54 protein-coding genes (1 of these 54 running past the window's edge) are annotated in these 56,711 nt (G+C 65.2%); 27 read left to right on the forward strand and 27 right to left on the reverse strand.

The annotated features are described in order from the left end of the window. Positions 1-95 precede the first annotated feature (95 nt). The 6 genes from NA11_RS34015 (at position 96) to NA11_RS34040 (ending at position 7,742) form a co-directional block, all read left to right on the forward strand. A complete protein-coding gene (locus NA11_RS34015; RefSeq protein ID WP_069166171.1) occupies positions 96-692 on the forward strand; it encodes an ester cyclase in 597 nt (198 codons plus the stop codon). Between the two features lie 89 nt (positions 693-781). Further along, positions 782-3,457, forward strand: coding sequence for a LuxR C-terminal-related transcriptional regulator (locus NA11_RS34020; RefSeq protein WP_069166172.1), 2,676 nt, complete (start codon positions 782-784; stop codon positions 3,455-3,457). Positions 3,458-3,784: 327 nt separating this feature from the next. After that, positions 3,785-5,611 (forward strand): aminotransferase class I/II-fold pyridoxal phosphate-dependent enzyme, encoded by a 1,827-nt coding sequence (locus NA11_RS34025; RefSeq protein ID WP_069166173.1) that lies wholly within the window; start codon positions 3,785-3,787, stop codon positions 5,609-5,611. 1 nt (position 5,612) lies between these two features. After that, on the forward strand, positions 5,613-6,266 hold the full coding sequence (locus NA11_RS34030; RefSeq protein ID WP_069166174.1) for a LicD family protein: 654 nt from the start codon (positions 5,613-5,615) through the stop codon (positions 6,264-6,266). Next, on the forward strand, positions 6,266-7,003 hold the full coding sequence (locus NA11_RS34035) for a class I SAM-dependent methyltransferase (RefSeq protein WP_069166175.1): 738 nt from the start codon (positions 6,266-6,268) through the stop codon (positions 7,001-7,003). Before NA11_RS34030 ends, NA11_RS34035 begins: the two co-directional genes overlap by 1 nt. Before the next feature lie 16 nt (positions 7,004-7,019). Beyond that, a complete protein-coding gene (locus NA11_RS34040; RefSeq protein ID WP_069166214.1) occupies positions 7,020-7,742 on the forward strand; it encodes an HAD family hydrolase in 723 nt (240 codons plus the stop codon). Here the strand turns inward: NA11_RS34040 and NA11_RS34045 are convergent. After that, positions 7,672-8,487: a hypothetical protein gene (locus NA11_RS34045; RefSeq protein WP_069166176.1), complete on the reverse strand. Its 816-nt coding sequence runs from the start codon at positions 8,485-8,487 to the stop codon at positions 7,672-7,674. The two genes, NA11_RS34040 and NA11_RS34045, sit on opposite strands and share 71 nt — an antisense overlap. Positions 8,488-8,797: 310 nt before the next feature. Between NA11_RS34045 and NA11_RS34050 the strand changes: the two genes are divergently transcribed. Further along, complete coding sequence (locus NA11_RS34050) at positions 8,798-10,141, forward strand: lipase family protein (protein WP_069166215.1); 1,344 nt, start codon at positions 8,798-8,800, stop codon at positions 10,139-10,141. 3 nt (positions 10,142-10,144) lie between these two features. Here NA11_RS34050 and NA11_RS34055 read toward each other — a convergent pair whose 3' ends face one another. Continuing rightward, positions 10,145-11,521 carry a nucleobase:cation symporter-2 family protein gene (locus NA11_RS34055; RefSeq protein ID WP_069166177.1) on the reverse strand — a complete coding sequence of 459 codons (1,377 nt, stop codon included), beginning with the start codon at positions 11,519-11,521 and terminating at the stop codon, positions 10,145-10,147. Positions 11,522-11,750: 229 nt separating this feature from the next. Between NA11_RS34055 and NA11_RS34060 the strand changes: the two genes are divergently transcribed. Next, positions 11,751-12,275, forward strand: coding sequence for a PaaI family thioesterase (locus NA11_RS34060; protein ID WP_069166216.1), 525 nt, complete (start codon positions 11,751-11,753; stop codon positions 12,273-12,275). A gap of 6 nt (positions 12,276-12,281) precedes the next feature. Here NA11_RS34060 and NA11_RS34065 read toward each other — a convergent pair whose 3' ends face one another. Then, the gene (locus tag NA11_RS34065; protein WP_069166178.1) at positions 12,282-13,184 is read right to left on the reverse strand and encodes a LysR family transcriptional regulator; all 903 of its coding nucleotides are present in this window, start codon (positions 13,182-13,184) and stop codon (positions 12,282-12,284) included. Between the two features lie 134 nt (positions 13,185-13,318). Between NA11_RS34065 and NA11_RS34070 the strand changes: the two genes are divergently transcribed. The 5 genes from NA11_RS34070 to NA11_RS34090 are packed head-to-tail and all read left to right on the forward strand — an operon-like array spanning position 13,319 to position 18,726. Then, the gene (locus NA11_RS34070) at positions 13,319-14,506 is read left to right on the forward strand and encodes a CaiB/BaiF CoA transferase family protein (RefSeq protein ID WP_141718001.1); all 1,188 of its coding nucleotides are present in this window, start codon (positions 13,319-13,321) and stop codon (positions 14,504-14,506) included. A 44-nt stretch (positions 14,507-14,550) separates the two neighbouring features. Beyond that, positions 14,551-15,735 (forward strand): acyl-CoA dehydrogenase family protein, encoded by a 1,185-nt coding sequence (locus tag NA11_RS34075; RefSeq protein WP_069166180.1) that lies wholly within the window; start codon positions 14,551-14,553, stop codon positions 15,733-15,735. A gap of 9 nt (positions 15,736-15,744) precedes the next feature. Beyond that, a complete protein-coding gene (locus tag NA11_RS34080) occupies positions 15,745-16,881 on the forward strand; it encodes an acyl-CoA dehydrogenase family protein (RefSeq protein ID WP_069166181.1) in 1,137 nt (378 codons plus the stop codon). A 13-nt stretch (positions 16,882-16,894) separates the two neighbouring features. Continuing rightward, a complete protein-coding gene (locus NA11_RS34085; protein WP_069166182.1) occupies positions 16,895-17,785 on the forward strand; it encodes a 3-hydroxyacyl-CoA dehydrogenase family protein in 891 nt (296 codons plus the stop codon). 23 nt (positions 17,786-17,808) lie between these two features. Further along, on the forward strand, positions 17,809-18,726 hold the full coding sequence (locus tag NA11_RS34090) for a hypothetical protein (RefSeq protein ID WP_069166183.1): 918 nt from the start codon (positions 17,809-17,811) through the stop codon (positions 18,724-18,726). Between the two features lie 45 nt (positions 18,727-18,771). Here the strand turns inward: NA11_RS34090 and NA11_RS34095 are convergent, their stop codons facing one another. Next, positions 18,772-19,347, reverse strand: a complete 576-nt coding sequence (locus tag NA11_RS34095) for a TetR/AcrR family transcriptional regulator (protein ID WP_069166184.1) — start codon at positions 19,345-19,347, stop codon at positions 18,772-18,774. 139 nt (positions 19,348-19,486) lie between these two features. On the opposite strand from NA11_RS34095, the gene NA11_RS34100 reads away from it, so the two are divergent. Continuing rightward, positions 19,487-20,317 carry an alpha/beta fold hydrolase gene (locus NA11_RS34100; RefSeq protein ID WP_069166185.1) on the forward strand — a complete coding sequence of 277 codons (831 nt, stop codon included), beginning with the start codon at positions 19,487-19,489 and terminating at the stop codon, positions 20,315-20,317. Between the two features lie 179 nt (positions 20,318-20,496). Here the strand turns inward: NA11_RS34100 and NA11_RS34105 are convergent, their stop codons facing one another. Continuing rightward, complete coding sequence (locus NA11_RS34105; RefSeq protein WP_069166186.1) at positions 20,497-21,111, reverse strand: ABC transporter permease; 615 nt, start codon at positions 21,109-21,111, stop codon at positions 20,497-20,499. Between the two features lie 108 nt (positions 21,112-21,219). On the opposite strand from NA11_RS34105, the gene NA11_RS34110 reads away from it, so the two are divergent. Continuing rightward, positions 21,220-21,864: a TetR/AcrR family transcriptional regulator gene (locus tag NA11_RS34110; RefSeq protein WP_069166187.1), complete on the forward strand. Its 645-nt coding sequence runs from the start codon at positions 21,220-21,222 to the stop codon at positions 21,862-21,864. 58 nt (positions 21,865-21,922) lie between these two features. On the opposite strand, the gene NA11_RS34115 is transcribed toward NA11_RS34110, so the two are convergent. Continuing rightward, positions 21,923-23,479, reverse strand: a complete 1,557-nt coding sequence (locus NA11_RS34115; RefSeq protein WP_069166188.1) for an MBL fold metallo-hydrolase — start codon at positions 23,477-23,479, stop codon at positions 21,923-21,925. A gap of 270 nt (positions 23,480-23,749) precedes the next feature. On the opposite strand from NA11_RS34115, the gene NA11_RS34120 reads away from it, so the two are divergent. The 3 genes from NA11_RS34120 to NA11_RS34130 are packed head-to-tail and all read left to right on the forward strand — an operon-like array spanning position 23,750 to position 26,107. Continuing rightward, on the forward strand, positions 23,750-24,097 hold the full coding sequence (locus NA11_RS34120) for a hypothetical protein (protein WP_141718002.1): 348 nt from the start codon (positions 23,750-23,752) through the stop codon (positions 24,095-24,097). A 57-nt stretch (positions 24,098-24,154) separates the two neighbouring features. After that, the gene (locus NA11_RS34125) at positions 24,155-25,171 is read left to right on the forward strand and encodes a UDP-N-acetylmuramate dehydrogenase (RefSeq protein ID WP_439957125.1); all 1,017 of its coding nucleotides are present in this window, start codon (positions 24,155-24,157) and stop codon (positions 25,169-25,171) included. A 24-nt stretch (positions 25,172-25,195) separates the two neighbouring features. After that, the gene (locus NA11_RS34130; protein ID WP_069166190.1) at positions 25,196-26,107 is read left to right on the forward strand and encodes an HD domain-containing protein; all 912 of its coding nucleotides are present in this window, start codon (positions 25,196-25,198) and stop codon (positions 26,105-26,107) included. Here NA11_RS34130 and NA11_RS34135 read toward each other — a convergent pair. The 5 genes from NA11_RS34135 to NA11_RS34155 all read right to left on the reverse strand — a co-directional run bounded on the left by NA11_RS34135 (position 26,049) and on the right by NA11_RS34155 (position 30,777). After that, complete coding sequence (locus NA11_RS34135; RefSeq protein ID WP_069166191.1) at positions 26,049-27,269, reverse strand: MFS transporter; 1,221 nt, start codon at positions 27,267-27,269, stop codon at positions 26,049-26,051. The genes NA11_RS34130 and NA11_RS34135 overlap by 59 nt on opposite strands. 57 nt (positions 27,270-27,326) lie before the next feature. Continuing rightward, positions 27,327-28,343 carry a hypothetical protein gene (locus NA11_RS34140; RefSeq protein WP_501193651.1) on the reverse strand — a complete coding sequence of 339 codons (1,017 nt, stop codon included), beginning with the start codon at positions 28,341-28,343 and terminating at the stop codon, positions 27,327-27,329. 48 nt (positions 28,344-28,391) lie between these two features. Beyond that, positions 28,392-29,213 (reverse strand): hypothetical protein, encoded by an 822-nt coding sequence (locus NA11_RS34145; protein WP_069166193.1) that lies wholly within the window; start codon positions 29,211-29,213, stop codon positions 28,392-28,394. Next, the gene (locus NA11_RS34150; protein ID WP_069166194.1) at positions 29,210-29,629 is read right to left on the reverse strand and encodes a hypothetical protein; all 420 of its coding nucleotides are present in this window, start codon (positions 29,627-29,629) and stop codon (positions 29,210-29,212) included. The genes NA11_RS34145 and NA11_RS34150 overlap by 4 nt, the downstream gene beginning before the upstream one ends. 68 nt (positions 29,630-29,697) lie before the next feature. Beyond that, a complete protein-coding gene (locus NA11_RS34155; RefSeq protein WP_141718004.1) occupies positions 29,698-30,777 on the reverse strand; it encodes a hypothetical protein in 1,080 nt (359 codons plus the stop codon). Positions 30,778-30,991: 214 nt separating this feature from the next. Here NA11_RS34155 and NA11_RS34165 point away from each other — a divergent pair, with 214 nt between their 5' ends. Further along, the gene (locus NA11_RS34165) at positions 30,992-33,457 is read left to right on the forward strand and encodes a CHAT domain-containing protein (RefSeq protein WP_141718005.1); all 2,466 of its coding nucleotides are present in this window, start codon (positions 30,992-30,994) and stop codon (positions 33,455-33,457) included. Here NA11_RS34165 and NA11_RS34170 read toward each other — a convergent pair. After that, on the reverse strand, positions 33,434-34,762 hold the full coding sequence (locus NA11_RS34170) for a hypothetical protein (protein ID WP_141718006.1): 1,329 nt from the start codon (positions 34,760-34,762) through the stop codon (positions 33,434-33,436). The two genes, NA11_RS34165 and NA11_RS34170, sit on opposite strands and share 24 nt — an antisense overlap. Positions 34,763-35,127: 365 nt before the next feature. Here NA11_RS34170 and NA11_RS34175 point away from each other — a divergent pair, with 365 nt between their 5' ends. Beyond that, entirely contained in the window at positions 35,128-35,895 is a 768-nt protein-coding gene (locus NA11_RS34175; RefSeq protein WP_245746387.1) for an LGFP repeat-containing protein, read from the forward strand. Between the two features lie 5 nt (positions 35,896-35,900). Here the strand turns inward: NA11_RS34175 and NA11_RS34180 are convergent, their stop codons facing one another. Genes NA11_RS34180 through NA11_RS44280 form a run of 4 tightly spaced genes read right to left on the reverse strand, consistent with a single transcriptional unit; the run spans position 35,901 to position 38,628 of the window. Beyond that, positions 35,901-36,389: a RidA family protein gene (locus NA11_RS34180; protein WP_069166199.1), complete on the reverse strand. Its 489-nt coding sequence runs from the start codon at positions 36,387-36,389 to the stop codon at positions 35,901-35,903. Positions 36,390-36,405: 16 nt separating this feature from the next. Continuing rightward, the gene (locus tag NA11_RS34185; protein WP_069166200.1) at positions 36,406-37,347 is read right to left on the reverse strand and encodes an alpha/beta hydrolase; all 942 of its coding nucleotides are present in this window, start codon (positions 37,345-37,347) and stop codon (positions 36,406-36,408) included. Positions 37,348-37,362: 15 nt separating this feature from the next. Then, a complete protein-coding gene (locus tag NA11_RS34190; protein WP_084655296.1) occupies positions 37,363-38,082 on the reverse strand; it encodes an alpha/beta hydrolase in 720 nt (239 codons plus the stop codon). A gap of 15 nt (positions 38,083-38,097) precedes the next feature. Next, on the reverse strand, positions 38,098-38,628 hold the full coding sequence (locus tag NA11_RS44280) for a nuclear transport factor 2 family protein (protein WP_084655297.1): 531 nt from the start codon (positions 38,626-38,628) through the stop codon (positions 38,098-38,100). Positions 38,629-38,764: 136 nt separating this feature from the next. Between NA11_RS44280 and NA11_RS34195 the strand changes: the two genes are divergently transcribed. Continuing rightward, the gene (locus NA11_RS34195; RefSeq protein WP_069166219.1) at positions 38,765-39,718 is read left to right on the forward strand and encodes a GlxA family transcriptional regulator; all 954 of its coding nucleotides are present in this window, start codon (positions 38,765-38,767) and stop codon (positions 39,716-39,718) included. Here the strand turns inward: NA11_RS34195 and NA11_RS34200 are convergent. Both NA11_RS34200 and NA11_RS34205 read right to left on the reverse strand, forming a co-directional pair. Then, on the reverse strand, positions 39,682-40,476 hold the full coding sequence (locus NA11_RS34200; RefSeq protein WP_069166201.1) for a creatininase family protein: 795 nt from the start codon (positions 40,474-40,476) through the stop codon (positions 39,682-39,684). The genes NA11_RS34195 and NA11_RS34200 overlap by 37 nt on opposite strands. After that, positions 40,476-42,146 (reverse strand): alpha-keto acid decarboxylase family protein, encoded by a 1,671-nt coding sequence (locus NA11_RS34205; protein WP_167837791.1) that lies wholly within the window; start codon positions 42,144-42,146, stop codon positions 40,476-40,478. The genes NA11_RS34200 and NA11_RS34205 overlap by 1 nt, the downstream gene beginning before the upstream one ends. Before the next feature lie 266 nt (positions 42,147-42,412). On the opposite strand from NA11_RS34205, the gene NA11_RS34210 reads away from it, so the two are divergent. Then, positions 42,413-42,910, forward strand: a complete 498-nt coding sequence (locus NA11_RS34210; RefSeq protein ID WP_069166202.1) for a hypothetical protein — start codon at positions 42,413-42,415, stop codon at positions 42,908-42,910. Between the two features lie 38 nt (positions 42,911-42,948). Here NA11_RS34210 and NA11_RS34215 read toward each other — a convergent pair whose 3' ends face one another. After that, complete coding sequence (locus NA11_RS34215; RefSeq protein ID WP_069166203.1) at positions 42,949-44,010, reverse strand: dTDP-glucose 4,6-dehydratase; 1,062 nt, start codon at positions 44,008-44,010, stop codon at positions 42,949-42,951. Between the two features lie 41 nt (positions 44,011-44,051). After that, positions 44,052-44,381 (reverse strand): hypothetical protein, encoded by a 330-nt coding sequence (locus NA11_RS34220; protein WP_069166204.1) that lies wholly within the window; start codon positions 44,379-44,381, stop codon positions 44,052-44,054. 185 nt (positions 44,382-44,566) lie between these two features. On the opposite strand from NA11_RS34220, the gene NA11_RS45945 reads away from it, so the two are divergent. Further along, positions 44,567-44,719, forward strand: coding sequence for a hypothetical protein (locus NA11_RS45945; protein WP_167837792.1), 153 nt, complete (start codon positions 44,567-44,569; stop codon positions 44,717-44,719). Between the two features lie 16 nt (positions 44,720-44,735). Here the strand turns inward: NA11_RS45945 and NA11_RS34225 are convergent, their stop codons facing one another. From NA11_RS34225 to NA11_RS34245, 5 genes are all read right to left on the reverse strand, one after another. Then, the gene (locus NA11_RS34225; RefSeq protein ID WP_069166205.1) at positions 44,736-45,518 is read right to left on the reverse strand and encodes an ESX secretion-associated protein EspG; all 783 of its coding nucleotides are present in this window, start codon (positions 45,516-45,518) and stop codon (positions 44,736-44,738) included. After that, the gene (locus NA11_RS34230; RefSeq protein ID WP_069166206.1) at positions 45,515-46,978 is read right to left on the reverse strand and encodes a PPE domain-containing protein; all 1,464 of its coding nucleotides are present in this window, start codon (positions 46,976-46,978) and stop codon (positions 45,515-45,517) included. The genes NA11_RS34225 and NA11_RS34230 overlap by 4 nt, the downstream gene beginning before the upstream one ends. A 108-nt stretch (positions 46,979-47,086) precedes the next feature. Then, complete coding sequence (locus NA11_RS34235; RefSeq protein WP_069166207.1) at positions 47,087-47,821, reverse strand: Mut7-C RNAse domain-containing protein; 735 nt, start codon at positions 47,819-47,821, stop codon at positions 47,087-47,089. Between the two features lie 42 nt (positions 47,822-47,863). Next, complete coding sequence (locus NA11_RS34240) at positions 47,864-48,394, reverse strand: C40 family peptidase (RefSeq protein WP_069166221.1); 531 nt, start codon at positions 48,392-48,394, stop codon at positions 47,864-47,866. 575 nt (positions 48,395-48,969) lie between these two features. Then, a complete protein-coding gene (locus NA11_RS34245; RefSeq protein WP_069166208.1) occupies positions 48,970-49,878 on the reverse strand; it encodes a LysR family transcriptional regulator in 909 nt (302 codons plus the stop codon). Positions 49,879-49,963: 85 nt separating this feature from the next. Between NA11_RS34245 and NA11_RS34250 the strand changes: the two genes are divergently transcribed. Further along, positions 49,964-51,289, forward strand: a complete 1,326-nt coding sequence (locus NA11_RS34250) for an aspartate aminotransferase family protein (protein ID WP_069166209.1) — start codon at positions 49,964-49,966, stop codon at positions 51,287-51,289. Positions 51,290-51,297: 8 nt separating this feature from the next. Here NA11_RS34250 and NA11_RS34255 read toward each other — a convergent pair whose 3' ends face one another. Continuing rightward, the gene (locus NA11_RS34255; protein WP_069166210.1) at positions 51,298-51,882 is read right to left on the reverse strand and encodes a hypothetical protein; all 585 of its coding nucleotides are present in this window, start codon (positions 51,880-51,882) and stop codon (positions 51,298-51,300) included. Between the two features lie 297 nt (positions 51,883-52,179). On the opposite strand from NA11_RS34255, the gene NA11_RS34260 reads away from it, so the two are divergent. From NA11_RS34260 to NA11_RS34270, 3 genes are all read left to right on the forward strand, one after another. After that, positions 52,180-53,514, forward strand: coding sequence for a serine hydrolase domain-containing protein (locus NA11_RS34260; RefSeq protein ID WP_245746389.1), 1,335 nt, complete (start codon positions 52,180-52,182; stop codon positions 53,512-53,514). A gap of 68 nt (positions 53,515-53,582) precedes the next feature. Further along, positions 53,583-54,224 (forward strand): TetR/AcrR family transcriptional regulator, encoded by a 642-nt coding sequence (locus NA11_RS34265; RefSeq protein WP_069166211.1) that lies wholly within the window; start codon positions 53,583-53,585, stop codon positions 54,222-54,224. Further along, positions 54,221-55,909 (forward strand): MDR family MFS transporter, encoded by a 1,689-nt coding sequence (locus NA11_RS34270; RefSeq protein ID WP_245746391.1) that lies wholly within the window; start codon positions 54,221-54,223, stop codon positions 55,907-55,909. The genes NA11_RS34265 and NA11_RS34270 overlap by 4 nt, the downstream gene beginning before the upstream one ends. Before the next feature lie 48 nt (positions 55,910-55,957). Here the strand turns inward: NA11_RS34270 and NA11_RS34275 are convergent, their stop codons facing one another. Beyond that, positions 55,958-56,711, reverse strand: the 3' portion of a protein-coding gene (locus tag NA11_RS34275) for an esterase/lipase family protein (RefSeq protein WP_069166212.1). The gene runs 212 nt beyond the window's last position; 754 of the gene's 966 nt are visible here — the last part of the coding sequence; its start codon lies off the right edge, out of view; it ends in the stop codon at positions 55,958-55,960.

A 56,711-nucleotide genomic window follows, 5' to 3' on the forward strand; every position in this document is an offset into this window, starting at 1 on the left:
CTAGGTTTGACTTCGCCGGGCATAAGTTAACACTAGCCATATAGTGACTAGCATGGCAGTCTAGTCAAAAGATTGGCAGTCCAGAGGAGGCGGCGATGGATGCGCGAGAGATCATGGAGGGGGAATTCCAGATGCTCGCGACAGGCGACATCGAGCTCGCCCGCCAGGTGATCGCACCCGATCACATCAACTATATGGCGGTCGATGAACCCCCGGCCTGTCGTGAAGTCGGCGTACCCGGCCTGATGGCCACCGGCGTCTGGCTGCGCACGGCCTTCTCCGACCTGCGCTGGGACATCCTCGACTTCATCGAATCCGACGATGATCGGGCGTGTGTCTTCGCCGAGATGCTCGGCGTGCACACCGGACCCTTCATCGTCTACCCGCCCGGCGAAAAGCCCAAGGTGTTTCCGGCGACCGGCCGGGAAATCCGGGTGCGGCAAGCGCATTTCGCCACGTTCCGCGACGGAAAGACCACCAGCCACGTGGCCGTTCGCGACGACTTGACGATGATGACCCAGCTCGGTTACCTGCCGCCCAACCCGCGGTCGGCGCTCAGACTCGCCAAGCACGCACTGCTCGGCTACAACAAGCGAGCGGTCAGCGAGGTCACCCGCGCGGCGGCCGAGGCCGCCCGCGACGCCGCCACGGTCGTCGGCGCACCGATTCCGCAGTCACCAGGACCGCACTGACGTAGGCCCCACGGCCTGCTCTCGGGCGGGCGCAACCCCGGGAACGCCCGGTGAGCATCGGACGGCCTTCCCGGACAAGAGGATTCGCAATGCCAGAGGACAAAGGAAACCGACATACTCCGCTCGAGGGTGGGCATCAGCTCACCGCGCCGCACCGTCGGCGCGCGGTAGTTCCGCCGCGTCCCCTCGCGCAGGTCGCGCCGGTGCGTGATTTCTACGGCAGGGAGCGGGAGCTGGCGACGATCGCGACGCTCCTGCTGGACTGCACTCGACTGATCACCCTGGTCGGCCCCGGCGGAATCGGCAAAACCTGTCTGGCCAACGAAGCTGTCCGGAAATACCAGAAGTCGCGCCGGGTGCCGGTCTACTGGGTGCGGTTGGCCCGATTGGCCAGGAACAGCGAGGCACATGTCGTCGAGGAGGAGTTCGTCCGGGCCGTCGTCGATGCGGGCTGCTCCGGCCGATCCGCCTGGGACGCCCTGGTCGAGACGCTGAGTGACCCGGCGGGCGGCCGCACCGGCCAGGCGATTCTGGTGGTGGACAACTGCGAACATGTGCTGGCGGCGGCGGGCCAGGTGATCAACGATCTGCTGGTCGCGGTGCCGGGGTTGACGGTCCTCGCGACCAGCCGCGAGCCGATCAGCTGGTCCGACGAGCGAGTTCTCGATGTCCCGCCGCTCGCGCAGGCGCAGGCGCTCGCGTTGTTCCGCCGTCGCGCCGAGCTGGCAGGCCACCTGATCGCCACGCACGAACAGATCAAGCAGGCCACCTCGATTTGTACCCGGGTGCACAACAATCCGCTGTATATCCGGCTTGCCGCGGCTCGGCTGCACCGGCAGCCGTTGTCGATGCTGCTCGGCGAGTTGACCGGTGAACCGGGCGATCGCCGCCTGCGCTGGTCGGACGGGCCTCGGTTCGGCACCGAGGAACGGCATCGCCGCATCGCCGATGTGATCGCCTGGTCTTACGACCTGTGCAGCGCCAAGGAACGGCTGCTTTTCGAGCGGCTCGCGGTCTTCGCCGCGGGCAACGACACCCAGTTCGAGGACGCTGTCGGCGCCGATGTCGAGAGCGGCGGCGCGGGCAGGGAGGCGATCGAGGCGGTGTGTGCTGACGAGCATGCCGACCGCGGCCCCGAAGTGCTGACCCGAGCCGAGATCGGTGAGCTGCTCGAGCGGCTGGCCGACCAATCTCTGGTCTTGCGGCACCGCACGCGGACGGCGGTGCGTTATTCGCTGGTGGAGAGTTTCCGCGTCTTCGCGACCGAACGGATCCGCGAGCGGGCGTCGCGCGGCGCGCCCGACGAGTGGGCGCGGCTGGTCGCCAGGCACCGGCGCTACTACCGCGACAAAATCGTTGCGGCACAGGCTGAATGGTTCGGTCCCGCGGAGCAGGAGCTGCTGCGGTGGGCGCAGACCGCCAGGACCGATCTGCGGTGCGCCATCGACGAAAGCCTGCACACTCCCGAAGCCGCCGCCGAAGGCCTGCAGATCGCCATCGGCATCGCCACCCTTCGGCTGCCGATGTTGAACGGGTCGCTCGGCGAGGCACGCACCATGATCGAGCGGACGGCGGCGCATGCCAGGCCGGGATCCGCGCTGCACATCGAAGCGAAAGCGTTGATGGCCTGGCTCAGTTTGTTGTGCGGCGGATACCAGGATGCCGAGCGACTACTCGATGAGTGCGTGGCGTTGTGTCTTCCTGACCCGGCGGTGCGTGCGGACTGGCGCGCGTGCGTCGAACGTGATCACGGCTTGCCCGCGCGGGTGGAATTCGTGCGCGGCGCCGAGTTGTTCGTGGTGCATCAGGACCCGAGAGCGCTGCTCGTCCTGCGGCGCGCGCGGGAAAAGTTCACCGCGGCAGGCGATCTCAGCGGTGCGGCGACCAGCGAGCAGGCCGAGGCGCTGGCGGCCGCGATGCTCGGCACGCCCGAACAGGCGCTCGACACCGCTACCGCTTATCTCGACCGCGCCAGTGGGGCGGGAGCCAGGTGGGCGATGTCGTGGGCGCAATGCATCCTTGCGCTCGCCCTGACCAAGTACGGCGATCCCCGCGAGGCGCTGGCGATGGGCAGCAAGGCGCTGCACGGTCATCTCGCCATCGGCGATCGCTGGGGAGCGCTGATGGGGGTTCGCATCCGGATGTGGTCGCTGGCCAGAATGATCGAGGACGCCCGAACCGGGGGAGGGCAGGCCCGCTCGCGGCAGCTGACCGAATGGGCGACCGACATCGCCAGGCTGTTCGGCGGCGCCGCCGAGCTGCACAAGCGGATTCCCGCTATGCAGAACAACTTCGATCCCTTCGCGGCCAGCACCGAGGCGGCCGCCGATGCCGCGCGAACGGTGTTGGGCGATCGTGCTTTTGCCCTCGCCGCACACGAAGGCGCCGCATTGCGGCCCGAACTCGACGAGGTCACCAAGCTTGCGGTGGGCGACCTGCCACTGGATCGGTCGTCGACCAGACTCCGCACTCAGCACCATGCCGTTGCGCAGTGGCACGGGTTGACCGCGGCCGAGCAACAGGTCGCGGTGCTCGCGGCCGCGGGCTGGACCAACACCGCGATCGCGGCCAGGCGCGGCAGCTCGACCAAAACCGTTGACGCGCAGATGGCCTCGATTTTCGACAAGCTGCTGATCAACTCCCGCGGGCACATCGCAGAGCTGGTGCCGGTCGAGGTGCGCCCGAAAGTGGCCGAGGAGTCGAACCGCCGCCCCCGGCGCGCCGACCGGGCACGGCGGGCGCGATACGCGCGCACGGCACGGTAGTCACGCCAACCTCCTACCGCCTCGCGACCCGCGAGGCGGTATTGGCGTGTGCGCACCACTGCGCTGCCGACGCCGAGCGCTGGCTTCGAATTGGCTGTGATCAGGGGGTGTCACCAGCGGTGGCGATATCCCTACGTAGCCGGGTGGTTTACCGATGCCGCGGCTTTGCCTAGAGGCTCAGGCTGATTGACGTGCGCTGAACGAGGCACCGGGCGGAGCGTCCCGACCCGTTCCGATTGCGGCCATTGCGGCGCGATCGTGACGCGAGGCTTGGCCCGACATCAGTACTTCGCCGCGTCGACTCGCGGTGCGAGCGATAGGAAATACATGTCTGTCCAGAAGGCAGTAATTCTCGCAGCGGGAGTCGGTCGGCGGCTCAGCGGTGCCGTGCCCAAAGCGCTCACTCCGGTGAACGGGGTGCCGATCGTGCACCGAGCACTGGAGCGGTTGGCCTCGGTCGGTGTCAGGGAGACCGTCCTGGTGGTCGGGCATCGGGCCGACGAGGTGCGCGCGGCGGTCGGTGTCGAATTCGCGGGAATGCGGGTGTCGTATGTGCTGGCGGACCGGTACGACACGACGAACAACGCGTACTCGCTGTGGCTGGCCAGGCGCCACCTGACCGACGATGTCTTCGTCCTCGATGGCGATGTGGTGTTCGACGCCGAAATCCTGACCCGCCTTGCTGATTCACCGGACTCGGCGGCGTCGGCCGTCGCCGCGTGGCAGCCAGGGATGAACGGGGCAGGCGTGATCGCGAAACCCGACGGCCGCATCGACCGTTTCCTCACCGCATACGACAGCAACGAGGCACCGCACGGTGCGCTCAAGACGATCAATGTGCATCTGCTCCGGGCGCAGTACCTGCGCTCCGAATTCGTTCCGGTGCTGGAAGAACTCATCGACCGCGGCCGGGAGGACGAATTCTACGAGTCCGTGCTCGCCGTCACCGCGGCGAAGGGTGTTGTCGAGGTACACGCGGTCGACTGCACCGATCTGCGGTGGTGCGAGATCGATGACACGAGCGATCTGATAGCGGCGGAGTATTCCTTCAGTGATGCGGCGCAACGGTTGTCGTTTCTGGAGCAGCTGCACGGCGGCTATTGGCGATTCGATGTCGCCGATCACTGTCTGATGATCAATCCGTACTTTCCGCCGAAACCGTTGCTGCGCAGGCTCGCCGCCGACCTCGAGACGTCGCTGCTCAACTATCCGCTCGGCCAGGCCCCCCTACGACAGCTACTTACGGCGGCAACCGGCACCCCTGAGCATCAGCTGGTGGTCGCCAACGGCGCCTCCGAGCTGATCACCGTGCTCGGCAGGTTGCTCGACGACGTGGTGCTGATTGTGCCGGGGTTCAACGAATACGAGGCCGTGTTCGCCCGCAAGCGACGGCATCGTGTCGAGCTCGCCCCGCCGGACTTCGCGTTCGAGGTGGATCGCTGCGTCGACACCGCCGTGCGGGCGCGGGCGAAGGCGGTGATCCTGACCTCACCGAATAATCCGACCTCCAGGGCGATTCCGAAGGAGGACCTGCTCCTGCTCGCCAAACAATTGGCCGACCGCGAGATGCGGCTGCTGGTCGACGAGTCGTTCATCGAGTTCTGTCCGCTGGAATCCACCGTGCAGACCGAGCTCGACACCCACCCGAATCTGACGGTGATCAAGAGCATGAGCAAGGCCTACGGCGTCGGCGGCCTGCGATTGGGGTACCTGGCCACCGCGGATACCGAACTCCGTGACCTGGTGCGTGCGGAATTGCCGGTGTGGAACATCAACGGGCTTGCCGAGGAATTCCTGCGCAGGCTCCCCGGATTCGCGACGGAATATCGGGCGAGTCTGGAGCGGGTGCGATGCGACCGCGACGAGTTCTATCGCGAGCTCTGCGCGGTGCCCGGCCTCACCGTCATCGAGCCGGACGCGAACTTCATCCTGGTCCGCCTGCCGGACGGATGGCACGCCCGCGAGGTCGCCGAAGCGATGTTGAGCCGGTTCGGCATCCTGGTGAAGGACTGCTCGGGCAAATCTATGCCTGATGCCGACCGCTACGTGCGCATCTCCTGCCGGACCGCCCCGGAAAACCACCGGGTGGCAACGTCTTTGGCGGCGGTGCTGGCCACGGCGCCCGCCGGACTCGATGCGGCAGTTGGTTTTTGACATGGACGTGCCACACACCAGGCAGGACATCGTCGACCGGCTCTACCACGCGGCGGCGGTCACGCACGCCCTCTTCGCCGCACTCGGCATCCACTACACGATGCTCGGCGGCACGCTGCTCGGCGCCTACCGGCACGGCGGTCTGATCCCATGGGATGACGACATCGACTTGGCCATGCGCGCCGAGGACGTCGAAATGCTCACGGGGCCAGGCTCGTATCTGTTGGCCGAGCGCGGATTCGCCGTCGCGGACTCCGGGCACTTCCTCAAGATCTTCGCGCTCGACAGTCCACTGGAGACACTCGGCGACCCCTTCGACACCGTGCCGTTCCGCTATCCGTTCGTGCACCTGTTTCCCATGGCGACGATCGACGGCAAGATGGTCTACCACACCACGGCGGCCCGATTCCGCTGGCCGCACGACTATTTCGAGCCTGCTGAATTCGATCGGCTGGAGCGCAGGACCTTCGGTCCGCTTCGCCTGTCCTGCGTGCCGGACGAGGCCGCGCGTCGGTATCTGGACAACCTCTACGGCGCCGACTGGTGCACCCGAGTCCAGGTGCACGAACCGCACGGCACAAACGGACACACCATGTGGAACGCGCCGGTCGGCGTGTTCGCCCCGGCCATGCCCAGCTCGAAGGAAGGTTACTGATGAACCCATCGTCCACGTGGAAGCAGGTCTGGGACAGCCGAACTCTTGATCGATCGGCCGGATCCATCCTGGCCCAGCTGATGGCGGCCGACGGTCTCGACAGCGCGTTCAGCAGGCTCGGGACGATTGCCTGGACCGATTTCGTCGGCGCGGTCGCCGCACGGGTCGCCATCACGCCGGACCGCTCTGTCTTCGAAGTCGGTTGTGGTGCAGGTGCTTTCCTGTACGGACTGGATCAGATGGGATGCCGGGTCGGCGGCATCGACCAGTCGGCCGCCCTGATCGACATCGCACGCGACGCCTTGCCCCGTGGCGAATTCGCGGTCGCGGACGCCGCGGATATCGCGCCGGAGCCGCAGGCCGACATCGTCATCTCGTGCGGGGTGTTCCTGTATTTTCCCTCGCTCGACTACGCACGCACCGTGATCGCGGCCATGGTGGCGAAGGCGCGGTACGGCGTTGCCATTCTCGACGTCCCCGATGTGGCCAAAGCCGATGCCGCACAGCAATTCCGGATCGAGGCCGCCGGCGGGGAGGAAGCATACGCCGACCGCTATCGAGGGCTGGAGCACATGTACTACGAGCGGGACTGGATGCGCCGAGAACTGGCCGCGGCCGGATTGACGAACATTGCCATCGTCGACCAGCAGATCGAGGGCTACGGCAACGCGCCGTTCCGGTTCAACGCCTTCGCCTTTCGGCGACCGCCTGGCCCTTCGACGGATTCCGCAGCGTAAGGATCGGGTGGACGCGATGCGTCACGTGCGTGCCGTGCTCTGGGATCTGGACGGAACGATCCTGGACACGGAGAAGCTGTGGTGCGACGCCGTCGGCGACTTCGTCGTCGAGCGGGGCGGCACCATGACCGCAACGGACCGAGGGCGGCTGGTCGGGGCGACGGTCCCCGAGGTGCTGCACACGATGCTCGCGCTGTCCGGGCTCACACCGAGCCCGCCTGCGCTCCGGGACGCCGACGCGTGGCTCGACCGCCGACTGGCGAGCCGGTACGCGGACCCGGTGCCGTGGCGGCCGGGCGCGCGCGCCGCCCTGCGCACCGTTCGCGCCGCAGGCCTGCGTTCGGCACTGGTCACCAACACCTCGCGGGCGCTCGCGGATATCGCCTTGGGCGCCATCGGAACCCAGTATTTCGATGCCTCGGTCACCGGCGACGACGTTGCGCACGGCAAGCCGGCACCCGACTCCTATCGGCGCGGCGCCGAACTGCTCGGTGTGCCGCCGGACGAGTGCGTCGCGATCGAGGATTCGCCGACCGGTGCCGCGGCGGCGAGTGCGGCGGGCTGTGGTGTGCTCGTCGTGCCATGCGACGTTCCCGTCACGGCGATCAAGTATGGCCAAGTACGGGGTTCGCTGGACCACCTGAGCATTTCGGATCTGCAGCGTGTGCCTACTCCAGCCACGTGCCCGTTTGGTGCGCCTGCCAGAATTCGTCGGCGACATGACCGAACCACGTTTTGAGGTCGAGGTCGGGCGGCACCGGCAGCGGCTGACGCCCGACCACTTCTCCCATTTCTTGAATAGCGGTGTCCCAAGTCTTGGACTCTTGGGCGACCTGACCGTACAAGCGTTGCGCGGCGGTCACGGTTTCCGTCTCTGACCAATCGGCATCGATATCGGGTCCTTTGCGATCGAGGATCTCATGACGTACTCTCGCCGCCTCCAGGTATCGGACGCTCCTGGCGTCGAGTAGCTTCTGTACCTGATCGCTTCGCCAATCCTCTTGCGTGACATCCAAGTCTGGTTTCGCGATGATTCGGGAGATGCTCCTTGTCTGCGCCCTCGCGACCTGCTCCGCAATATGGTGAACGGTCCTTGCGGCATCGGAGGTGATCTCGGTGATCTCGGAACTCGGAATATTGAGCACCTTTTTATCGAAGTACTGTGGGTCCGTACGCCATGGCGCTTCGAATTCAATTTTCCAACCCTGCTCCCGCAAGTCGTTGAGGTCACGCGACAGCGAAGGGGAAAGTTCGCCGATCTTGGCGATGTGCGGGGTGATGAATTCGGTGTAGCGCAGTTGGGCCTCGAGGTCGAACGGGCCAGATGGCAGTGGCCGCCGGTCCATTTCGCCGAACTTGGCAAGCGTGTCGTAGATGACTCGTACCGGCGCTTGGTGGTCGTGATACCGAACGATCTCGATGCTGTTGACAAGGTTTTTCAGGCGTTCGACCAGCGCCCGAAACACCCAGCCGTCCCAGCTCACTTATCGTCCATCACTTCGTCGACCACATTGAGTTCGCATTGCCGATGCACTGAAATAATAGGCAATTGTAATCAGTCCCCAGCGGTGGAAAGGCCGACGGCCGGTGGTCTCGGGACTGCCGCACGCCGACATGCGGCAGCGGCGGTGCCTGATTTGAGCTGGGAGTTAGCTATGGTGTGGTGGCATTCGCTGGTGCGCTTCGGTATTTGGCCCTGTCGTCCACACATGCGAGGTTGCTGTGCAGTCTCTGGCTTCGAGGATTACCCGCTGGGTTGTTGCGCTGGCCGTGGCCGCGATCGGGTCGACAGTGATGGCTTGGCCCGTTGCTGCGCAGCCGGATTCGGTGCCGGTGCGGCCGGTGCTGCCGTCCGGGGTGCTGCCTGCCGCGCCGGAATACGATCCGGGCTTCTACGAGCCGCCCGCCGAGGTGGTTGCCGCGAAGCAGCCGGGGGAGATCATCGCCGCGCGGGAGGTGCACCTGGGGTTCTACTCGGTGCTGCCGATCAATGTCGATGCGTGGCAGCTGTCGTTTCGCTCGACCGACCATCTGGATCGGCCGATCGCGGCGGTGACGACGGTGATGAAGCCGCGTGGCGGCGACGGCGGTCAGCCGTGGAACCTGCTGTCGTATCAATTCGCGGTGGACAGCGAAGGTCCGCGGCACTGTGCACCGTCGTATGTGCTGCAGGAGGGTGCGATGCCGCCGGCGCCGGTCATCGGCTCGCTGCTGGTCGGCACCGAATTCCTGTTCCCCATCACGGCTTTGGGTGCCGGGTGGGTGGTGAACATGCCCGACTTCGACGGGCCGGACATGGCTTTCGGTGCTGGCCCGCTCAACGGACGCATCACGCTGGACAGCATTCGTGCGGTGCAGAACTTCGCACCCCTCGGTTTGTCCGGCCCACAGACGAAGACGGCCTTGGCCGGGTACTCCGGCGGCGCGATCCCGTCCGTCCATGCCGCGGAACTGCATTCGTCCTATGCCCCTGAGCTGAACATCGTCGGCGTCGCAGCGGGCGGCATCCCCGCCGACCTCCGAGCCATGCTGCAACAGGCCAGCGGCAATCTGGCTTCCGGACTGCTGCTCAGCGGAATATTCGGCGTCGAACGGGAGTATCCCGATTTGGCGGACTACCTCGAACGCCACATGAGTCCGGCTCTGAAAGCATTGCGATCGGTGAAATCCGGTCTGTGCTATCTGTATTCGCTCCCGGTACTCCCATTCCTGCCCTATGAGCAAATGTTCGACATCCCCAATCCGTTTCACGGTCCGGTGCCGGATCAGATCTTCGACGCGCTCCGGATGGGTCACGCCGTGCCGAAGGCGCCGATGTTCATGTTCAATGCCAACCCCGACTGGGTCGTTCCCGTGGGCACGGTCAACGCGCTGGTCGACTACTACTGCCGTGATCCCGAGGCGCGCGTGCGGTACACCCGTGACCACTTCAGCGAGCACATCACGGCCGAATACCTCGGCATGGCACAGGAATTCCTCTGGCTGAAGGAGCGCTTCGACGGCGTCCCGGTGGCCTCCGGTTGCGAAATCCGCGACGAGGGTTCGATGGTGCTCGACCCCGCGAGCTGGCCGACCTGGCTGCAGACCGCGGGCACCCTGCTCGCCGCGGCCGTACAACAGCCCATCGGCCGGCGCTGAGTACTATTTCGAACCTTGGAACGGGTGAGTCCCGTGCGTCGTGTCTCGCGGCTCGGACGTGACCGCCGCACGGGCGTAGTCGCCGATGCGGGTGTGATTGAAGAGCAGGTTGAGCGCGAATGCCGTTCCGGCGCCCAGGGTTACGCCGCTGGTCAGCAAGATCTGTGCGGACGTCGGAAACCTGCTGAACATGCCGGTGGCCATTTCGGGCACCAGGCCGACGCCGACCGCGGCGGCGACGATGGTGGCATTGATCCGGTCGGCGAGGTCGGCTTGCAGCAGGGTGTTGACCCCGACCACGGCCACCGTCGCGAACAGCACAAGCCCGACGCCGCCGACAACCGGCTTGGGTATCAGGCCCGCCACCACCGCACCGAAACGCGGTAGGACACCGAGTATTACGAGGATCACCCCGCTGGTGGCGGTGACATACCGGCTGACCACCCTGGTGGCCGCGACCGATCCGACGTTCTCGTTGAAGACCGTGTCGATGAACGAGACGAAGATGCCGCCGAGCACACCGGACAGCCCGTCACCGACGAGCCCGCGCGCGACATCGGCCTTGCTGATCCGCTTTCCGGTGATCTCGCTGACCGCAAGCATGCTCGCCGTCGACTCGGCGAACGCCACGGCCATCACGATGCTCATCGACACCACCGCGGTGATCGGGAACTCCGGTGCGCCGAAGTGGAACGGCTTGGGCACGCCGACCCAGGCGGTGTCGCCGAGATCGCCGATCGCGACCAGCCCCATCGGGATGGCGATGACTATGCCGATCAGCAACGCGATCAGCACGCCGAGTTGCGACCACACCCCGCGGCCGAGACACAGGAACCCCACCGCGATCACGATCACGACGGCGGCCAGCCCGATATTCGACGGTGTCGCGAAGGTCGGCGCCGTCGAGTCGGTGCCGACGACCAGGCCGCCTGCCACGCCGATCAGTGAGATGCCGACCACCGTCAGCACCGTTCCGGTGACCAGCGGCGGAAAGAACCGCACGATGGCGGCGAACGGCCACGCCAACGCCACCCCGATCACGCCGCCCGCGAGCATGGAGCCGTAGACCGCATTCAGCCCGTACTCCTTGGCAATAAGGATCATCGGAGTCAATCCGACAAATGTCGACCCGCAAACAATGGGCAGCCGTACGCCGGCCAGCTTGCCGAGCCCGAGGCTCTGCACGACGGTGATGATCCCCGCGACCAGCAGGTCGGCACTGATCAGCAATCCGACGGTCGCCTGGTCCAGCCCGATGGCCGCGCCGAACACCAGTGGGAGGGTGATTCCGCCGGTGTACATGATCAAAACATGCTGGATGCCGAACGTCAGCTGCCGCCCGAACGGCAACGGCATATCAACGGGATGCACTGCGGTCATCGCTACAGAGATACCACTCTTCAGTTAATTGTCAGCACACTTGAAGTTTCTAGTCGGCGACGCACTCCGCACAGTCGCCGCCTCTTGGGTGTGACAGGCGGGCGTTGAGGCGTGAGACTCGGCCCACTCTTGCCTATGAGACATGGGCGGTCTAATGTCGCTCTTGAGACACTTTGTACCGAGTGTCTCGATGGGCCGGGTTTCTGGGGAATCAGGGAAGGGCTTGCGCATGACCGATTCGACGATGACGGATCCGTGGGGATCGCCGCGGACCAAGACGGTGACCTGGTACGACCCGGCGGCTCTCGTGGCAGCCGCGACGGGTATGTCGGGCCTGGAGTTTTTGCGCGCCATGTCCGAAGGCAAGGTGCCGCCCGCCCCGATCTCCAGCCTCGTCGCGCCCGACTGGAGCGAGATGAACCCCGAGCCCGGGAAAATCAGCTTCAGCTGCACGGTGGACGAATCGACATACAACGCCAACGGTTTGGTGCACGGCGGACTGGCGTGCACGCTGCTGGACACCGCGGTCGGCTGCGCCGTGCAGACCACGCTGCCCGCCGGGGTCGGCTACACCTCCGTCGAGTTGAAGGTGAACTATCTGCGGCCGCTGCGCCCCGAGGCGGGTCCACTCCGCGTCGTCGGCCGGGTCACCAAGCCGGGGCGGCGAATCACCTTCGCCGAGGCCGAGATTCGTGATGCTGAGGATGCACTGCTGGCCACTGCGTCAAGCAGCTGCTTGATCCTCGGTGGCTGAGGCAGGCTAGCTCGGGTTGTCCCTGCTCTGGCCTGTCCCGAGCCGCCCGGCCAAATCCGTTGCGAGCTGGTCGAATCGGTCGTCTCCGGTGCGCCAGACGAGGGCGGTGTGCATCTGCAGGGGTAGATCGTCGATCGCCAGGACGACGAACTCCGCGGTGTCGATTCCGGGGCGTTGTGCGAAGGTCGCTGGAACCAGGGCGAACCCGTGGCGGTGCCGCACCGCTACCAGCATGCCGCCGACGTCCTTGTAGCGGTGGGAGTCGTTGTGGACCACGCCGGCGTCCAGCAGCTTCTGGTGACTCTCGGCGAAGACGTTGAGTTCCCAGTGCTTCGGGCCACGGATCCAGGTGCGGCCACGCAGGTCGGCCAGCTGCAGCGAGGTCCGGCCCGGAAAATCGGTGACTTCGACGAGGGCGTGCAGCGACTCGGTGGCCACCCTTCTGGTGCGTCGGCCGGATTCATCGGAGGTGATGTGCGACAACCCGATGTCCACGCTGTTGTTGTGCAGGCCGCGGTCGATGTCGACCGAACTCATCTGGGCTACGGAGAAGGTGTAGCGGCCCGAAAGTTCGGTTATGGCATTTGAAACCTGTTGTACCAGAGTGGGATTGAGTACTTCAGGGATGGCAAGGCGGACGGCGGTCTTGCCGTCCTCGGACACGAGTCGGGCCGGGATGGAATCGAATTCGGCCACCACGGTCTCGGCCATCGGTAGCAGCTTCGCGCCGGCCGGGGTGAGTCGGACGTGGTGGGTGGAGCGATCGAAAAGCGAGACGCCGAGTTCCTTCTCCAGTGTCCGGATGCGCTGACTGAGTGGCGGCACGGAGATGTTCAAGGTGCGTGCGGCCCGGGTGAAGTTCAGCTCCCTGGCTACGGCGAGAAAGTACCGCAGGTGGTGCATCTCCATGCCACATCGTAGCCAGGGTTTCGCTGGTGTTATCGGCCTGGTTATACCGGTGCGCACCAGATGGTCATTCCGTTAGCTCGGGTAACTACCTAGCGTTGGTGGGGACGCAGAGGTGACCGACGGAAGGACGAATGATGAGTGCCGCGATCGACATCGGCGGACCTGCGACAGGACCATTGCAGGGGGTGCGGGTAGTCGACCTGTCCACCGTGGTGATGGGCCCGATGGTCGGCCAGATCCTCGGCGACTTCGGCGCGGACGTGATCCGGATCGAGCCGCCGTTCGACACCGCCCGCATCTCCCCGGCGAACCAGAGCCGAAACCCGGGTATGGCACCGCTGTATATGCAGGTCAACCGGAACAAGCGCAGTGTGGCACTGAATCTGAAGGATCCCGACGGGCGGGCGGCGTTGCTCGACTTGATGGGCGAGGCCGACGTCTTGCTGACCAATATGCGCGGTGATGCGCTGGAGCGACTTGGCCTGAGCTACGAACAGATCAAGGAGCGCTGCCCGCACCTGGTCTACGCCCACGCCCAGGGCTTCAGCTCCGAGTCCTCGCAAGCCCGGCGGGCCGCCTATGACGAGGTGATGCAGGCGGTGACCGGTCTTGTCGATCTCAACGACCGCGCCGCAGGCTCTGTGCAGTTCTTCCCCACGTTCATCGCGGACAAGACCACCGGGCTGTATCTGCTCGGCGCGCTGCTCGCAGCGCTGTATTACCAGGCGAGAACGGGTGAGGGACAGCTGATTTCGTTGGCGATGGCGGACACGGTGATCGCCGTCAACCTGCTCGAGCACCTGGCCGGTGCGATGTTCGTGCCACCGACGGGACCGCTGGGCAACCCGCTGAGCCTGAGCCGCGAGCACGTCGCGCTGCGTACCGCCGACGGTGCGATCGCGGTGTGCGCCTACACCTACGACGACATTCGCAATCTGCTGATCGGTGCCGGGTGCCTGGATTTCGCCGCCGATCCGCGCTGGGACGACTCGACCATCGACCGCGAACTCTTCTTCGAGGGCATGCAGGCCGCCATCGCACACTCCACCGCCAAGACGACTGCCGAGTGGGAGTCCTACCTGGCCGAACTGGACATGGCGTTCGGCCGGGTGGTCCGTATCGACGACCTGCCCGAAGACCCCTACGTCCGGGAGGTCGGACTGATCGAAGAGGTCGAGCACCCCACCGAAGGACGGATAAGGGTGGTCGCCAACCCGGCCCGCTTCTCCCGGACTCCGGTCAACATCCGCCGACTGGCCGAGCAGGCCGGGGCCAGCACGGATGACGTTCTCCAGCAACGGAAATCGGCTCCGGTCGGGTAGACCTTCCGCCGGATCAGTCGACGACGACAAAGGAAATATCCACGATGAAACTCGAACTCTCCCCTGCGGAATTGGCGTTCCGCGACGAGCTGCGCACGGTGTTCTACGACGAAGTGCCCGCCGAGGTACGTGCGCGCTCGGCGCATGGTCAGGCCACCCGCGACGACCTCGTCACCGCGCAGCAGATCCTGAACAAGCACGGTTTGGCCGTGCCGAACTGGCCGGTGGAATGGGGTGGCAAGGACTGGAGCCCGCTGCAACGGCATCTCTACACCGCCGAGCTGCAGCGTTCCGCGGTGCCAGTTCCGTTGGCGTTCAACGTTTCCATGGTCGGCCCCGTCATCGCGGCGTTCGGCAGCGAGGCGCAGAAGGCTCGATTCCTGCCCGCCACCGCCAATCTCGACATCTGGTGGTCGCAGGGCTTCTCCGAGCCGGAAGCAGGCTCGGACCTGGCGTCGCTGAAGACGACCGCGGTCCGCGACGGCGACCACTACGTGGTCAACGGCCAGAAGACCTGGACCACCCTCGGCCAGTACGGCGACTGGATGTTCCTGCTGGCGCGCACCGACCTGCAGGCCGCCCGCCCGCAGCACGGCATCTCGTTCCTGCTGGTGGACATGACGACGCCCGGAATCGAGCGGCGGCCGATCCGGTTGATCGACGGCAGCGTCGAGGTCAACGAGTTCTTCTTCGACAATGTGCGAGTGCCGGTGCAGAACCTGGTCGGCGAGGAGAACCGCGGCTGGTCCTACGCCAAGTTCCTGCTCGGCAACGAGCGCAATGCCATTGCGGGAGTGGGCTATTCGCAGCGGGTCTTCGGGGAACTCGTGCAGCGGGCCGCGGCGGTCGATCTCGGCACCGGTCCGCTGACCGAAGAGACCGGTTTCCGGAACAAACTGCACACTGTCCGCTTGCGCCTGCTGGCCCTCGAGGCCACTCAGCTGCGCGTCACTGCTTCCTCGGCCGACGGCAAACCCAACCCGGTGTCGTCGATGCTGAAGCTCGAGGGCAGTCGTTTGCAGCAGGAGATCTCCGCCCTGCATCTGGAGGCGGTCGGATCCGATGCGCTGCTCGTCGGCGGCCGCGACGGCGGCGACCCCGCCCTGCACACCGAACTCGCCGACAATGTCGCGGGCTCGCACTACCTGAACCTGCGCAAGGTGTCGATCTTCGGCGGCACCAACGAAATTCAGCGCACTGTCATCGCCAAGACCATCCTGGGCCTGTAAGGAATCGTCGTGAATCTCGAACCAAATGAAGACCAGAAACTGCTGTTCGACACCGTCGATGCCTTGCTGGCCAAACACTATGCTCCCGAGTTCCGGGCGCATGCGGTCACCGGTGACCTCGGCTGGAGCGCGACGGTGTGGTCGGCCCTTGCCGAACTCGGGCTGACCGGGCTGACCATCGCGGAGGAGTACGACGGTGTCGGCGCCGGACCTGCCGAAGCCTTTGTCGTGCTGCAGGCCCTCGGCCGCCACGCCGCGGTGGAGCCGCTGCTCGACGGTGCTTTCGTGCCGTCGTGGTTGATCGGCGACCTCGGCACCGAGGCGCAGCGATCCGAGCTGCTGCCGCGGTTGGCCGCAGGCTCGGACGTTTTCGCCGTCGCGCACGCCGAACCGAACCGCGTCTGGGATCGCACTCCGTCGGTCACCGCGACCGCCACCGAGGACGGTGTGGTGCTCGACGGCGTCAAAGCCCCTGTGCCGCACGCCGATCAGGCCGCGGTCCTGCTGGTCACCGCGGTCGACGCCGATGGCCAGGTCGGTGTCTACCTGGTGGACAAGGAGGCATCGGGTATCGCCCGCGTCGACGGCCGGGCCACCGATTGGACCCATGCCTCGGACATCACCTTCACCGCGACCCCCGCCACGGTGCTCGGTGTTGTCGGCGATGCCGCGCAGGATGCGTTGGCGCGCACCTTCGCTCGCGCCCGCATTGCCGTGGCCGGCGAGGCGATCGGTCTTGCCGAGTCGGCGCTGCGCGACACCGTCGAATATCTGAAGCAGCGCAAGCAATTCGGTGCGCCGCTCAAGGTGTTCCAGGCGCTGGTGTTCCGTGCGGTCGATGTGTACGCGGAGGTCGAGCTCGCCCGGTCGTTCGCGCTGTGGGCGACGGCCGTCACCGAGGCAGGCGGCGCCGACCCGGCCGTTGCCGACGACAGCTTCGTGTTCGTCTCCGATATGGCCAAGCGCGCGGCGGAGGAATCCATTCAGTTGCACGGCGGCATCGGCATGACATTCGAGGCGGCGGTCGCGCACTACGCCGCCCGCCTGATCGGGATCACCCAGAGCTATGGCGGTGTGGCCGCCACCCGTCGCCGCGCGCTGCGCAGCGCGCAGCTCGTCACGATCCCCGAAGCGCTGGTCAATTAGGAAGGACAGGAAGATGTCGAAGGTAGCCATCGTCGGCGCAGGCGTGATCGGTGTGTCGTGGGGGCGGCTGGCCCGCAGGCACGGCTGGTCGGTCGTGTTCAGTGATCCGCGGCCGGATCTGGCGGAGCTCGTCGAGCAGAGCTTCCCCGGCGACGCTGCCGTCACCGTCGAGCCCGATCTCGCGACGGCGGTCGCCGGCGTCGATCTGGTGCAGGAGAACGGCCCGGAACGGCTCGAGATCAAGCAGCAGCTGTTCGCCACCATCACCGCGGCGACCGGCCCGGACACCGTGCTCGCGACCTCTAGTTCGTCGATCGCGGCCACCCTGATCGCCGCCGAACTCGACGACGTCGCAGCAGCCAAAATCGTTGTGGGCCACCCATTCAACCCGCCGGAACTGATGCCGCTGGTGGAAGTGGTTCCCGGCGAACGGACCTCGGCGGCGACCACGGACCGGGCGGTGGAGATCTACCGCAGCTGGGATCGGACTCCGGTGGTGTTGGGCAAGGAGTTGCCCGGCTTCGTCGCCAACCGCTTGCAATCGGTGCTCGGCCGGGAAGCGCGATGGTTGGTCGAGCAGGGTGTAGTCGATGTCGCACAGTTGGACACGATCCTGCAGAACTCATTGGGCTTGCGCTGGTCGACGATCGGGCTGTTCGAGGGCAATGTCCTCGGCGGCGGCCCCGGCGGTGCCAGGCATCTGTTCGCCGGAGTCGGCGCCGTCACCGGCAAGATCCAGTTCCACGACCCGGACCCCGCCCAGGTGCCTGCGCTGATCGAGCAGATCGAGGCGACTTACGGCACCGGGCAGGACGTCTACGACGAGTTGTCCGCCAAGCGGGACACGCGCACCACTGCGGTGCTTGCGGCGCTGGCCGCCACCGAGGCCCGAACGGGCAACTGACACCACGACATCGAGGAGTTCAGATGTTCAATGCCTTGCTCGCCTTGGATTTTCTCGGTGGTCGTATCGAGCGGATCGATCTGGCCGATGGCGCGGTCACCACGATCGTGTCCGACACCGGGCCCGCGCCCGACGGTGTCGGGTACGACGCGGCCACCGATCGCATCTATTGGACCACCATGGGTCGGCCCGAGAAGGTCAGCGCACCAACCAGTCTCGGCGAAGACTACGACTTCTCGAAGCCGAACGGTTCGGTGCGTTCGGCCCGGCTGGACGGCTCCGACATCCGGGTCATCGTGCCGTCCGACGGCACAATGACCACCGGTAAGCAGCTGACCCTCGACTCGGCTGCCGGGTACGTGTACTTCGCCGATCGCGAAGGCAGCCGGGTTAGCCGAGTCGGTATGGACGGTGCAGGCAAGGTCGACCTCGTCGTGAACCTGCCCACCGACGATCCGGGCAACAACTGTGTCGGTGTGGCCGTCGACTCGGCGAACGGGCACCTGTACTGGACGCAGAAAGGCCGCGCCAAATCCGGCGAGGGCCGAATTCTGGGGGCTGGACTGGCGATTCCGACCGACCGAACCGCCGAGCACCGCACTGATATCGAGACATTGTGGCGCCGGCTGCCCGAGCCGATCGATCTGGAGATCGATCCGATCGCCGGGTACCTGTACTGGACCGACCGCGGTGCACCCCCGAACGGCAATACGCTCAATCGCGCGCCACTGCCCAAACCGGGTGACCATGGGCTACAACCCGAGATCCTCGCCGACGGGTTCGCGGAAGCCATCGGCCTAACCGTCGATTTCGACGCGCGTATCGCCTATGTCGCGGATCTTGGCGGCACCATCCGAGCGGTCGCGCTCGACGGTTCCGGCTCCGATCGTGTTCTCGTGCACAGAGATAAGCGTCCGTTCACCGGCATCACCGGAGTCTGAGCCGCCGAATTCGGTTTTGCGACAGTGCCATTCGCAGTTCTGCCGTCAGTTGTGCACCGTGTGCTCGCCGACAATTCCGAGCAGGGCGTGCCTGGCCGTGGCGTCGACCGCATCGGGGCTGTCCAGGTAGCCGGCCATCAGGATGCCGTCCCGCAAGTACACCAGTTGGCGTGCAGTCGATTCCGGTTCGGGATGGTCGAGCGCGGCGAGTAGTTCGGAAAGGGTGGTGCGCAGCCAGGTGCGGTGCGCGGTGACGGCCTGCCGCACCGGGTGCGTGCGATCGGGGTATTCGCTGGCGGCATTGATAAAGGGACAGCCGCGGAAGCCGGGGCCGCACGAGTATGCGGCGATCGCGGCGAAGAGGGCGGGCAGCGCCTGCTGCGGTTCGAGGCCTGCGGTTGCGCCGAGGAGCGCGGCCCGGGTGGTCGTGTCTTTGTGCTCCAGATAGGCGACCACCAAGTCGTCCTTGGATCGGTAGTGCCGGTAGAAGGTGGCCTTGGTGACGCCGGCCTCGGCGATGAGTCGTTCCACGCCGACGGCGTGAATCCCTTCGGCATAGAAGAGCTGAACTGCCGCGTCCAGTAGCCGTTGAGCTGGGGGAATGCCTTTTTCGGACACCATGGCGGTCAGAGTATCAGACCGGTCTTTCTACTACTCGGAGCCGAGATTGCCGCTCCATTTGACAGAGAACGACCGGTCTGTCTACTGTTCCTCTCGCAAGTGGAGATACCGGTCGTTCTACCAGTGAGGAAGATTCATCATGAACAGCGCCAACTCGTCCAGCACGTTCCGTCGCCGCATCGGTTTCGCCGCCGCGACGGCCGTGGCCGCAGCCGTGGTCGCCGCAACGCCCGGCACGGCCGCGGCTCAGCCGGCCACCGGATCGGCCGGGGGACAGAAGCCGACCGTGGTGTTGGTGCACGGCGCTTTCGCTGATTCCAGCAGTTGGAACGGCGCGATCGGTGATCTGTCCAGGGACGGCTACCGGGTCATCGCCGCCGCAAACCCGTTGCGCGGCCTCGACAGTGACGCCGACTATGTCGCCAGCATCGTCAAAGACATCGCCGGTCCCGTCGTGTTGGTCGGCCACTCCTACGGTGGATCGATCATCAGCAAGGCCGCCCGCGAGGCCGGAAATGTCAAGAGCCTGGTCTACATTGCCGCCTCCGCGCCGGACGAGGGGGAGAACACCCTCACCGCGGGCGGCCCGGATCTGCCGCACACCGAGGTCGGCAAGGCGCTGTGCCCCCACCCCATCCCGGATGGCGTCGATCTCTACCTCGATCACGGTAAGTTCCACGACACCTTTGCCCAGGACGTGCCCGCCGAACAGGCCGCAGTGATGGCTGCCACCCAACGGCCGGTCAAGGCAGGCGCTTTCGAGGGCGTCTTCACCGGTCAGCCCGCGTGGAAGTCGCTGCCCTCGTACTACCTGGTCTCCGGCGCTGATCACGTCATCCACCCCGACGCGCAGCGCGCCATGGCCAAGCGCATCGGCGCCAAGAAGGTCGTCGAGGTCGACAGCTCGCACGCCGTCGCGGTGTCGCATCCCCACGAGACCGCCGATCTGATTCGCGCTGCCGCCCAGTAAGACCCGCTGAAGTGGCGAGAGGCGGTGTCGATCCGCCGATGCAGCAGTGAACGTCGGTGCAGGCCATGAAGAAGTCGAGGCCCGTTGCAATGCAACGGGCCTCGGCCTGGCGGTAGGGCTCGGTCGGTTGGGGGATGGCGCTCGTTTATCCAGCAGGGCCGTGTGTTTCGGGCCGATGATCAGGCAACCGCGAGGCGGCGGCGTTCGAGCACGGAGGCGACGAGGTAGCCGCCGCCGCCTGCGATGGCGAGCACCCAGAAGAGTCCGGTGGCGCCGAAAAACAGTGCGGCAGTGGAGGTCAGCGCGAGCCAGGTGCCGAGGGCGTAGTGCAGGACGTTGCGGCGCACGGCACCTTCGCCGAGGTAGAGCAGGCCGACAATGAGGCCGGAGCCGACGGGCCACAGCATGGTCTGCAGGTCGGGGTGCTCCACCACGGCGGCAAGGCCGGTGATGGCGAGGAAGAGGGCGACAAAGGCGCTGGCCCAAGAGAATCCGAGCAGTTTGCCGGAAAGAATATCGGCCGTGCTCGCGCCGCGCTGCGCACGATTGGCGGCGCGAATGCTGTAACCGATGCCAACGGCGAGCCCGCCGCCGAGCAGGGCGAGTGGCAGCCAGCCGGGCAGGGACACGAACGGATCGTCGCCCTTGGAAAGGGCCGCGGCACCATGTCCGAGCAGGTAGGCGGCTCCGAAGCTGACGTAGGTAGCGAGATTGTCGACTTCCCCGACCCGAGTCGTCGTGAGCTCCCGCGGGTGACCGGCAACGGTGGCGTGGGCGGTGAGGGTGGTGTTCATGGTGGACTCCGAATCCGATCGCGTTTGGTTACGGTCGTAAGGCTACGCATGTAACCTTACGAAGCGCAAGGGCTGACGCCAATAAGCTTTCATGTGTATGCTAACGGCATGGCAACCACTGTGACCGGCGCGGACGCCCCGACCAGGGCCCGCAACCGCCGCGGCGAGGGCGCGCGGTTGCGCGACGAGATCGTGCAGGCGGCCGTCGAGCTACTCGATGAACACGGGGATGAAAGCGCGATCACGTTGCGGTCGGTCGCCCGCCGCGTCGGGATCGCCGCCCCCTCGATCTACCGCCACTTTCCCGACCAGCCGACCATCATGCTCGCCCTCGTCCAGCAGGCTTTCGCCGAGCTGGAGCAGCGGCTGCGCGCGGCGGGGGACGATGCCGGCGAGGATCCGCGGCAGCGGCTGTTCGCCGTCTGTCACGCGTATCTGGACTTCGCGCAACAACATCCGCAGCGCTACCGCACCATGTTCGGCGGTGTCTGGATGCCGGCCCTCGGCGAAAGTGCCGTGACAGCAGCCGATATGCACCTACTCGGCCAGGAGAGCCTGCGGCTGCTCGGTGATCTCCTCGACGCCTGCGTCGCCGCCGGTCATGCCACGAGCACCGACGTGTCCGCCGACGCCGTCGGCCTGTGGCTCGGCCTGCACGGCCTCGCCCACCAGCGAGCATCGACCGTCGCCTTCCCCTGGCCCGCCGACATCGCGGACCGACTCATCACCACCCTGGCGCACCTGCACGACTGACGCCGTTTCGCCCTACCGGCGCCAGTCGTGGTGCGGGCGATCGGCATTCGCACCTATGTCACTGTTCGATCTTTTTCGAACGCAGCTCGTGCCCTCGGTGCGACAAGCAACGACCGGTTTCGAGGTTCCAATCCCATCCGTGCAGATTGCACGTGAGCTTGTTGCCCTCGATGACACCGAACCTGGAGAGATCTGCCTTGAGATGCGGGCAGCGGCGCTGGATTTCCCATCCGCCCAGTTCAACGGTCGAGCTGTCGTCGTGAGCTTCTGAATACCAGCCGTCCGCGTAGGCGATCCGCTCATCGGTGAGGCATTTGAAGAAGGTGTAGAGGAACTCGTTGAAGCCACCGATTCGACGAGCGCGGAAGCGAGTCGACAGGAAGATGGTGTTCACCCAATCCGGCTCGTCGTCGCGGAGTACGGTGCGGACGAGTTGTGTCGGTATCTCGAATTCGTACCGGAACTTTTCGTTCGGAACAGGCTCGCGCACAACGCGTTTAGGGAAGTCCAAGGCGATTTCTTCGGCGTCGAGGCGGAGCATGACCGGGTAGCCGATGCCATCACAGATCAGATCCGACTGCGCCATGAGTGGCTCGAGCTTTGCTCGGACGGTGTCCAGGAGCGCCGGTCCTTCAGCAGGCGCCCACTCGGCCTTCATCGCCGAGATCGTGGCTGCCTGCCGTCGCGCGTACGCCGCTATGTAGGCGTCCTTGCCGTCGGTGAATATCGCCTCCACCTCGTCGTCGGCGATCGGATGCCGCAGCGACTCCAGCGTGGCGCCCGACAGAGTCGCGGTCGAACCGGGGATCATCAGCAATCCGTTATCCATGCCGTGCCGACGCATCTGATCGAGAAAGACGAGCTGATCCGGGAATATGTTCGCCGGGTCACCGTACACATCGTTGAGATGCCGCAACTCGTCGTCGAGAAAGCATGGTGGTCCGGCAGAGGGGATCACCCAGGACGCACCGACCTGGCTGATGTATTGCCGACAGCGGTCCATGCCACGCTGGCGCTTCTGCGTGGCGAAGGTGGTCTTGGCCCGCTCAGGCATGTCGTACACCATCGGGTACCAGAGCGCGCCCGAGTACTGCAGCATATGGACATCGACATGGCCGAACTCACGCTCGAGCATGTCGAGGTCCACCGGGCGCGCATCATTCATGTTGAAAACCACAGTCTCGCCGTCGGATACGACGAGTCCGGAGTCTCCGATCGGTCCGTCGGCAGGCGCGCGGAGCGCGATGATCATTATGTCGACCTCGCCATCCGGACCGGACAGTCGGTGCTTCGCGCAATTGTCGGTCTCCAGGAATTTGTGGAAACCGAGTTTATCCAGCTCGCGCTGAAGGTCGGGAACCGGGTAGTCGGGGAGTAGGACAGTCGCGTCCTTGTTCACATGCTCGGACAGGTTCTTCGGATCGAAATGGTCCTTGTGCAGATGGGAGACGTAAAGATAGTCGCAGTTGCCGAGATCGGCCCAGTCGAGTGTCGAATTATCGGGAAATGGGAACCATGCGGCGAAATAGGCAGGATTGACCCATGGGTCGCAAAGAATGGTGCCAGCCTTTGTTTTGATATGAAAGCCGGCGTGCCCGATACTTGTGATCTCCACGGGGTCAATGTCCTTTCGATAGAGACGCTCACAGTGCCACTTGGTGCGGCTCATCGCTCGAACCATGACGGCACTCTGCCAGCGTACGGCGCTGGCCAGCATCCTGGCATACGGGCGGTTGATCAAGAGCCGTTGGTCGCTGCGGCGAGGTAAATCTGTATACCAAGCGTACGACTGGTTCCTCTGCTCGATTTGTGCGTAATCCGGTCTGCCTGGTTCGATTGCGTTACAGTTCCGATGCGTCCCTCTCGAATCGGCCAGGAGACCAACGTGACGGCACCGATCGGCGGCGAGATCGAAAACGATCCGGTTGGTTTTGTTTTACACAACGCGAACCTCCCGAGCGACGACAAGACAGCCCTCGTGGCCGATGAAGCGCTAGGTGATGCGCTGATTTGGTTCGGTCAAGAATATTTAGCGGCGACGAAGAGCGAGTGGGACGTCGCGCTTTTCTTCGAGGTTTACGGTGTTCCACCGAATCCTGTGCGTGGCTGGTCGCGGAAAATCATCAGTGGTCTTGCTTCGAGATCGGACATTTCGGCGACGGATCGCATCGGAATCCTGCAAAAGGCCTGCACGCAAGCGGTGCAGCGGTTGCAGGCCCCGCCAGAGCACTGACCGGCTTCGATGACCGTCGACTTTGGCGGCGCGATCGAGGCGGTAGCGTGTGCGACCGTGGCAACGATGATTGCGGACCTCACCACCATGCGGCTCGGCGGTCCCGCTGCGGAATTCGCGAAGGCGGCGAGTACGGATGAGTTGATCACGGCGATCCGCGACGCGGATGCCGCTGGGCAGCCGGTACTCGTGGTGGGCGGCGGATCGAATCTGGTGGTCGGTGACGATGGTTTCGACGGACTCGTGGTTCAAGTGGCGACTCCCGGCCTGCGTATCGATGGTGATCACGTCGTTGCCGACGCCGGTGTCGAATGGGATGACCTGGTTGTCGCCACACTGGACGCCGGGCTGGCGGGGTTGGAGCCACTGTCCGGAATTCCGGGCTCGGTGGGCGGGACACCAGTCCAGAATGTCGGTGCCTACGGCACTCTCACGTCGGACTTCCTCGAGACGGTCTCGGTGTACGACCGTGTCAGCGGCGCCGTCGAAGTCTGGGGCCCGGATCGCTGCGGGTTCGGCAGCCATCGTCAATCGACGTTCAAACACACCCGCCGCTATGTTGTCCTCAGCGTGTCCTTCCGGCTGGCCGAAGGGCATTCGAGCCTGCCGATCGCCTACGACGCGTTGGCTCAGCGCCTCGGTGTAGCAGCGAACAGCACCGCGAAGACATCGGACGTGCGGGCCGCAGTATTGGCACTGCGTGGTGAGCGCGGGATGCTGTTGGACGAGGCCGACCATGACACCTGGAGCGTCGGCTCATTTTTCATCAACCCCGTGTTGTCCGAGGTGCCAGCACAAGCAGCCGCGTGCCCGCAATATCCTGACCCCAACGGCGTGAAGCTGTCGGCGGCGTGGCTGATTCACCGGGCCGGCTTCGCACCCGGCTACGGCCGCGATCGAGATAACGGAACAGTGGCTTTGTCTTCGAAGCATGCACTAGCGGTGACCAACCGGGGCGGTGCGACGACGGCCGATGTCATGCGGTTTGCCGCCCATATTCGAGACGGGGTCGAAGCGGCGTTCGGTGTGCGACTCGGACCGGAGTGCGATCTGGTCAATTGCGCATTCGGCTGACCATTATCGAGCTATTGTCGCGAGGTGCAAGAAACACCTGAAAACAACAAACCAACCATTTCGCAGGTTCCTATCGATATCGCAGAAATCGGCCGACGGCTGAACGCGGCGCTGCCCGATATGGCGGCCCGCTGGATCGTTGATAATGCGGACATGTCGCTCCCCGAGAGCCAATCCTTCGCGAAGGCGCCAGACAACCCAGAAGAGCATTCTCCGCAATGGCATCAGTACGGAATAATCACGCACTCGGTAGAATTCGCCAACGATCTCTCGACGGTCGTGCCGGAGCATCTGGAGCGTTGGGGGTTGCGCGATTCGGTCCGAGCGGCGCTGTCAGTCGAAATAGATGCGGTCGCCAAGGAGCAACTACTGCAGATTGTGGCGCTGGCCCACGATGTCGGCAAATTCTTCACCAGAAAGCCGGTCCGCGGCGAGATGGGGCAGACTTTCAGCTTTCCGCATCATGAGAAGTACTCCGGCATCGTCATTCGTGGTGACATGCGACACTCCCTCACGCAATGGGGGTTGACCGATGCGCAGATCGAGTACGTTGCCGCCTGCGCCGAACTGCATTTCGAACTCGGCAAAGTCAGGCGAGTGGCAAAGAAGACGCTCGGCTACAATCTCGCCTTCACGGAGTCGGCAGAGTTCACCGTCGCCGTGCAGGAGATCATGGCGGCTCATCCCGACTATGCGCTGGAGGTGGGTCTGCAATTCATTGCGGACAGCTCGAGCAAGACTACCGTCGCCGCCACCGGGGACACCGATGCCGCGATAGCCGCGCAACGTCCGGTGTTGGAAGCCGAGATCGCAGGCAAAGGGCTCTCGCCGAGCCTGATCAATCAGGCGCTACAGCAACCTGTCAACTTGACGGTTGCTAGAGGCTATCTGCGCCACTGGGCCGATCGGTTCGCTCAGGATCAGGACGGGCGCTGACGGCCAGCACGCTTGCGATAGCTGCCATCGCCCCGGCCACCACGAATCCGCTGCCCTGCCACTGAGTCCAGTCGAGGACAGCCCCGGCCACCACGGTGCCTGCCGCGTCGCCTGCCAGGATCGCGGTCATCGCCCAAGAAAAGAACTCGGCCTGCCTGTTGTGCGGTGTCACCGACTCGAGCGATCCATACAATGCCGAAATCGCCACGGCGATGGGAGTTCCCGCGGCAAATGCCAACCACAGCACTACGGGCCAGTGTGCGGCTGCGAGGATCGCGAGCAGCCACACGATGACAGCTGTCACCGCCATCATGAGCGGGCCGGGAAAGCGAAAGCGCCTGATCGAAAGGCGGGTCAGCGGCTCGAGGCCTGCGAGGCTACCGAGCCCCCACAGGGCGACCGCGATTGACCCCAACACTGCACCATGTGGCCGTGCGTGCATGACCACCACCAGTGAGAGCGCGACGGCGCCCAATGCTGCGGCGAATAGTGTGAATGCGGCAAACAGTGGCGCGACGGCCGGTGTCGACGGCCGAGGCGCGCGCGTGCCGCCGTCGATCTGTGGTGGCATCGGTCGATCGGCACGGACCCGTGCTGTCACCGACAACGCCACCCCACCCACGATCGAGAGAAACGCTTGGCCTGCGACGATCGCATGCAATGGGAAGGCGAGTGCGGCCAGTGCCAGCAGAGCGCGCCCGCCGAGCAGTACCGCTTCCGTCATGAAGGACTCGAATGCATTGGCGGACAACAGTTTATCCGGCTCGTCGTACTGCCGATTCCAGAGCGTACGCAGGAAAGCGGAATACGGCAGCGTGAGACAGCCGAGGATCATCGCGGCGGAAATCAGCAATGCAGGCTGCGCCGCGCAGCTGGCCAGCAGCGCCACGAACACGCCGAATCCGATGGGAGCGGTGCGTAGTAGCACCCGCAGGGGGACACGATCGGCGGCACGACCCCACAGTGGGGTGGTGGCGGCCTGGGCAATCCGGTACACGGCCAACGCTGCCCCGGCAACGGTCGGTGACGACTCAGCGGCCAAGCCGATCAACGGAATCGACAGCCCGATCATGCCGGTGGGCAATCGGGCGACGAGGCTCCAGCCGACTACGGTGGTCGTCTGTCGGTTGTCGAACGCGAATGCCAACGGGCTCAACCGCATTGACGAGTCTCGATGCGCACGCACAGCAGCCATTCGCTTTCCGGCCCGCCGCAGCGGTCAAGCGGAGAAATCGTCGAGATCGGGGAACTTCCTCGCGAATGTCTCGTACATCATGCGCATCGACCAGATCGCCGAGCGGACCTCCTGCAGCCATTCAGCGGTCGTCCACGAAGTCCGGACCTGCGCATTGTCGCTCGTCGAGATATGAGCGCCGATAGTAGTTATGCGCGCACCAGTCCACAGCCCCAACTCGGCGAGCGCCTGCGCATGCTGAAACGGTCCGTGGATCGCGGAGGTGACGACCAGTATGTCCTCGGCTCCAGCTGCATGCTCGGCAGTATCGACGAAGAAGCGGTACGTATCGCTCGTTGTCGCTCGCGGCTTGCCAGGGCCAGGTGCTGCGGACAGTCCGGTAACCTGGATGGGATCCGTTGCCAGCGAACGGATCTCGCTGATACCCGGAGTCTTCGGCGCAACCGTCGCCGGGTCGAGGGAAAGGTTGGTCACCAAGGCGACCGACATTGCATCGAGTTCGTCGTCGACCGCTTCGGTGGTGAGGGTCGCTGCCAGCGCACGCTCGGCATCGGTCACCGCGCGCCGACTACCCAGACCCCAGACGTGACCTATGCGCAGCCCTTCGGCGAGGAGTCCGGCGAGCAACTCCGCGCGCAGCAAACAGGTGTTGATACGCCCGCCGAGCACCAATGCGTGATCGAAACCGCCCAGGTCGGTCTGAGGCCGTCCGGTCGGCTCGCGATAGATGAGCCCGATCAACCGGTCCACTACATCCGTTGTCTCAGCGGTGAATTCGACCTTCTCAGCCTCCCACCGTTCGCTGCCACGCCGGAAGTCGAAGATGTCGCGCGTCAGCTCTTCGGCTTCCGCCAGCCGGTTGCCCAGTCCTGTGGCGTTGAGTTGGTGGCCGAAGAGCGCGAACAATTCAGCCATCTCCGGCGAGTCGAGCCAGGCGCGCGTGCTGGCACACACCGCCGACGGGTCGGTGGCATCCGCAGCAAAATCGATGACCGAATACTCGACTCCGGCGGCGTCGACGTCGCGTGACCGGTTCAGCATCTGCACTGGAACAGTATGGCAACCAACTGGCTTCGGCTCAGCCGATTGTCAGGTGGGGTGCTTGTAGCTCGCGGGAAGGCCGCCGTTTTGCGGCGCCTCCCAGAATTGGCTGAGGTTGTGGTTGAGGGCAATCTCTTCCGCCGGGGTCTGCGGCAGCTCGATGTGCATAGCGGTAAGAAGGTCGAAGCGATGTAGATCGAACGCTACGCGGCACGCTTCGTGGTAGCCGGCCGCGACGAGTACCGCTGCCTGGTACGACACGACCGCCAGCGCGGCTGGGATCGCGGACAACAGCAGGCACGGAACCCAGCCACTTCGCAGCAGCAACAAGAAGACCGCAACAGTGGTGGCGGCGGCCGTGAAGGTCACTCTGGCCGAGAGGTCGAGCTGGTCCCTGCGGTCGTCGACCATGGCCCGAGTTTCCGCACTGAGTACCGGGTACAGCCGGGGCCAAGCCCGATCGATGGCAAATCCGTACCAGCCTCCAGCGGTGCGATGGTATGTGAGTCGACCGAGTCGAGACATCCGCAGCGTCGGCCGACGATCGCGTTTCGCGCGGTCGATGATCAGATAGGTCAGTATGGCGCGCCAATTCTTCCGCGAGAACCATCGGATCGAGACCAGCCACACGATCAACGGCTGCAGTGGGTGTATGACGATTGATAGCAGCAGAACGCCGATGATTGCCGGAATCGCTTGACCCACTCGGGAGTACGTAGTGGCCCGCCATGCCGCGGCGAAGTCGAGTGGTCCCGGTGCTCCTGCGCCGACAAGGAAGGCGAGGAAGAGCCCCGCTGCGCACGTCGGCAGGATGCCGATGAGAATGACCTTGCTGCTCGTCAGTCGGTCGAGCATTCCGGCCGCATTCATGGGGCGTCTGGTCGCATCGGTTTGCCGCAGGTCCATTTGCTGCAATACAGCGCCCCGATGGGTTGATCCTTCGGCACCCCTATGTAGTCGTGGTGTCCGTTGAGGCAGGTTGCGATGACCATGCGATAGCTCGCGAACGCAGGGTGAATCGCATCACCTCTCGTATTGCCGCTGTCGGCGAGATGGTCGTTGGCAATATTGTCGAACTGCGTCCGCTTGATGAAGCTGTATCTTTCCCTCGCCAGGAATATCTCGATCACCTCGGCAACCGAATCGTCCTCGAATATGTCCTTCAGTATGAAAATGGCTGCATCCCAGTCGACTTCGTGCGGAAAGACAACGCTACCCGCGCCGTCCGGGGTTGGTTGCAGTCGGTTCTCGTTCAACGCTTCTTCCAGTGCATCATTGGCGCTCATTGCGCCCTCCCACTTGTGAGTATTCGATTGAAGCCGTGCTCGGATCTGCTGAGCACGAAAGTGTTTGATCACGCTGCCGAGCTGTGGCGCAGGATATCGACGGCGTCGACGACGAGTCTGCGCGCCGAGCGTATCGCCGAAAGTGTTTCCTGTAGTAGATATTCCGCGGTCAACGGCCGATCTCCCCATTCGGCGCCGAAGCCGACCGCTTCCACATCGACACCGTGTTGTAGGTAGAGTCGCTTGATTCCGTCGAATGTCTGGAACGGTACGAACACCTGTGTGGTCACGATCAACACACGTTGCCGGGTGGTCGGCGAGGCGGTGCGAGCCCAAAGGCCGAAGGTGTCCGAAGTGTCGGGGCGATAGGGTGGCCTGCCGGTGCATGCCGAGAGGACCCAGCCACGAGCCCGATCGGTGCTGTCGGACAATTGGATTCGGCGCTCATGGGTATATTCCGATGGCGTCTCCGTTGCCGCGTCCTGGTGCGAGCGGAGCCACTGTGGGCAGCGGGTGTCCGCTGTCCGGCAGCCACACAGGAACTCGGGGCTCGCCGCATCGAGCTCGAACTCACTGTGTGCGGCCGCGACAAGCAAGTCGAACTCGTCACGGGCAGTCGGCGCGTAGTCGGCGACGTCGAGCGCTTCCGGCGGTTCGGCGATGAGGAAGCGCGGACTGCCGAGGAAGTACAGCTCGCCCAGGTCTACGCCCTGAGATTCGAGCAGTCTGGCGAAGCGTGCCCGCAACAGTGGCGAGCGATAGCCGCCGCCGAGCACCAGCGTCATGTCGTATCGCCGATGACGTGGATCGACAGGGTGCACCAGACCGAGCTGGTCCGTGTACTCCGCGACGGCGTCCCGCATCGTGTCGCTGAAATCCGCGGAATCGGCCTGCGCGCGTTCGCGATACCGCTTGGCGTCGCCCCGGAAGTTGAAGTCGTCCGCGGTCCGGTGCTCGATCGTCAGCACCGTGTCGAGCACATCCACCTGCGTGTCCCGCAGGCCGCCGGGTAGGCCGTTGGTCCGGTCCAGCACTCCGTCCAGCCACTGCGGCAACTCCTCGCCCAACGGCAGCCACTCGGTGTCGGCTCGCCAGTCCGGCCGCATTTTTCCCGGCTCAGGTAGTTCCTCGCCGAATAATGTGAGCAATTTCCGCATCGGATCGCTGGACAGCCAGTGTGCTGCGAAATCGATCGCGAGTTTCGCACGCTCGGCTCGTGAATCGGCATCTGCCGGCATTGTGCTGGGAGTATCCTTCAACATGTTTGCCACCGTGAGTTGACCGCGAACGGCTGGTTCTCAATTCTGTTGCCGCCCCGCAGGTCACAACATACGTTAGGGGGCGAAGGATGTGGGGTAGATCGTGACAATCGATGCGTTCGATGCAGTCAAACACATCCAAGACCGAGATGATCTGCTACATCTCGCACTAGATGTATCGCGGGCGGTCGGGATAGTAAAAGATACCGACCAGCTGGGACGCACTCAATACCTGGGCGAGGCGCTATTGGTTCGCGCACTGAAGCGACAGCTCGATGGTGCGAAATCTTCGCCGAAACCCGCTGCTCGCTGTGGTTTCTATGCCCATGCGGCCGCCATTATAGAATTTCTGATGTTGCCCGGACTCGCTACGTATCTTCCGGAGTCGATCGCTCGGGAGGATCGTGATGCCGCCGCGCTCTATGACAAGGCACTGGCGAATGCGTATACCGCCCACGGGATTGATCGCCGTCAGGTGGTACGGATCGGCCACAAGAAGGCGCGCGCGTTGCGGCTGGCGTGTGAGTACAGCAAAGCACGTGCCATGGCCGACCAGCCTGAGGAATACTTCTACCTCAGCGGAGCTGAGCATCATCGCGCGCATTACGAGTACGAGTGGTGTGCAGCGACTTTAGCCGCGCAATGCAGAGAGCGTCGATGGAATTCGCCCGTGCTCACCGGGTGGGTGCGTGACCGGAGGCGCCGCTATCGAAACATCGATAGGACGTGGCAGTCGAAGAAGCAGGAGTTCGTCGAGCCGTACGGGGGCGAGCGCTGGTGGCTCGAGGGACAAGCGCACAGTCGATTTGATTTTGCCCGCGGCTTGACAGAGCTGGTTTCGGATCCCCCCGACACCAAGGCGGCAGCCGATATATCGAGAGCTGCACGTGCCCTTGCAGATCCGAACGGCGAGCTGAATTCCACGGCTACCTACGCTGACGGCTACGACCGGAAGGAGGTGCTGGCTGCCACCGACGGCCTCTCGGTGACGCTCGCACTTTCAGAATTCCCGGTCATAGATCACAGCGGCGTTGCCGCACCAAGGGAGATGGTTGCCGAATTGCAGCGCGCTATTCGCAGGCTGGAACAGATCCGCTGGGGCCAGCGCGTGGTTGCCCGGTTGCGCGGACCGTTCTCGATCGCGCTTCGCCGCATTCTCGGCGATATCGCGATGCAGTTGGTCAGATACCCCGACGAAGATATCGGCAAACTGGGTCTGCATGTCGCCTTGCTAGCCAAGCGAACCGGCATTGCCGCACTCATCCGCGAGCAAAACGCAGACCTTGGTTGGCAGATCGGAGAGGTGGTGCGTGAGACGCTTCGAATCGAGGATGCGTTGGCCGATGGAAAGGTATTGGACCGGGCCGAAGTATCTGTACGCCAGAAGAAGCTCGACGAGTATGGCGTAACACTCGAGACGGTCTCGCCGGTCCTTGCCGACTGGGTGCTTCCGCAGCCGATCGACGCGAGCGCAGTAATACGCCGTGCGCGTGGTCGTCGGTACGACTGTCGCAGGTTTGTCCTCGACTATGTCGCATTGGGTGAGACGCGCAAGGGGTCACCGGTGTGGTTCCGCACGCTGATCACCCCGGACGGCGCGGTGTCCTTCGATCAGCTGACGAAAGGCGCTGCGTTCCGGGAATTCTTCGAAGATCCAGCGCCGCGGGTGACTCGTCTTCGCGCGGAATGGTTGGCCGCGCAGAACGCCGATGAAGAAGTGCCGAAGCCGCCCGGCGTCGACAGCTGGTACCGATTGGCCAGGGAACTGCTGCCTGACACCGTGTTGGTCGCGCTGAACGAGGCGTCTTGTGAGAATCCCATCCTGCTCCTGGTGTCCGCGCACGGTTTGCTCAATCGTTTGCCGTGGCAAGCGCTGCAGATCAATGAAGCAGGCACGCGGCTGGTAGAGCGTGCCGTGGTGTTGAACACTCCCGTGCTCACCGTCATGACCGGTGCGCCCGTGCCGGTCGTCCGGGATCCGGTTCTCGTGCACTTGGTCACGGACGGATTTCCCGCGGGATTTGCCGCGCTAGACCTCACGAAGGAGAAGAAGGCCTGGCGGCTCGATGCGGAAAACGGGTCGATCTTGCAGGCATGTCGACTGCGCGCCTATGGCCGCGCTCGCGGTGGAAGTCCTTTCGTACGAGCCATTTCGGACTATGGCCTGGTTCACGTCTCCACCCACGGCGCAGGAGCGAAGCTGAACCAACGTGTCCATCTGGCGGGGGACGAGTTCCGCGCCTATGAGGCGCTACAGACGCGGTGGCCGGCATCCGTACTGCTTGCCGCTTGTGAACTCGGCAATGATTCGGACCGACTCGACGAGGAACCTCTCGGCTTCGCTGCCGCGGTGCTTGCCGGGGGTGCTCGGTGTGTCGTGGCCGGTCACGGCAAAGTGGACAACGAACACACCGCTGCTCTGGCGGCCGGGATGGTGGCCGCTCTGCGCGCCGATCCGACGCTGACCCTGGCAGCAGCCTTACGGCTCGCGCAGCTTGCCCAGCTCGAGAAATCCGATCTCGATAGCGACGTGTACGCCTGGGCTTCATTCAGTGCATTGTGCCGCTGAGAGGTTCAGCGCATTGGCGACCCGTTCGTCTCGACCCTCCTGTTTGACGTACCGATCGAGGTTCGGCCACTTGCGACGCCACTCGAAATAGCTGAGTTCGCTGTTACCGAGATGCTTTCCGCAGCGCTCGATCGCACACATGTAGCCAGGCATGGTCGCGCTGCCGAGCACGTTGGCATCGTCCTCCGGTCGCTGGGACAACCAGAGGGAAAGGGACTCGCAAGCTCGATCGTCCAGTGGATCGATCGTCAGGCAGTCGGCCAGGTCGGTCTGCAACGGCATCGATCGGCCGGGCGTGAGCAGCGCGAAATTGAGTCGAAGTTGGACCAGCGAGCGAAGATGATCCTGGGCATAGGGGGCCCCTGAGTCGTCGAGAATCGCGCGGTAGGCGTGGCCGGCACGCCGAAGGAAATTCTCCTGCGCCATCGACCAGGACATGTCCTCCGGTGGCCGGAAGCCGAGTCGGTCCATATCGGCGCACAACGGGGCGGCGAGCAGCAGCGCGCGGGCGGTCATAATGCCTGGTTGCCGGTATGCGGTGACCAAAGCCATTCGGTCCTCGGTGACTTCGGTGACGAGTCCGTGCTCGAGATGGACCGACGCTACGGTGGCGAGGGTGCGTTCGCCGATCTCCGCACCCTCGGACAACCGCACGTACAGCCGCCGCAGCCACACGTCTTCGCCGCCTTCGGTCCACGCGTCGCCGCGACCTTCTGCCCAGCGACCGATGATGCGTTCGGCCTCGCGGCAGGCTGTTCCGGTCTCCGCGAGCCCAAGCTGAATGAACACCTCGTCGAGGCCGATGGCGAACTTCTTTTCCGCGCCCATCAGACTTTGCTTGAAGTCGTCGTACATGTCCGTTGCTTGGTCGTGGAAGACCCAGGCATGGTCGTATCCGTCAGGGGTATCGCGCTTCGATTCGACCAGCGCCTCGCATCGGATGGCGCCGAGAGCGCGTGGTGCATACTGCGGCCATGGCAGTGCGCGAGCGGTGGCGGCCAGTGTCGCGATTACCGCGGCGCGTTGAGCGCTCTCGGCATGACCGGTGAGCTCCCACGCTACTTCCACTTTCGAGACAACTGCCCACGAGGCCTCATAAATGCACCACCCGATATTCCACAGTAGAATCTTGTACTCCGGACACGGAATGAGCTCGGGATTCGCCTCTGCCGCTTGTCCCATCCACCGTGCGGCCTGGTCTATGGCCGCCAACGCTTCCTCATCGACTGACCGGTCCTTTTGTCGCAACCCCCTCGCCAGTGTGTACGTTTCTTCGATAAGCTTATTAATTTCACTATTGATCATATCGACTCCTTTGCGGTAACTATAATTGCGGAGACGCGGCAATTTTCGGAGTCGGTGGACCTTCGTTCTCGGCGAGAATTTGCGCATAAGGTTCCGATGGATCCGATAATCGTAAGCATATGAGCGGAAAAGGTTCGCGAATTACATTCCGACCGGTATTCATCGGTGGGATCTGCGGTGCCGGTCCCGGCAGCCGGGCATCGGCCCGCCGCCGTTCGGCCGTGTCACGAGACCGCTCGAGGCGACCGATCCACGACCCGGTGTGCATCCTGCGATTTCGGGTACTCAACTCTTGGAATGGTCATGTGCGGGAGGGCATTTCGATCATGTACCGAGTCCAGGTCGAAATCGTGTGAGGAGAGGCCATGTCACGTGATCAGAAGCAGCCGAAACGGCGGTCGAACAGGATGATCCGAGGCGGCACGGTCCTCGTGCTGCTCATCGCCGCCACCTCGGCTCCGCTCGGCGCGGCTGCGCGGCCGATCGGGCCCTATGACGTCGGCGGAGCGATCGAGGTCGAATACGACGAGTCCGGCGGGTTCACCTTCTTCGGCAACCCGGTGAACCCGGAGTCCGATGCCGCCCGCGGCGGCCGGTGGCAGGCATTCGAGAAGGGCAGCGCGATCTACTGGCATCCGCTGGTATCCGGCGCGCACGCCAATCAGATCGGCGGCGCGATTCGCGCCAAATGGGGCGAGCTCGGCTGGGAGAACGGCGCGTTGCGGTATCCGACCACCAGAGAGTTGCCGACGCGAAAGCCGGGACGATTCAACCACTTCGAGGGCGGGACGATCCACTGGTCGAGCACGACCGGTGCGCACAACACGTGGGGTGCGATCCGTGACAAGTGGGCCACCCTCTCATGGGAGGACGGCCGACTCGGCTTCCCGGTCACCGACGAGTTCGTGGCCAGGGGCAACGGGGCTGGACAGCATTTCCAAGGCGGCTCGATCTACTGGTCGTCCGGCACCGGTGCCCGCGTGGTGGTCGGCGCGATCAGAGAAACCTGGGCCGGCCAGAATTGGGAGAACGGCCGATACGGGTATCCGATCAGCGATGAGTACGACTACAACGGTGGCCGAGCCCAAGATTTCCAGGGTGGCCGCATCGAGTGGTACCCGCAACCCCGCTGATCCGATCAGCGGAGGTCGTCGATGGCGACTTCGCCCTCGATCTCGACCGGTATGCCGAACGGGAGCTCGGCGAGTCCGACGGCGGAGCGGGCGTGGGCGCCTGCCCGGTCGCCCCACAGTTCGAGGATCACGTCGGAGAAACCGTTGATCACGGCGAGCGTGCCGGTGAAACCGGGGGCGACGGCGACCATGCCGAAGACCTTGACCCAGGCGGTGATTCGGTCGAGATCGCCGAGTTCACGTTGCAGTGACGAGAGGATGGCCAGCGCGGTGCGGCGAGCGGCGAGATAGCCCTGTTCCTCGGTCACCTCCGCACCGACCTTGCCGAGCGGTTCCGCCAGCGAGCCGTCGCTGAGCAGCGGGCCGTGTCCGGAGATGAGGGCTCGGTTGCCGTGCACCCGCACGAAGGAGAACGGCACGATTGTTCCCGGCGGCAACTTCGGTGGATCGGGAAGGGAGAGGCCGAGGTCGGCAAGCCTTTGCTCGATGCGCATGGATGCGTCGCTTTCGCTAGCCGGGATGCAGGTGGGTGCCGAGGAAGTCGAACACGGTCTGCAGGACGACGCCGGGGGAGGCGAGCCCGACGAACTCGTGGTCGGTCATCGGGCAACTGTGGAATTCGGTGGGCACGCCTGCCGCGACCAAAGCGTCACGGAGCTGGACACTTTGGCCGAACGGCACGACATGATCGAGTTCGCCGTGTTGGATCAGAAAGGGCGGAGCGTCGCGCGTGACGTAGTAGACCGGGCTCGCTGCCCTTGCCTTGTCCGGACAGTCGGTGGGCACGCAGTCCACCAGTCGCGCCTCCGGTGAACCGGGCAGGTTCTTGGGCAGACTGAACGGAATCGACTGTGGCCCAAGGGTCAGCAGGTCGGTCGCGCCGAACCAGTCGACGACGGCTTGGACACGGCTGGAGACGCCGAGGCTGCCCTCGGTTCCTTCCAGCTCGGCAACATCGCCGCTGACGCCGAGCACGGCCGCGATATGGCCGCCGGAGGATTCGCCCAAGGCCGCGAACCGATCAGGGTCGAAACCGTAAGTGGCGGAATTGCTTCTGAGCCAGCGGACCGCTGCCTTGACGTCATGTATCTGCGCGGGCCACGGCGCGACGGTGGCGAGCCGGTAACCAACGCTCGCGACGGCATAGCCGCGCTCGACCAACGAGGCGGCCACGCCGGGCACCGTTCCCCATGGCATCGGGATGGGGTAACCCGCACGCGAAAAGCTGACCCAAGCGCCACCGTGGAGGAAGATCACCAGCGGATGGGGCCCCGCGGTGGCCGGGAGGTAGAGGTCGAGCTGGAGATCGGTGTCGCCGGCCGTAGCGTAGGTCAGTGCCGAAATCGTCTGCGGCTGTTGGGTATCCGGGTAGGCGGGTGGTGCAAGGAACAGCACGGCCACCACCGCCGCCAGAGCTGCCAACACAAACCGTGCCGGGCGATAGTGGTCCATGTGCCTCACCATTTCTCAGTGCGCTGTGTACTCGGCCGCAACTCGGATGAGTTCGGCGATGGCCGCGGGGTGTGAGACCGGCGAGGAGTGGGAGGCGTCGAGGTCGATCACGAACGAACCGCTCCGTTCGGCCATGGCCTGTTGGGCAAGCGGGTGCAGCGCGGCGTCGTCGCGCGACACCTGATACCAGCTCGGTAGGTGTCGCCACGCCGGAACGCCCGACGGTGTATCGAAAGCGCCTGCGGCGACGGGGCGTTGGGCGGCAGCCATGCGCTTGGCCTGCTCGGCGGGTACGTCGTGGGCGGCCACCGCGCGATAGCGGTTGAAATCGAGATAGAGCTCGACGCCGGACGTGCCGTCGGCGGCGATGACTTCGCGCATGCGTAGCGCCTGCCCGATCGAAGTTTCGGGGTAGCGGGTCACGATGTCGTTGGCGGTCTCGCCTGCTTCCGGCGCGAACGCGGCGACGTAGACCAGCCCGACGGCGTTCGCGGCATTGAGCGCGGCATTGCTGATGACGAATCCGCCGTAGGAATGGCCGACCAGCACAACGGGTCCGTCGATTCCGGACACCACGTCAGCCACATGCGCGGCATCGTGGGCGACACTGCGTAACGGGTTGTTGACCGCGACCGACCGATAGCCCCACCCGTCGAGTGTGGCGATGACGCTTGTCCACATCGAACTATCGACGAACGCGCCGTGCACGAGGACGATCTCGGGGCGAATATTCATGGCGTTCTGCCCTGTTCAGCGAGGGGACTGCAGCGCGATGACTGCCTGGTCGAGGATCGGGCCGATCGCGGCCGTCAGCGCCCGCAAGGTGCTGTAGACGGCCACCGCGTCGATGCGGCCTTGGTTGTCGAACTGAAGGGTGAGAACGCCGCCGTAGTCGGGCCCGGACCGGAACGGCAGCACATGCGTCTCCTTCGGGTTGCCGTCGCGGTCCTCGGCGGTGCCGGACAGGTGACCGGTGAATCGAAGATCGGGTGGGAACGCGCTACGGATGGTTGCCACAAATCCGTGGTCCACCTCCTGGCGGCCTATTACGGTCGCCTTCAGCGGAGAATAGAGATGTACGTCCGGGGACAGGTAGGAGACCACGGTGTCGATATCGCCTGCCACCAGCGCTGCGCGCCATTTTTCCACGGTTTCTGTGTACATTGCGTTTTCCAATCGCGTGGCGAGGCTATTGGCTTCGGAGTCGGGTGTTTCGCATCCCGTGATGGTCGCCGTTGTTGCCAGGAGCATGAATGAAAGCAGGAGATCCCGACGTTCCATGGCAGTTCCTCGGATTCGTTTCTATTCGGCGGAAATCCGGTCGGTCACGCAAATCTAGTTGGCCGGTCACGTCGCCGGAACGGGTCCGGCTGCCACGGATCAACGGATTCCTGCCAGCTACCTCTATGGTGTTGTCATGCACACCGTGGCCGTGCTCGCTGTCGATCAGGTCGTCCCCTTCGATCTGGCCATACCGTTCGAGGTGTTCACGCGTGTTCGCCTGCCGGATGATCGCGCGCCTTACCGTGTGCGGATTTGTGCGGCGACACCCACCGTCGACACCGAAGCTTTTACTTTTCAACTGCATTGGGGTCTGGAAACGCTCGCCGAAGCCGACACCATTATTCTGCCCGGCCGGGCAAGCCCGGAGTTGCCCGTCTCTGCCGAGGTGATCGATGCGCTGCTGAACGCCGCGAAAAATGGAGCACGCATCGCATCCATCTGCTCGGGTGCATTTGTCTTCGCCGCTACCGGATTGCTCAACGGATACCGCGCGACCACGCACTGGAATTCCGTTGCGAAGCTCGCCCAACGCTATCCGGAGATTGCGGTCGACCCGAATGTGCTGTATGTCGACAACGGTCAATTTCTCACCTCGGCAGGCGCGGCCGCCGGGCTCGACCTGTGCCTGCATATGGTCCGGCGCGATTACGGATCGGCGGTCGCCGCGACCGCTGCGCGCACCAACGTGATGCCGTTGGAGCGGGAAGGCGGGCAAGCCCAGTTCATCGTCCATGACAATCTGCCGATGCCGCAGGGCTCCACGTTGGAGCCGCTCTTGGGCTGGTTGGAGGAAAATATCGGCGACGATCTCACGGTCGACGACATCGCGGCCCATGCCGGGATGAGCGCGCGCACCCTCAATCGTCGATTCCGCGAACACACCGGAACCACACCACTGCGCTGGTTGTTTCGCGCCCGCATTCGCCGCGCCCAATACTTCCTCGAAGCGACCAGCGACACGATCGATCGAATCGCCACCACCGTCGGATTCGGTTCCACCACAGCCTTTCGCGACTGTTTCAAACGGGTGGTCGGTCTCAGTCCCTCTGCCTACCGAGGTGCCTTCCGGGCACGCGACACCGAGTGATCCGCTGGTGCCCACCAGGGGACGTCGACGAGCAGGTTCGCGATCGCATGTGCACACCCGTCCAGCAATGCTTTTCCTTTGGCCGCGGTCGCCGCTCTGGCATCTCCTGCCACGCCTGGCGAGGTGATGGCCGCGAGTGATATTGGGACAGTCACCAGGCCTTCGGTCGGCAATTCGATTGCGGGACCGACTGCCTCGGCGAGTGCGGGCATCCGGACCAGCTCGGGCATCGTCGCCATGATCATCGATGTCTCGGCTTCACAGGCGTGCATGAGAGTGTCCTGGGTGTCGAGGATTTCCGCGATCGTCGCGCGGCCCGCCACGAAGTAGGTGGTGACGGCGATCTGCGCGGACAACTCGGTGGCGAGCTCGGTCACCAGCGCGCCGAGGGCGGCGATGTTGCCGCCGTGTCCGTTGACGATCAGGATCTTCGAGAATCCGGCCCGAAGGATCGAACGACAGAGATCGCGCAGCAGGGCGTGCATCGTGGCCAGTGTCAGCGTGAACGTGCCGCCGAATGCCATGTGGTGCTCGGCAAGCCCGAATCGGACCGAGGGCGCCACCACCACGTCACGGCGCGTGCAGGCATACTCGGCCGCCCGCCGGCACACCTCGTCGGCGAGGAAGTCGTCCACCCCGGTCGGCAGGTGCGGGCCGTGCTGTTCGGTGGAACCCACCGGCAGCAGGACAACCGCGTCGCGCGCAGCCTGAGCGCGCAGCTCGGCGGCGGTCATCCGGTTCCACACCAGCTCGCGCATCAGGCACTCGCTGATCGGCGTTGCGCGGCAAGTGTTTCGATGAATGTGCGCAGTCGCGACGGCACGTCCAACGGCGCGGTGCGCACCTCGAGCACGTGCAACCGTCGGTCGCGATATTGCCAGTGCTCCAGCACCTCCAGCAGCTCGCCCGCAGTGCGCGCGGTAGTGCCGGACACCTCGGCGCCCGCCATCGCACGCACCACGGCCAGGTGGTCCCACTGGGCGATGTCGTTGTAGATCGCGGCGGGACCGTCGATGACACGTTCGATGGTGTACCCGTCGTTGGCGACCACCACCAGCGTCAACGGAATCTGCCACCGCTCAATGGTTGCCAGCTCCTGCACGGTCAGTTGTAGCGCCCCGTCACCGATCACCAGAACGATGCGGCGCAGGGGCGCGGCGAGCCCGACGCCCAATGCGGCGGGCAGGGAGCCGCCGATCGATCCCCAGTGTGGCGCGGCGACAAACGTGACTCCGCTGGGCAGCGGCTGATCGAGCATGCCCCAGAACGAGGTGCCCGAGCTGGTGATCACCGTGTCGCCGGGCTGCAGCGCCGCCGTCAGCGCCGGCCACAGCACGGCCTGCGTCAGCGGCGCGCTCGTCTCGACCGGTGGCAGTCCGGTGGTTTCCTGCCTGCACGTTTGCGCGGTGTGATCCAGTGGGCCGCCGATCGAGGTGAACAGGTCGGTCAACCCGATCAAGGCTTGCCGGAGGGGCAACGGGGCGAAGCGCACGGTGCCGACCGTGCTGTGCGCCGGGCGCAGGTCGATGACCCGGCGCTCGTCGAATCGTGCCGTGAAGCCTGCTGTTTCGAGATGCGACAGCCGGGTGCCGATCCGCACCAACAGATCGGCGTCCTCGACCGCGGCGCGAACTTCGTCGTCGCTTGCCGCACCGTTGTACAAGCCGAGCCAAGGCACGGCCTGCTCGTCGACCGCTCCTTTCGCCATCGGGGTGATCGCCACCGGGATGCCTGCCGTCGCCGCGAGATGCTGCACCAGCTCGGCTACGCCGAACCGCGCGGCCTCGTGCCCGAGCAAGATCACCGGCCGCCGCGCCCTGGCGACCAGATCGTGTGCCGCCACTAGGAATTCGACCTGTATCGGGCCCGAATCCAGCAGCGTTGGCGGTACTGCGATCGGCGTATTCCGGACGACCGGAAGACCCGGTACATCGGAAGGGATCGCGATGTAGACCGGTCGCCGTTCGGTTTCGGCGACGGCCAGCACTCTGTCGATCTCCTCGATCGCGTTCTCCGGGCTCAGCACCGCCTGTGCCGCAGTCACTTCCGTATAGGCACGGAGGAAGTGCGCCCAATCTCCGTCCGCGAGACCGTGATGCATCGGGGCGCCGGATCGAATCTGTTCGCGCGACGGCGCACTGGCGATCACCACCACGGGCACGTTCTCCGAGCAGGACCCGGCGACACCGTTGATCGCACTGAGTTCGCCGACTCCATAGGTCAACGCGACCGCGGCCAACCCGGTGGTCCTGGCGTACCCGTCGGCGGCGAAGGCGGCGTTGAGTTCGTTGACGTTGCCCACCCACGCCAACTTGCCGTGCGCCAGCACGATTTCGAGCAACGGCAGATTGTAATCGCCAGGGACGCCGAACAAATGGCGCACACCGCGCCGAGCAAGTTCGTCAAGCAGGTACGTAGCAACGTTCACTCGACCCTCCGTGGCAGCTGGGTGCATCGCAGGAGACGTGGTCGCTGCGAACAACACGCGGCACTTGTTCTGTCATCGAAGATCAAGGTAGTGCCGACCCGTCGTGCGCGGCAGTGGTGTGAGTGCCAGACATACACGGGTTTGCGCCAAGTTCGCTGAATGACCGAACTGCGCCGAGTCGGCAGATCCTCGCCGGGCCTGTCGATGAATTTGCGAGGATTGCGCCGTCTCTGTGAGTGAGGACTACTACCAGGTGAGGAATCGCGATGACGGATGCACAGGACCCACAGCCCTCGGACGTTCCCGACGACCGGGATGTCTCGCTCGAACGCCTCGAACCGTTGCTGGGTGAATGGGGAGTCGAGGTCTTCTTCGCGGCAGACTTCTTCGGCCCTGGCAGCCCGGCCGTCACCGATCGGGGCGGCACAACCACCTACGAGTGGATGAAGACCAAACGCTTCCTGGTGGAGCGTTCGATCATCGACAACCCCGCGGCACCGGACACGATCGTCATCATCGGCGCCGCCGGGGACGGTGAGTTCGTCAGGCACCACTACGATTCCCGCGGCGTCAGCCGCACCTATCAGATGAGCCTGGACGACGGCGTCCTGCGCATGTGGCGCATGGAACCCGGCTTCTCCCAGCGCTATACTGGCACGTTCAACGAAGACGGCAGCCGGATCGCCGGCGCATGGGAGAAATCAGCCGACGGCAGCACCTGGGAACACGACTTCGATCTCACGTACTTCCGCAAGGCGAGCTGAGCTACCAGGCGAAGTCGCCGCGACCCGCCGCGATGCGGCTAGCTCGTGCCTGCGGGGAGCTGGCTCCAATCGATACCCAACTCGCCCTTGTCCGCCAGAATCGCCTCCCACCAGTCGCGGTGGTCGCGATACCAGGCGACCGTCGCGGCCATCTCGGGGGCGAACTCGCGGGTGGGTCGCCAACCGAGTTCGGTTTCCAGCTTCACCGGGTCGATGACGTAGCGGCGGTCGTGGTTCGGCCGGTCCGGGACATGCTCGATCCATTCCTCGGGAGCCAAGCCGAGTTCCGTCACCACGAGGGTGGCAATGTCGAGGTTGCTCACCTCGTGGCGGGCGCTGATATCGAAGATCGGCAGGAGGCCGGGATCGGTCGCGGCCGCAGCCGGAATCGGATCGAGTTCCGCATGCAGCACCCGGTGCACCGCGGCGCAGTGGTCGGCCACGTGCAGCCAATCCCTGGACTGCAGCCCGTCCCCGTACACCGGGATCTTGCGGCCGCGCAGGACGTTCGTGACCGCCAACGGGATCAGCTTCTCCGGCAGCTGGTACGGCCCGAAGTTGTTGGCGCAGTGCGTCAACCGGATGTTCATGTCCGGATAGGTCGCCATGTAGGCGCGCACCATCTGATCGCCTGCGGCCTTCGCGGCGCTGTAAGGCGTCTTCGCGTTCAACGGGGACCGCTCGGTGAACCACTGCGCGTCGGCGGGCAGCTCGCCGTACACCTCGATCGTCGACACGTGCAGATGCGACCGCACCGGATGCAGCCGACTGCATTCGAGCATCACCTGCGCGCCGAGCGCATTGGACCGCATGAACGCCGACGGCGCCAGGATCGCCCGGTCGTTGTGCGACTCGGCGGCGAAGTTCACCACATGGTCCGGCCGATACCGCCGATAGAGCGCGCTCATCGCCCCGAAGTCGGCGATATCGGTCTGCTCGAAGGTAATTCGGTCGCGCACCGGGTCGAGGTTGGCCCGGTTTCCGGCGACGCCGAGGTAATCGACCGCGATCACCTGCGCGTCGGGTTCCCACTCCAGCAACAGGTGCACATAGTTGGCGCCGATGAAGCCCGCGGCGCCGGTGACGAGATAGACGGCCATGGTGGTTCACCCTATAGGCCTGCGTCGGTGCCGATCGGGCGCTACGGGAAGGTCAGCGGCTCCTGGATGTTGAAGGTGTAGAACTCGCTGCCGTACCAGTACAGGACGGCAAGCGACGCTTCCTGGGGCTCCACCCGGCAATACTCGAGATGGGTCATCGGGATGGATTGCCTGCCTGCGAGACAGACCCACGGATTCTCCGAATCCGGATAGGGGCCATTGACCGCGAAACGCTGCCAGGAAATCGCGATTGTCTCCGGCCCATTCCACATCCAGTCCGGCCTTCCGAATGTCCACCAGTAATAGCCGAATGAAGCCGTGAGCGCGAGAACCGTGGCAGCCATCGACGCCCTGACCAGCTTCAGCAGCATTGGACTCCTCGCGAGCAGTGGAATGGTTCGAAGAATCCTACGATGACGATCCGCGTTTTTCGGACCCCGTCGACCACCGTCCGCGTTGCGTTTATGGACAAATGTATTTCCGGCCGCCACCAAAGCTATTGACAGGTCAGCGGTGCGCTGATGCCGCGACGAGCTACCCTGGAACCGTGGGCGTGATGGGCGAACTATTTCCCGGGCAGAAGCTGGCCGACGAGGGCAGCGAGGACAGTGCTGGCGAGCAGCATCGTCCCCGCGTCGACCTCGACCTCGATGCCGGGGTCGTTCGGCTGCGGAGCGCGCCGGTCGAAGAACCGGCAGACAACGACTGAGTGACGGGGTTTCCCCTCAGCCGCGTTCATCCTTGATCGCCCGGACCACCTCGGCGATCCGGACGTTGATCAGCGACGTCAATTGCCGCAGGTCCGCGGGCGCCGCGATCGGTGCCGACTGATCGGCGATGACATAGCGCCCGTCCTCGTCGAGATCACGCCAGTGCAGCCGGTGGCGGGCGATACCGCGCGGGCCGAACAGTGATCGGCCCTGCACCACCTCGATCGTGCCGAGACGCGTCACCGGATGCGCGAGGAATTCCGCCGAGCGGTCCCACGTCGTCCCACCCGCCACCGCGCGGACGATCGACTCACGGACCCGATAGTCCAGCTCGTCGTGCTCCGACGGCGCGATCAGCTCGACGTCCGACCGCTTGCCCGCGCACGCCGCAGGCAGGGCCGCCGCCACCACTTGAGCCAAATGCAGTGCCCCACACTCGGTTACCGTGAAACCGGCGCTGTGCCGCAACGTTTCCCCCGGTGCCTGCACCACCAGGCAGCCACGCTCACCGGACCGCGCCGCGAGCATCCGAATGCTGCAGGCGGGGTCGCCGGGGTCGCTGCCGCTGTGGCCGCGCACCTCGATCGCGATATCCGGCTCGGTCAACATCGCGAACAGTCCGCCGAGTGCTTCCTTCTCGTGGCGCCACCGTTCGCGGGTCTCGGCCTTCTCCTGCAGAAAAGCGCGGTAGCTCGGCGTCCGGCTGGTGAAGGTGAGCGGCGCAGGCAAGAAATCCTGGCGCACCCCCTCCCACAGCACGAGGAAATCCAGGTCGGTGAACGTCCGCACGCAGGTCATTGCTGCAGCACAGCGTGGTACGCCACGGGATCGCCCCCGATCGCCTCGTCCATATTGTCTTCCGAGCTCAGGAATTCGGCCCGTTTGTGTTCCGGACGGCCGCCCATCATGCCTGCACCGCCGATCGGTGGCGCCATCCCCGGTATGCCCGGCGACATTGCTCCGGCCGTGCCTGCGGAGACCACCGGCGTCGCCGGGGCGACTGCGGCGCGGGGGAACAGCTTTGCCGACTGCTGGACGAGGCTGCGCGGCGTCGGCCCGGGGCCGGGACCGCCGATCCCGCCCGCGGGTTTGCTCGGTTTGGCCGGGTCGAGCGCGGCCGAAGTGAGCGGCGGGAGAACCGGATTCGAGACAAGAGGTTGCGCTAGTTGGGTGCCCTGCTGCAGCAACGAACTAGCCTGGGAGAACAGGCGGTCCAGCGACGGTTCGGCCCGTTGGTCGGCCGTGGCCTCGGAGGTCGGCTTCGGTTCGCGGTCGGTCGTCTCGGTCGGACTCTGCTGAATCCGCATCTCCGGCGGGGTACTTCGCGCCTCGGGCAGGATCGGTATCGCGAGACTGGAGCCCGTCAACCCCGGCTCGTAGTGCTTCAACCAGGCGAGGATGGCGTCATTGACGATTTTGTCTTCCGCCGCACTGCCTGGTTCGGCGGGGCGCGGGCTGGTCGGCATCGCCACCTTGGTGTGCGCCAGCCAGCTCGACGCGTAGTTCAGGCTGCCCGCGACCTGTCGCATCGCACCGGACAGGGCGTCGACGTTGTCGCGGTAGGCATTTGCCGCGTCGATGGCGGCGTTGATGGCTCTACCGGTCCATGCGCCCTTCTTCTCCATCTCCTGGAGCTGGCCGGCGAAGGTGGTGAAGGCGGTGTTCAACCGTTCGGCCATCCACCCCCAGGTTGCCGCGGCGTCCGTGGGCGGTTGGGGTTGCATGCCTGCGCCCGCGAGGTAGAACCACTTGACCGTCTGGCCGTAGGGGTTCTCCGCGTCGATCGGATTTGTGCCTGCGGGTTCGGGTTTGGGTGCGTCCCGGGGCGGCGTGCTCTTGCCTGCGACGGGCGCGGGCGGATAGGTGGCGCCACGCAGCTGCGCGCCGGACGCGATCCGGCCGATCGTGACTTTCCTGTCCTCCTCGGAATCGCGGAACAGTTTGCCCGCCACCACGAAGTGCTCGCTCATCGCGGTCAGAATCGCCTTGTGCGCGACCAGAATTCGACCTAGGTCGTGTGCGGACTCGTCGTACCTCGCCGCGAGCGTCGTCGCGGAGTTCAGGTGGCCGTTGTCGCTGAACCCGGTGTGTACCCGGATGTCGCTGAGTCGATCTTCGACCGCGAACACCGCATACAGCGCGTCGGCGGCATAGTCAGCCGCGGTGCGTGCCGCCTCCGGGTCGAGCCGCAGTTCACCCTCGCGCGCCCGGTGTGTCAGTCCGGGCCACGGGTTGACCGTCGAAGCGTCGCTGTCCATCCTCGACTCCTGAACTCTCGCATTGTGCCGCCCCTCAATATCGGGCGTCACCCACGTGAATTCAATACGAGCCCGTCAATTCCGCATCCATCCCGAATAATCGAAAAATCATCGAGTACCGCCGGGACCGAACCGCGCAACGGCATCGTCGACGATGGCGCTGAGGCGAGCGTGATGGGCGCCTTTCCAGTAGGCCTGGCCGCAGTCGACACACTGCGCGAAGGTGTCGTAGGTGCGCTCGGTCTCATCCGGAATCTGTTCGCGCACCGCAGCTTTGTCCGCGTCAGCGAGCCTGCCGTTGCAGGCCGTACAGCGAGTCCACGGAGCCAGCGGTGGTGCGAAGCGAGACAGTACGTCATCGAGCTGCTCGGCCGGGCGATGGCTGTATATGTAAGCGCCCGCGAAGATCTCTCGACGGCGCAGCAGTCCGCGATCGCGCGACAGCAGCACGCGCTGCTCGGTCGCCGACCGCGTGGCCAATGCGGCATCGCCGATATCGGGGTTCTCGTACGCAGTGTCGATCCCGAGCAGTCGCAGCCGCCGCGCCAACGTCCCGAGGTGAATATCGAGCAGAAGGCGCAGTGGCTCAGTCGTATTCAGCGGGCGAACCAAGCCGCGCACCTCGACCGCCTCGCCATCGGACGGAATGTGCGACCGACCCGAGGGTCGCCCGTCGACCAGCAGCGCGCCGACCTCGGTGAGTGGTACCCCGAGTGACTCGACGACGTGTCCGAGGGTCGACATCCCGTCGGTCCGAACGGCGGTCGGCCCACCGCGCAGCGCGGCAGCGACGAACACATGCAGGTCGGGTGCGAAACCGACCGCTATCTCCCCAGCGTTCACCCGGCAAGCATGACAGGAGAACCCGGAGCGGCCGTCGTGTTGCTAGTCCTGGAAGCGGCAGGCGCCTGCGTAGGGCATTGTTGCCATGGGGGATTCGACTACGCCGGTGCCGTAGGTGGAGGCGTGGATGACCTTGCCGTCGCCTGCGTAGATGGCGGAGTGGCCGCCGCCGTAGAACGACACTACGTCGCCGGGGCGCAGGTCCTCCTGCGCGACAGGGGTTCCGGCGGCGAGCTGGTCGTAGCTGGTGCGCGGCACCGAGACGCCTGCTTGCTCGTAGGACCACTGGACCAGGCCCGAGCAGTCGAAGGCGTCGGGGCCTGCTGAGCCGCCGCTGTAGTTGGCGCCGAGCTTGGCGCGGGCCGCGTCGACCGCCACCTCGCCGGTCGACTTGTGCGGAGCGAGCTTGGGCTGCACGGGTGTTGGTGACTTGAAGCCGGGAATCCCTGTCAGGCCGAGCTTTTCGAGGCCTGGGAGGTCTGGGAGCGCGAAGCTGATTCCGGGAGCGGAGAACTCGACCGGTGCGGGAGCTGCGGGTTCCGCGCTCTCCTGCTGCGGTATCGAGACCGGCATTCCGGGAATGCCTGCGGGGATGGCGATTTCGATCGGCACTTCGATGTTTCCGAGGCCGGGGACGGTGACCGTCTGTGCCGAAGCCTCTCCTGCGGTACAGAGCAGGGCGCCGAGTGCGGCGCCGAGGACAACTCCTGCGGCAAGTGCCCACCAGAGCAGCTGCTGCAGGAAGCGGGTAGTTCGGGGTTCGTCGTTCTTCGAAGCCATGATCAGGTCCTCCGATGGTCATATCGAAGGCCTTGGCGGGCCACGCAACGCCGCACCGATGGCGAACCGGACTTCACCAAAGTCTTCGAATAGATTCGAGAACATCACGGTGAGCTGTCAGTCCAAGCCGGATCCGATTTCCCATCATTCGACACAAACCCGGTGAAACATATTCAGACACACGCTAAAACAATAACAAAACGATAACGCCTTGCGTTATTGATGGCGAAAACCCTTGTTGACCTGGGGATATGGCGATAATAATTTCCGCCGTATTTCACGGGTGGAGTCCGTTGCGGCCCCGGCCATTCCGGCTCCGACCTGCGCCGAGCACCGCAAAACACCTGTTGAACGGCGATTTTCGCCGGTTATGGGGCAGCGCCGTCGATACCAGGCAGCGCGTCGTGGCTGCGTAAGGCGTCGAGCACCACGTTGACGGCGGCCCGAGGGGGCACCCCGCGCCGGATCGCCGCGGTGATCGTGCGGGTGACCGGACCGGCGAGCTCCCTGGTCGTCACGCGGTAACGCGGATCGACGGCAAGGCCGGGCAGCAGCGCGATCGACAGCCCCGCCTCGACGTGCTGCAAGGTCATCATGTAATTGCTGAAGCGGCAGACCACTTTCGGCTCGAAACCCGATTCCCGGCAAAGCCGAGTCGCCAAGGTCGCCATGTAGGACTTGGGCATATCGAACGCCCACGGCTCGTCGGCGTAGGCGGCGAGTTCGGCGGGCCCGCGCGCGGACCGTCCCGGCGGCAGCACGAGCACGATGGGATCGGTGGCCAGCGGCACGATGTCGACGTCGGGACCGAGCGGCTGTTCGACGAAATCGGTGGTGGTGATGATGACGTCGACATCGCCGACCCGCAGCGCCGGCATGCTTTCGTGCGGTTCCAGCTCGTGCAGTTCGATATCGAGGTGCGGATGCGCCTGCGCGAGCCTGGTCACCGCGGGCACGCAGAGGGAGTGGATGGCGCTCTGGAAGGCGCCGAGCCGGACCAGGCCGACGGGTTCCGCACCGAGGCTGCGCAATTCGGCTTCGACGCTGCCCATGTGGTCGAGGATCGCCCTGGCCCGCCGGGCCAGGATCAGCCCGGCGGGCGTGAGCCTGACCCGGCGGCCGGTGCGTTCCAGCAGCCTGGTGTGTGTTTCGGCCTCGAGCACCGCCAGCTGCTGGGACACGCTGGATGCGCTCAGGTTGGCCGCCTGCGCGACCGCACGGACGGTGCCAAGGGAATCGAGCTGGCTGAGCAAACGTAGTCGCCACGGGTTGAGCATGGGTCGATTGTTGTGCGGTTTTGCCGAACAGTACAGCCGGAATTGTGTGATGGACGTGATGCTCGGGCCGCCTTACCGTCGAGACATGGCTTTCTCCACTGCGGCACCGCTGTCCACCGCGGACTTCTGGGCCGACGCCGACCGGCACCTGGTCCGCTACGCCGGCGCGGGCACCTTCACTCCCGAGATCATCGCCCGTGCCGCAGGCAGCTTCCTGTACACCGAAAGCGGCAGGGAGATACTGGATTTCACCTCGGGTCAGATGAGCGCGATTCTCGGCCACGCACATCCGGAGATCGTCGCGACGGTGCGGCGGCAGGTCGGTGAACTGGACCACCTCTTCAGCGGCATGCTCAGCCGCCCTGTCGTCGATCTGGCCCGCAGGCTGGCGGCGACGGTGCCTGCGCCGTTGGAGAAGGTGCTGCTGCTGACCACCGGCGCCGAATCCAACGAGGCCGCGCTGCGAATGGCCAAGCTCGTCACCGGTAAGCACGAGATCGTGTCCTTCGCCCGCTCCTGGCACGGCATGACGCAGGCGGCGGCGAGCGCGACCTACAGCGCGGGTCGCAAGGGCTACGGCCCTGCCGCGCCAGGGAACTTCGCGATTCCGGTGCCGAGTGCGTTCCGGCCCGACTTCACCACCGCCGGTGGTGATTTCGACTGGCGCCGCCAGCTCGACCTCGCGTTCGAGCTGATCGACGCCCAGTCGGTCGGTAGCCTGGCCGCCTGCCTGGTCGAGCCGATCCTGAGCTCCGGTGGCGTCGTCGAACCGCCGCCGGGATACTTCGCCGCGCTCCAGCAGAAGTGCCGCGACCGCGGCATGCTGCTGATCCTCGACGAAGCGCAAACGGGCCTGTGCCGCACCGGAACCTGGTACGCGTTCGAACGCGACGGCGTGGTGCCCGACATCCTCACCCTGTCCAAGACGCTCGGTGCCGGGCTGCCGCTGGCGGCCGTGCTCACCAGCGCGGAGATCGAGCAGGCCGCGCACGAGCGCGGCTATCTGTTCTTCACCACGCACGTGTCGGATCCGCTGGTGGCCGCGGTCGGCAACACCGTGCTCGACGTGCTCATCCGAGACCGGCTCGACGAGCGTGCCGCCGAGCTCGGTGGTCTACTGCGCCAAGGACTTACCGACATCGCCGAGCGGCATGACGTGGTCGCCGACATCCGGGGTCGTGGCCTGCTCGCCGGTCTGCAACTGCACGAAACGGCAAGGGGCTCCGATGAACTCGGTGCGCTGATCACCCGCCGCTGTCTGGAGTTGGGCCTGCACATGAATATCGTGCAGCTGCCAGGCATGGGCGGTGTCTTCCGGATCGCCCCTGCGCTGACCGCAACGGAGGGGGAGCTGTCGCTCGGCCTGTCCATCCTCGACGACGCGATAGGTTACGCGTCGGCGCGCCTCTGACGCGCTGGTCAGGTGAGGTTGCCGTCGATGCAGAGGCTGGCCGTCCGGCCGGACGGGCCGGGCCGAGCGGCGCCGGCGTCGAAGGCCCACTCGGAGATCGGGGCGGCGGCCTTCCAGAAGACGGCGCCGTTGCGGGCGGTCGCCACCTGGTAGATGTCTTCGTGGCCGCCGATCAGCTGGCCGCCGACGCAATAGTCGTTGTAGCCCGTGCCTGGTTGCCGCGCGCCCGCGCTGAACAGGCCGGTGGGGTTGGTGTAGGAGCCGGGGTTGGCGACAGTGCTCGACGCTGAGTCGGTGCGGCCCCGCGACCAGGACGGTGCGCCGCGGTCTGTGCCGCACCGGTAGTTCTGGCCGCCCGCGACGATCGTCGAGCCGGGCGGGTAGGCGGTGCCTGCCCACAGACAGGGCTGGTTGCTCGCGGTTGCCGTTGTCGCCGTTGCGGTTCCGGCGCCGATGACGGTGCCGCCCGCGACCGCCGCGATCGCGAGGAGCGCGAGGGCTCTGGTCCGCGCGGAGTGGCGTGCTGCCCGGCGGGTGGTAGTCGGTTCAGTGGGGAAGGGGTGTTGCGTCATGGCCTCGTTGCCTTTCTGCATATCTACTGAGATCGATAGTAGATGATGAGGAGACGCGCTTTTGCTGTCGACCAGGTGAGATGCCGGAGAAGTGATCGACATCGCAGCTTGAATAAGATTTTGCTGAGTATTCGGCATGCCTGACGTGAGGCTGTATGCGTCAACCCTGAGCCAGCTGATCAAGTAAGATACGCATCCGGCTAGTAGATCGTCTGCCGCCAGGAGAGTTGGCCCAATAAGTCGGGGCAGTCCCGACGGTAACCGGGCCACCGCCGCGCTCGATGTGCCGACCAGAACCGGTTGGAATGGGGGAGTGGCGTGCATCGTTCGCTGAAAAACACTGTGCTGTCCGCGATCACGGCAGCGACACTGCTGGTGGGAGCCGAATTATCGGGCGACACAGCCAATGCCGCGCCCGCAGGGCAGAAGGAGTGCGAGGTCGTCGACGGACGACAACCGCAGACCGCCGCACCCGAGGAGGTGGGGCTCGACGCCGACGCGTTGCGTGCGGCGATGGCGTTGGCGGCGGACCGGAGTCGGCGCAACATCCAGGTGTTCCGCAACAATTGTCTGATCGCCGCCGGTCCGAACAACGCGCACACCGGCGGGGTGCCCTGGAATCTGTGGAGCGGCACCAAGAGTGTGGTCTCGCTGATCGTCGGCATCGCCATCGACGAGGGCAGACTGCAGCTCGATGACCCGATCGGCCGCTACCTGCCTGCCGAGGTCGGCGACGCCGCGCACCGCGCGATCACCGTCCGCAGCCTGCTCACCGAGACCTCGGGCCTGCGGGTCTCCGTGGCCTCCGAGGGCATCACCGGGGTGGTGCAACTCGACCCGAACGTGGTGGCGCAGGCGATGGCGATCCCGATCGACCGCCCACAGGGGGTGGAGTGGCGATACAGCCAGCGTGGCGTCGATCTGTTGCTTGCGGTGGTGCAGCACGCGGTCGGTATGGATGTGCAGGCCTACGCGCAGCAAAAACTGTTCGACCCGTTGGGTATTCAGCGCACCGACTACTACTGGGGGCGCGATCGCGCCGGGAACACCTATGGGTACGCGCACCTGTTGATGCCGCCAGACGACTACGTCAAGATCGGCCTGCTCATCGTGAATCGCGGTGACTGGCACGGTAATCGGGTCGTCTCCGCCGACTACCTGGCGCAAGCCGCCCAGCCGACCATGGCCGCCGCGTGCTACGGCTTCCTCTTCGTCGTCAACGCATCCCGCTGCACCGTCGATCTGCCCGGTCTGCCCGCGGACGCGGTGAAGATCTCGGGGATGATGCGCCAAGACAGCTTCATCGTGCCGAGCATCGGCCTGCTGGTCACCTGGACCGGCGTCGCCGATCCTGATGGTCCGGTGGGCTATTCGCACGACGTGCTGCGCGGCATCGTCGGTGCGTTCAGGGAGCCGCGGCTGCCGGACCCGGGACCCTATGCGCCACAACCGGATACCAGCATGTCCGACCCGTCGATCTCGAACCCGGACGCCGTCCTCGGCGCGCTCGGCATCGGGTCGTACGCCTATCCGGGCTGCGGGCCGTTGGAGTGCCTCGGCAAGCCGCTCGCGGCGCCGTTCGGCGACTGGCCGCCCGGCTGCTTCGTGGTCGGTTGTTTCGGTCCGCACCCGGACACGCCTGGAATCCGCTAGGTGCGGTGAGCACCGTCACAGGAAATTGCACTTTCTGAAATTTTGCAGTTCATGCTAAATTTTTCCGCATGTCATCGCCCTCCCGTGACGAGGCCCCGCTCGGTCTGCGCGCCCAGAAGAAGCGCAGGACCGCGCTCGATCTGTGCATGGCCGCGCGCAGGCTTGCCGTCGAGCGCGGGCTCGATGCGACCACCGTCGAGGACGTCGCGAAGGTGGTCGGGGTTTCGCCACGCACGTTCTTCAACTACTACGAGACCAAGCTCGACGCGGTGGTCGGCCCGGTGCAGGACATCGGCAGCCCGGAAGGCCGCGAAGTATTCATCGCCGGCGGGCCGAGCGGCATCCTCATCCAGGACCTCACCTGGCTGTTCGCCGCCACCCTCGAACCGGAAGCCGAAGTGCGCGAAGCCATCTCGCTGGTGGTCGAGCTCATCAAGACCGAACCGCGGGTGCTCACGGCGTTCATGGCCGTCGGCGTACGGCAGGAGACCGCGGTGGCCGAGCTGCTCTCCGCCCGCGCGGGCGCCCCGGTCACGCCCGAATTCGCCTCGCTCGCTTCGGGAATCATGACAACGCTCACCACGCGGGCCGCGATGTCCTCGACCGGTGACTCGGCCAAATCGCTGACCGCCGCGTTGCACGAGCAATGCGCGATGGCTGCCCAGTTGTTCGAAGGGCCTGATGACAGCACACGGAGAGGTGTCAAATGACTACAGGATCGCGAAGCGATTCGATGAGGGGTGGTGGTCGGGCGGCGGGTGGGCCTACGACGGCTGACTCGCCGCCCACCCCAATTGTTCTGACCCAGAAGCGCATCTGGCTCATCTTCAGCGCGCTGATCGCGGGGATGTTCCTGGCCAGCCTCGATCAGATGATCGTCGGCACCGCCATGCCGACCATCGTCGGCGACCTCGGCGGCGTCTCCCACATGGCGTGGACCGCGACGTCCTACCTGCTCGCCACCACCATCGTGATGCCGATCTACGGCAAGTTCGGTGACATGTTCGGCAGGCGTTGGCTTTTCCTGTTCGCGATCACCGTCTTCACCGCCGCGTCCGTCGGCGCCGCCATGTCGACCGGTTTCTGGGAGTTCATCGTCTTCCGCGGCCTGCAGGGCGTCGGCGGCGGCGGTCTGATGATCCTGGCGCAGGCCGTCATCGCCGATGTGGTGCCCGCGAAGGATCGCGGCAAGTACATGGCGCCGATGGGCGCCGTCTTCGGCATCACCTCGGTGGCTGGACCGCTGCTCGGCGGCTTCTTCGCCGACACGCTCGGCTGGCGCTGGTGCTTCTGGATCAACGTGCCGATCGGCATCGCGGCGCTGGTCGTCGCCTTCCGTTACCTGAGCATCCCGAGCCATCGGCCCAAGGCGAAGCCCGACTATCTCGGCGTGGTCCTGATGTCCGCTGCGACAACGCTGTTGATCCTGATCACCGACTGGGGCGGCAAGCAGTACGCCTGGGGGTCGACGACGATGGTGTCGATGATCGCCGCGCTGGTGATCGTGGTGGCGACCTTCGTGCTGGTGGAGGCGCGGGCCGAGGAGCCGATGCTGCCGCTGTGGCTGTTCCGCAACCGGACGTTCGTGCTGACCTCCGCGATCGGCCTGCTCGTCGGCCTGGTCATGTTCGCCGCGCTCGCGTTCATTCCGACCTACTTGCAGATGGCCACCGGCGCCTCGGCCTCGGTCTCCGGCCTGCTGCTGATCCCGATGATGGTCGGCCTGATGATCGCGCTGATGGGATCGATGACCGCGATCACCAAGACCGGCAACTACCGGATCTACCCGCCGCTCGGCGCGCTGATCATCATCGTCGGGATGCTCTGGCTGACCCAGCTCGCGGCGAACACCCCGATGTGGGTGGTGTCGGCCATGCTGTTCGTGATGGGCGCAGGCCTCGGCCTGATCATGCAGATCATCGTGCTCGTCGTGCAGAACGCGGTGGCGCCGGACCAGATCGGCACGGCGACAAGCGCGAACAACTACTTCCGTGAGATGGGTGGTGCGATCGGTGTCGCCGTCTTCGGCTCGATCTTCACCAGCAGGCTGACCGAGGGACTCACCGACGCGTTCGTCGCCAACGGTCCCGCGGCGGCCGCCGCGAAGCTCGATCCCGGCGCGCTGGTGCCGTCGGTGGTCAAGGACCTGCCTGCGCAGCTGCACGACGCGATCGTCGGAGCCTATGTGCACGCACTGGTTCCCGGCTTCTGGTACCTGATTCCCGGTGCGGTGATCGCGTTCCTGCTCGCGCTGTTCATCCCGCAGCTGAAACTCTCGGACGAGGCGGGCATGATCGCGCGCGGCGAAGCGGTGATGGCGGAAACGGTGTCGGGCGAGCAGGTCTCGGACGGCGACGACGAACCGGATCCGCGGCTGGTCAGCGAACGTCGCTGACTCGCGGCACCTGGGCGGTAGGGCAGTTGCCCTGCCGCCCAGTCGCTTTCACTGCCGAGGGCAGGGGCTTCCGGTGAAGGTGGGGTCGAGCGCCTGCTCGATGATGTAGGCGACGGTGGGCGACTGCGGCAGCGTGTCGTGTTTGAAAGTGTCTGTGGGGCACAGGTCTTGGACCCAGACATTGTCGACCGTCGCGCCGGGGCCTGCGGCGAGGAAGGTGGTCTCCGGTGGGACGGACGCATCGTCCTGAGTGCTGGCGATCACGGTGTAGTCGACGCCGGGATCGGTGTCGCCGCCCGCATTGACGCCGCGCACGAAGTCGCTGCCCGCGACCTGCTGCGCGGCCGCGGCGCCGGCGATGCTCGTCAGCCCGGCGTCGAAAACCGGTGCGCTGCCCGGCGGTAGCCGCTTGGCCACCGCGCTGAGGGCGGAGCCGGAGCCATGGTTGGTGCCGACGAGGGAGATCAGGTGCCCGACCTTGCGCGCACCGCCGTTGAAGCGTAGGTACTGTCGCGACATCAGCGCGCCCTGGGAATGTCCGACGAGATCGACCCGCGCCGCGCCGGTGGCGCCGAGGACGCGGTCGACGAAGGCCGCGAGTTCGGCTGCGGACGACCGGATGTCGCCGGTCCCATAGACGCCACGGAGTGCGCCGAGCGCGTTCGTGGTGTCGCGGCCGTAGTTCAACGAGAAGACGCAGTAGCCTTCGGCTTTCAGCTGCGGCGCGAGCACGTCCCAGTCGTTCTGATTGCCCCAGGTGCCGTGCGCGAGCACCACGGGCCTCGGGTGGGCGGCGGTGGGG

Origin of the sequence: Nocardia altamirensis NBRC 108246, from assembly GCF_001612685.1 — a bacterium.
Classification (GTDB): domain Bacteria; phylum Actinomycetota; class Actinomycetes; order Mycobacteriales; family Mycobacteriaceae; genus Nocardia; species Nocardia altamirensis.

Coding starts and splice junctions, on each gene's coding strand:
- NA11_RS34185 (WP_069166200.1), bottom strand. CDS start 37,347: ATGGACCACTATCGCCCGGCACGGTTTGTGTTGGCAGCTCTGGCGGCG.
- NA11_RS34095 (WP_069166184.1), bottom strand. CDS start 19,347: ATGGTGTCCGAAAAAGGCATTCCCCCAGCTCAACGGCTACTGGACGCG.
- NA11_RS34200 (WP_069166201.1), bottom strand. CDS start 40,476: ATGCGCGAGCTGGTGTGGAACCGGATGACCGCCGCCGAGCTGCGCGCT.
- NA11_RS34105 (WP_069166186.1), bottom strand. CDS start 21,111: ATGAACACCACCCTCACCGCCCACGCCACCGTTGCCGGTCACCCGCGG.
- NA11_RS34025 (WP_069166173.1), top strand. CDS start 3,785: ATGTCTGTCCAGAAGGCAGTAATTCTCGCAGCGGGAGTCGGTCGGCGG.
- NA11_RS34075 (WP_069166180.1), top strand. CDS start 14,551: ATGAAACTCGAACTCTCCCCTGCGGAATTGGCGTTCCGCGACGAGCTG.
- NA11_RS34150 (WP_069166194.1), bottom strand. CDS start 29,629: ATGAGCGCCAATGATGCACTGGAAGAAGCGTTGAACGAGAACCGACTG.
- NA11_RS34040 (WP_069166214.1), top strand. CDS start 7,020: ATGCGTCACGTGCGTGCCGTGCTCTGGGATCTGGACGGAACGATCCTG.
- NA11_RS34065 (WP_069166178.1), bottom strand. CDS start 13,184: ATGGAGATGCACCACCTGCGGTACTTTCTCGCCGTAGCCAGGGAGCTG.
- NA11_RS34240 (WP_069166221.1), bottom strand. CDS start 48,394: ATGCCGGTCTCGATACCGCAGCAGGAGAGCGCGGAACCCGCAGCTCCC.
- NA11_RS44280 (WP_084655297.1), bottom strand. CDS start 38,628: ATGGAACGTCGGGATCTCCTGCTTTCATTCATGCTCCTGGCAACAACG.
- NA11_RS34060 (WP_069166216.1), top strand. CDS start 11,751: ATGACCGATTCGACGATGACGGATCCGTGGGGATCGCCGCGGACCAAG.
- NA11_RS34245 (WP_069166208.1), bottom strand. CDS start 49,878: ATGCTCAACCCGTGGCGACTACGTTTGCTCAGCCAGCTCGATTCCCTT.
- NA11_RS34190 (WP_084655296.1), bottom strand. CDS start 38,082: ATGAATATTCGCCCCGAGATCGTCCTCGTGCACGGCGCGTTCGTCGAT.
- NA11_RS34135 (WP_069166191.1), bottom strand. CDS start 27,269: ATGCGGTTGAGCCCGTTGGCATTCGCGTTCGACAACCGACAGACGACC.
- NA11_RS34210 (WP_069166202.1), top strand. CDS start 42,413: ATGACGGATGCACAGGACCCACAGCCCTCGGACGTTCCCGACGACCGG.
- NA11_RS34055 (WP_069166177.1), bottom strand. CDS start 11,521: ATGACCGCAGTGCATCCCGTTGATATGCCGTTGCCGTTCGGGCGGCAG.
- NA11_RS34195 (WP_069166219.1), top strand. CDS start 38,765: ATGCACACCGTGGCCGTGCTCGCTGTCGATCAGGTCGTCCCCTTCGAT.
- NA11_RS34030 (WP_069166174.1), top strand. CDS start 5,613: ATGGACGTGCCACACACCAGGCAGGACATCGTCGACCGGCTCTACCAC.
- NA11_RS34255 (WP_069166210.1), bottom strand. CDS start 51,882: ATGCAGAAAGGCAACGAGGCCATGACGCAACACCCCTTCCCCACTGAA.
- NA11_RS34035 (WP_069166175.1), top strand. CDS start 6,266: ATGAACCCATCGTCCACGTGGAAGCAGGTCTGGGACAGCCGAACTCTT.
- NA11_RS34170 (WP_141718006.1), bottom strand. CDS start 34,762: ATGATCAATAGTGAAATTAATAAGCTTATCGAAGAAACGTACACACTG.
- NA11_RS34110 (WP_069166187.1), top strand. CDS start 21,220: ATGGCAACCACTGTGACCGGCGCGGACGCCCCGACCAGGGCCCGCAAC.
- NA11_RS34180 (WP_069166199.1), bottom strand. CDS start 36,389: ATGCGCATCGAGCAAAGGCTTGCCGACCTCGGCCTCTCCCTTCCCGAT.
- NA11_RS34225 (WP_069166205.1), bottom strand. CDS start 45,518: ATGACCTGCGTGCGGACGTTCACCGACCTGGATTTCCTCGTGCTGTGG.
- NA11_RS45945 (WP_167837792.1), top strand. CDS start 44,567: ATGGGCGAACTATTTCCCGGGCAGAAGCTGGCCGACGAGGGCAGCGAG.
- NA11_RS34070 (WP_141718001.1), top strand. CDS start 13,319: ATGAGTGCCGCGATCGACATCGGCGGACCTGCGACAGGACCATTGCAG.
- NA11_RS34015 (WP_069166171.1), top strand. CDS start 96: ATGGATGCGCGAGAGATCATGGAGGGGGAATTCCAGATGCTCGCGACA.
- NA11_RS34090 (WP_069166183.1), top strand. CDS start 17,809: ATGTTCAATGCCTTGCTCGCCTTGGATTTTCTCGGTGGTCGTATCGAG.
- NA11_RS34050 (WP_069166215.1), top strand. CDS start 8,798: ATGGCTTGGCCCGTTGCTGCGCAGCCGGATTCGGTGCCGGTGCGGCCG.
- NA11_RS34220 (WP_069166204.1), bottom strand. CDS start 44,381: ATGCTGCTGAAGCTGGTCAGGGCGTCGATGGCTGCCACGGTTCTCGCG.
- NA11_RS34250 (WP_069166209.1), top strand. CDS start 49,964: ATGGCTTTCTCCACTGCGGCACCGCTGTCCACCGCGGACTTCTGGGCC.
- NA11_RS34140 (WP_501193651.1), bottom strand. CDS start 28,343: ATGCTGAACCGGTCACGCGACGTCGACGCCGCCGGAGTCGAGTATTCG.
- NA11_RS34265 (WP_069166211.1), top strand. CDS start 53,583: ATGTCATCGCCCTCCCGTGACGAGGCCCCGCTCGGTCTGCGCGCCCAG.
- NA11_RS34175 (WP_245746387.1), top strand. CDS start 35,128: ATGTCACGTGATCAGAAGCAGCCGAAACGGCGGTCGAACAGGATGATC.
- NA11_RS34270 (WP_245746391.1), top strand. CDS start 54,221: ATGACTACAGGATCGCGAAGCGATTCGATGAGGGGTGGTGGTCGGGCG.
- NA11_RS34100 (WP_069166185.1), top strand. CDS start 19,487: ATGAACAGCGCCAACTCGTCCAGCACGTTCCGTCGCCGCATCGGTTTC.
- NA11_RS34215 (WP_069166203.1), bottom strand. CDS start 44,010: ATGGCCGTCTATCTCGTCACCGGCGCCGCGGGCTTCATCGGCGCCAAC.
- NA11_RS34085 (WP_069166182.1), top strand. CDS start 16,895: ATGTCGAAGGTAGCCATCGTCGGCGCAGGCGTGATCGGTGTGTCGTGG.
- NA11_RS34230 (WP_069166206.1), bottom strand. CDS start 46,978: ATGGACAGCGACGCTTCGACGGTCAACCCGTGGCCCGGACTGACACAC.
- NA11_RS34020 (WP_069166172.1), top strand. CDS start 782: ATGCCAGAGGACAAAGGAAACCGACATACTCCGCTCGAGGGTGGGCAT.
- NA11_RS34145 (WP_069166193.1), bottom strand. CDS start 29,213: ATGAATGCGGCCGGAATGCTCGACCGACTGACGAGCAGCAAGGTCATT.